Origin of the sequence: Nocardia sp. NPDC049220 (assembly GCF_040647855.1) — a bacterium.
GTDB lineage: Bacteria > Actinomycetota > Actinomycetes > Mycobacteriales > Mycobacteriaceae > Nocardia.
On the sequence record NZ_JBEZDA010000022.1, the window covers coordinates 1 to 57,671 of the forward strand.

Below are 57,671 nucleotides of genomic sequence, written 5' to 3' on the forward strand. Positions count from 1 at the left end.
TGCACACCCTCCACCCGCGGCGAATACACGAAAATCTCGAACTGCGGCCGCGGCTTCGGCAACTCCGCAATCGCATGCGGATCGAGCTTCACCGAGACATAACCGCGCGGCACGCCCGCCGCGTCGGTCATGTAGTAGTTGGTGCGCAAGGTCGCCTTGATCAGGCCGAGAATCGCGCGCAGGATGCGGTCCGCATCCAGACTGACGACCTCGTCGATCCGGCCGTGCAGCTGAATCTCCAGCTCGGCCGCATGCTCGGCGGAGACGATATCCGGGTCGAAGCGGGCCGCGAACAGGTCGACAAACAGCCGTGCGACATCCGGATAGGTGAGCAGTACGCGGCAGATATTTGCCTGACTGTACGGAAAATCGGCCTGTTGCAAGTACTTCGCGTACGTGCGCAAGATCGAGACAGCGCGCCACGGCAGCCGGGCGCGCAGCACGAGTTCATTGAGGCCGTCCGCCTCGGCACGTCCGTACCAGACCGCTTCGAAGGCGTCCATGAACCGCTCACGCAGCCCACGCACCTCCGCCTCCAGCACGTCGGCGCGCTTCGAAGACTCCAGCAGTTCCGCGCCCAGGTCTCGGTCGAGCGAGCTGCGCAGCAACTCGGGGCGGGCCAGCAAACCGAAGTCGTAGATCCATCGCTCAACGCTTGCGCCCGCGGCACCGGTGAACGGCGTTTCCAGGTCGATTCGGTACGGCCGCTCGTCCACCACCTCGACGCCGAGGCTCTGCAGCACCGGGAGCACCTGGCTGAGCGAGATTCCGCTTCCGCCGATATAAAGGGTGAAGCGCCACGCACCCGGTTCCGAATCCGGACTGCGATAGAGGTACTGGTCGATGCCGCCTTCTTGCAGCCGCTCCAGTCGCACGATGTCCGCGAGGGCGCGGGCCGACTCGAAGTCCTGCTTGTACCCCTCGGGGAAAGCGTTCGCATAGCGCTGCACCACGGCGGGGTCGAGCACCGCCGATGTGCTCACCTCGTCGTTCAGGTGGTCTTCCCACGTCCGACTCGCCTCGGCAAGCAGATTCTGGATGCGCAGGCGGTTGGGTTCGGAGGTATCCGCGGCGAGCGGCGAGTGGCGCGGTACGCCGAACTCGTCCTCTGGCATGCGCACCGTGAAATACACTCGCGCCAAGTCGCTTTCGCCCACCCGCGCGGTGTAGTCGATGGAGACACCACCCAGTTCACGGACCAGGATGTCCTGCATCTCCAGCCGCACCCTGGTGGTATAGCGATCGCGCGGCAGGTAGACCAAGCAGGCGACGAATCGACCGTAGGTGTCCGCGCGCAGGAACAATCGCACCTGGCGGCGAAGACTCACGTTGAGCACTGCGGTGGCGGTGCGGCGCAGCGTCTCGGCGTCGGAGGAGAACAACTCGGTCCGCGGGAAAGACTGGATGGCCTCGAGCATCGCCTGACCGGAGAACGATTCCAGGTCGAACCCGCTCTTCTCGATGACGGAACGCACTCTGCGCTCGATCACCGGGATATCCAGCACGTTCTCGTGCACGGCAGTCACGGTGAAAACACCGATGAACAGATGCTCGCCGATGACCGTTCCGGACTCGTCGAAGTCGGCGACACCGACGAAGTACGGATACACCGAGCGGTGCACGGTCGCGGGAACCAAACCCTGGGTCAGCATGAGCAACGGTCTGTCCCCGCCGTTGACCGGCACCCGGAAATCGGTGCCGACGTCCGGACGGAGCACGCCGAGGCAGCTGGCTGGCAGAGCGTTGGACGTCACCTTGCCCGCATGGGCGCTCAGACGGTAGTGGGCGTAGCCGAGCACAGTGAAATTTCCCTGCGCCAACCAACGCAACAGATTCGCGGTATCAACGAGTTCGGTGGCATCGAACGACGTGGATCCGGATTTCGCGGCCCGCGCCAGGTCGTCGGCGAGCCTGCTCTGCACGTCCCGCATGGCCTCGGTGTCACCGATCACCTGGCGCACGTCCGCCACCACGTCCGGCATGGCGGCCTCGATCTCGGCCAGCTGTGCCGGACTGGTCGACGGGTGCAATTGCACGTGCATCCATGATTCGCGCAGCCCACCCGAGCCGGTACTGTCGACCCCATGCGCGGCGGCGTGCGTCAAGCGTCCATCGGCGTCCCGCTCGACTTCGAAGATCGGGTGAATCACCTCGCTCACGCTGACGCCGATCCGGTTCAGCGACGCGCTGATCGATTCGACCAGCAGTGGCATGTCGTCGGTGACGACCTGTACCGCGGCACCGACGCCGGAGCCGTCGTCCTGGTGGTACACCCGCACCAGCGCGCGTCCGACGGGACGGGAAGCCGCCAACTCCAGATGCCGGCGGAAAGTCTGGGTGATGCCGGTGATCGCGCAGTCCACATCGCCCGCGTCGACGTGGCGGAAATACGCCTCCTCGAGCGCCGCAAGTTCGCCGCGCAGCGACTGCGGCAAACCAGCGGCCCACGCCGCACTGGACAATTCGGACGAGACCGTCATTTTTTCGCCAACTCCCTCGGATATCGGTTCCGCAACAAAGTGACGCCGGTCCGAGCGTAACTGTGCGCCGAAGACGGGCGGGTGAATTCCGTTCCGATCCCGGGGGTGTTCACCACGGCCGCGGCATTCGCCGCTCGCTGCCGAGATCGATGGGATGAACTCGACTCAGTACAACATCGGACCTGCGAAGGTCAGGTGAGCGCGACAGATCGTATCCCCGGCGCCGCGCCGGTACGTCGGGTCAGGTCGGCCCCCGCATCGGTGTTGGGGGCCACCGGTTGCTCGAACTGCGCCTGCGCATTCACGACCCCCACCCTAGCGAGCTACGCGCGGGTAGGTGTCACTCCCTTTTCCGGTCGTTCGTGTCACTCGGCGGCCGGCGTGCCCCCGGCTCGATCGACCACGGGTTTCGCTGCTGGTTTCGGGCTCCGCGTGGCGCCGGCACGCACCTACTCCTGGCGGGAGCCGCCTTCGGTGGGGCGGTGCTGATCCGACTCCACCCCACCGAAGCGAAACTCAGTCGCGCGTGAGTTTCCGGTGTGTAACCCGGTGCGGGCGCGCCGCTTCCAAGCCGAGGCGCTCGATCTTGTTGGCCTCGTATGCCTCGAAGTTACCTTCGAACCAGAACCACTTGGCGTCGTTGTCGGAGTCGCCTTCCCACGCGAGGATGTGGGTGCAGGTGCGGTCGAGGAACCAGCGATCGTGCGAGATGACCACAGCACAGCCGGGGAATTGCTCCAGGGCGTTCTCCAGCGAACCGAGGGTCTCGACGTCGAGGTCGTTGGTTGGCTCATCCAGCAGAATCAGGTTGCCACCCTGCTTGAGGGTGAGTGCCAGGTTCAACCGGTTGCGCTCGCCCCCGGAGAGGACGCCGGCGGGCTTCTGCTGGTCGGGCCCCTTGAAACCGAACGCGCTGACATAGGCGCGCGACGGCATCTCCTGCTGGCCGACCTCGATGAAGTCCAGTCCGTCGGAGACCACCTGCCAAACCGTCTTCTTCGGATCGATACCCGCACGGTTCTGGTCGACGTAGCTCAGCTTGACGGTGTCGCCCACCTTCACGGTGCCGCTGTCGGGCTGTTCGAGCCCGACGATGGTCTTGAACAGCGTGGTCTTGCCGACGCCGTTCGGGCCGATGACACCGACGATGCCGTTGCGCGGCAGCGTGAACGACAAATCCTTGATCAACTGCCGGTCACCGAAACCCTTGTCCAAGTGCTCGACCTCCACGACAACGCTGCCGAGCCGTGGGCCCGCGGGAATCTGGATCTCCTCGAAATCCAACTTCCGCATCTTCTCCGCCTCGGCCGCCATCTCCTCGTACCTACCGAGGCGGGCCTTGTTCTTGGCCTGACGAGCCTTCGCACCGGAACGTACCCAGGCGAGTTCGTCCTTGAGTCGCTTTTGCAGCTTCTGATCCTTCTTACCCTGCACCGCGAGGCGCTCGGCCTTCTTCTCCAGGTAGGTCGAGTAGTTGCCCTCATACGGGTAGGCACGGCCGCGATCCAGCTCGAGAATCCACTGCGCCACATTGTCCAGGAAGTAACGGTCGTGGGTGACCGCGAGCACAGCGCCCTGGTACTGAGCGAGGTGCTGTTCGAGCCAGAGCACGCTCTCGGCGTCGAGGTGGTTGGTCGGCTCGTCGAGCAGCAGCAGGTCGGGCTTGCTCAGCAACAGCTTGCACAAGGCGACCCGGCGGCGCTCACCACCGGAAAGCTTGGTGACCGGCTCGTCCGGCGGCGGGCAGCGCAGCGCGTCCATCGCCTGCTCGAGCTGCGAGTCCAGGTCCCAGGCGTCGGCATGGTCCAAGTCCTCCTGCAACTTGCCCATTTCGTCCATGAGCTCGTCGGAGTAGTCGGTTGCCATGAGCTCGGCGATCTCATTGAAGCGATCGAGCTTCACCTTGATCTCGCCGAGGCCCTCCTCGACATTGCCGCGGACCGTCTTCTCCTCGTTCAGCGGGGGCTCCTGCTGCAGGATTCCGACCGTCGCGCCGGTGGCGAGGAACGCGTCACCGTTGTTGGGCTGGTCCAGTCCGGCCATGATCTTCAGCACGCTGGATTTACCCGCGCCGTTCGGGCCGACGACGCCGATCTTGGCGCCGGGAAGGAAGTTCAAGGTGACGTCGTCGAGCACGACTTTGTCGCCGTGTGCCTTGCGAACCTTCTTCATCTGATAAATGAACTCAGCCATAAGAGTGAAGCCTATCGGTGCGGGAGACGAGAGGACGAAGCAGAGCTACCACGGCCGCCGGGACGCAACCGGTCATACGATCAAGCGTCGACGGGCTCGCTACTCCGGGACGGTCGCGACGGTACCGAAGAGACCCCCGCGACATTCTCCGCCGGGCCGTCGCCGACGGGCACCCGATTCACAGCGCTCTGCCGCTCCGAAGTATTCCGCGACGGCAGATCCGACCATCGCGTCACCCGCGCCGCGCAGCGGGACAGGTCCGGGCCGACCGCGACAGCGCGCATCTCCAGATCCCGGCGCTCGATGCCGTCCTTTGTCCGGTATTCGTGCGAGCGCAGCTGTCCGTGCGCGATGATCGGGTCGCCGCGATGCAGGGACACGTCGACTCCGGCCACCAGCCTGCGCCAGCAGCTGACGGTGAGATACAAGGTTCCGTTGTCCACCCACTCCCCCGTTGTGTGATCGAGTCTGCGGGAATTGCTCGCCATCCGAAAAGTGACCACATGATCGCCGTTGGCCAGATCCCGCTTGACCGGATGGGTCACCACGGTTCCGATCACGGTCGCATTCGCCTCGTACATGACTACGCCCCTTCACATTCGGGTCCGGGCCTGCCCGGATATGCCTTCCACTCGAGGAGACCCCTCCAGCGTGCGCCGAATGCGGACATGCCGAACGCCCCGATCCGAGAATGTGCACAACTCTCCGACCTGTGAATACCAGCGATTTCAGCTGGGGCGATCCGCGGTCCCACCGCAGAGCTGTGCGCTGTTCACCCGGCGGCGATCCGACAGAACCCGTCGAGTGCAGGATCGACGTCGGCGCCGACCAGCAAACGAACTCGAACTGGTCATTCCGGGGCGAATGCTCATGCCGGGGCGCCGCCCGGCCGAACAGTGGCGTACCGCACCGGGGTCAGAGGACCGCCACGTCGGTATTGGCGCCACAGAGCACGACGACCGGGCGTTCATCGGGCGCCGGAACGTAGGCGCCGCTGTGGATGGCGGCCAGTGCCGCGGCGCCGGTCAGTTCGACGAGGATACGGAACTCGCGCCACAGATATTCCCGCGCCGCCGTGATCGCGTCGTCGGTGACCGAGAGCGAGCGCGCCCCGTCCCGGCGGGCGACGTCGAGAGCGAGATCGCCGATCCCGGTGGCGCCCAACGAATCCGCGGTGACTCCCGGCCCACGGACCTCCGCCGGACGGTTCGCGTCCAGCGCGGCCCGCAGGGCGGGGGTGCCTTCCCGTACGACCCCGATCACCTGCTGACGACGCCCCAGCGCTGCCGCCATCCCGGCGACCAGTCCACCGCCGCCCACGGCGGCGAGCACCGCGGGTCGCCCGCGTACCTGTTCCTCAACCTCCAGCCCGACCACACCGGCTCCTGCGACCACCGAGGGCAGGTCGTACCCGTGTAGTCGCAGTGCGCCGCGTTCAGCGGCGAGTTCGGTCGCGTGGCACAGCGCTTCGGCGAAGGTCGCTCCGTGCCAGAGCACGTCGGCGCCGTGCGACCACATCGCGGCGACCTTGGTGTGCGGGGCGGTCTCCGGAACGACCACCGTGCAGGACTTGCCGAGCCGGGCGGCGGCGAGGGCGGCGGCGATGCCGGCGTTGCCGCCCGACGCGATCACCACCTGATCGATGCCCTGCCCCTGGGCCAGCAATGTGTTGAAGCAGCCGCGCACTTTGAACGTTCCACCATGCTGGAGGTGTTCGAGCTTCATCGTCACCGGAACAGGACCGGACGGGCTCGCGACGGAGGTGTGGAAGACCGGTGTCTTGCGGACCTGACCCGCCATCCGTCGCCGCGCGGAACGCACGTCGGATCGGTCCACCAGCGCTGTTGGTCTGTGTTCGGAGACCATGGTGGCGTAGTCGCTCACTTACGCATTTCTCCATCTCGCTTGGCCAGTTCGGCGAACATCGCGTTGTGGGCGGCGAGCGCGGCGTCGTGATCGCGCTCCGCGGCCCGATCGGTTCGCTGCGCGAGCCGCCGATCGCTGCGTGACCATTGGATCAGCAGCGCCAGCATTACCACCACCAGCGGCACCTCGCCACCGGCCCAGGCCAGGCTGCCGCCGCTGCGCTGGTCGCCGAGCAGATCGTCGTTCCAGCCGAGTCCGATACTCCGGTAGAACCAGCCGCCGAGCACCGTGGTCATACTCATCAGCGCGACGCCGAAAAACGCGTGGAACGGCAGCGACCCGAACACCATACCGAGCTTGGTGAGCGGTTGTACCTGCCGTGGCTTGGGGTCGATGCCGATCACGACCCAGTAGAACAGGTAACCGCTGAGCAGGAAGTGCACGTTCATCAACAGGTGCGCCGCGTGCGAGTCGGCAAAGGAGTCGAAGATACCGCCGAGGTACAGCGCATAGAAGCCGCCGACGAAGATCGCCGATGCCACAATCGGGTGGGTCAACAAGCGCGACACCGGATTGTGCACCGCGGCCAAGATCCATTCCCGCGGACCTGGCGCACCACCGCGGCCCGCGGGCGGCAGCGCTCGCAATGCCAGCGTCACGGCGCCGCCCAGCGCGAAGAGGATCGGCGCCAGCATCGACAGCGCCATGTGCGCCCCCATGTGCACGCTGAACATCGCGGGCGAATACCGGCCGACCCCGGACGAAGTCGCCACCAGCAAGACCGCGCAACCCGACAGCCAGGCAACCGTCCGCCCCACCGGCCAGGCATCGCCACGCGCACGCAGCCGTCGCACGCCGAGGAGATACAGCACCGCAAGCACGACCGACAGAGTTCCGAAGATCAGATCGAACCGCCAGTCGAACAGCAATCGCGCGAGTGTCGGCGGCCCGGCCAGGTTGTATCCGAGTTCCACTTCGGCCGGTGTGGGGACCGACTGCGGCGGTGGCGGCGGTGTGCGGCCGAGCCCGACCGCGAGACCCATGGTCGCGGCGAAGATCAGCACCTCGACACCGGCGAAGCGGACCAGCGCCACCCGATCACGTGGTTCCGCCGCGAGCGCGGGGAGCGCGGCGCGCCGTTGCAGGTACCCGAATACCCCGAGCAGCACCAGTGCCGCGGCCTTGGCCAGCACCAGCCTGCCGTAGGTGGTGGTGAACAGTTCGTCCAAGGGCACCCGCACCCAGGAGTTGATCACGCCACTGATCGCGATGACGACGAAGGCGATCGTCGCGGTCAGTGAGAAGCGGCGGACGGCTAGATCGGTGCGCACACCGCCGCGCAGCGCGTGTGCCAGCACCGCGAACAGCCCGCCGACCCAGATCGCCGCGGAAACGAGATGCAGGACCAGGCTGTTGGTGGCGAGATCGTGCGACCCGCCCGACGACGAATGCCCGGTCAGCGCCAACGGCATCATCGTCACGATCGAGGCTCCGAACAGCACCGGCGTCCAGCCCCAGCGCAACGCCAGTCTGCACCCGACCGCGACGATCAGCGCGAAGACCAGGGTGGTACGCCAGGCGCCGGCCAGCTCTATTTGATCGATCGCCCGCCACAACTCGGCCGGCCGCAGCACGTCAGCCACCGGACGCCCTGTGGTATCCGACACAGTCAGCGGCACGAGTAGCGCCGCGCAGCACGCCCACACCACCGCGCAATTCGATGCCCGGCGCACCGCGCGGTAGCCGTCCACATCCAGCAGTCCGTTCGACTGTGGCGGGACGAGAAACGTCGCGAGCAGGAGCGAGCCGACGGTCAGGGCGGCCGACAGATCAGCGATCGCCCGCACCGCGGGCAGGCCGTACGTGGTCAGCGAGCCGGGATCAGGGATGCCGAGCAGACTCAATGCCTGCGCGGCCGAAAGCCCCACCACCAGCGCCGCGACTACGGCGGCGATCGCACCGGCCAGCGCGGTCACCGTCGCGAACGCCGCCCCGGACCGAGCTGTCTCGGATTCCGGAGCTGCGGGCGGAGCCTCGACTGACGACATACGACTGAGCGTAGTTCGGTAATCCATTCGTGACCCGGTCGGGTTTGGGCCGATATTCTGGGCTGCGGATCACCGGGGACGCATGAACTACTGTCACGGGATGGCCGGAACCTTGCTGACACCGAGAAACCACAGACCTGGACACTCGCTATAATTTTCGCGCTGGACAGCAAGGCCATCGTCGGCCATGGTGGAACCCACTGCCTCCGTAGCTCAGTTGGATAGAGCAAGGGCCTTCTAATCCCTAGGTCGCAGGTTCGATTCCTGCCGGGGGCGCAGCGCGGCCGGGTGGTCCACGAAGGACGTGGACCACCCGTTCGGGTGAATACCACCCCTGCCTCGCGCTTAAACCACCATTTGTCCGAAGATCCCAGCCAATCCACCCGGGACACCGCTGACATCGCCGACCGCGTTCGAATACGGCGAACCATGTTCGCGTTCGAGTCACGACTCTCGGCACGCCAGCACAGGTTCACTCATCTGTACAGCAGCTCGTGTCGTGCGTGTCGTGGTAGAAATCGAACTGTGGTGTTTCCGGCGGTTCATCGCTTATTTCGGTAGAACCGTGACCCCTAGGGAAGGTCGTGTGATGCCGCAGCAGAACCGAGCAGTCGTGGCCACGGACAAGGGCAGAATTCGGGGTGTCGCCGAGGGGCCGGTCGTTGCCTTTCGGGGGATTCCCTACGCCGCCTCTCCGATCGGGCCGCTGCGCTTCGCATCACCGCAGCCGCACCCGTCGTGGAGCGAACTGCGGGAAGCCGCGCAGGCGGGTCCGGCCGTGCCCCAGGGCCCGTCCCGATTGGAACGGGTCACGGGCCATCGGCCGCCGAACTGGGACGAAGACGGCTCGCTCACACTGAATATCTGGAGCCCACAGCAGGTACTGGACAGCGACCCTGCCCGTCCCGTGCTGGTCTGGTTCCACGGCGGCGGTTTCAGCAGCGGTTCGGGCGGCTGGGACTGGTACGACGGCGCCCGCTTGGCCGAACTGGGCAACATGGTGGTGGTCACCGCCAACTATCGACTCGGCCCGCTGGGCTACCTGTACCTGCCACAGATCGGGGCGAACAATCTCGGCGTCCAAGACCAAGGCGCGGTGCTGCGCTGGGTACGGGACAATATCGCCGCTTTCGGCGGCGATCGCGCGAGTGTGACGGTGGGTGGCCAATCGGCCGGCGCGTTCTCTGCTTTCCAGCTCGCGGTCGATCCCGAGACCGGAAACATGATCCGCCGGGTGATCGCGCAGAGCGCTCCGTGGAGCCTCGAACCACAGGACCCTCGGTTGGCCTCCCAGAATGCCGAGGCCTACCTGCGCCTCCTGAACCTCGAGGAATCCGCGAGCCTCGGCACTGCGCTGCGCGAGCTGCCCGTCGAGAAGCTGATCGCCGCTTATCGGAAACTCGCGGCGGACAAGGCCGAGTTCGGCAACCTCGCGCCACCGATGTACCCCGTCCTCGGGGGCGCCGGCATCCCCTTCGCCTGGCGACAAGCCCTGGAAAGAGGTGCCCTAGCCGGCAAGGATCTGCTGGTCGGTTCGAATCAGGACGAGATGACGGCCTTCCTCGGCTTCGACGACAGTTTCCAGAACTTCGGTCGGGAACAAGCGCTGCGCCTGCTCGCCAACCTGCACGGCGACGACGCGCAGGCATGGTACGGGCGCCGCATAGCCCAGTCTCCGGAAGCGACACCTGCGCGAATCGTCACCGAGGTGGAGACCGAGGCGAATTTCCGTGCGGGCGTGCGGGAGATCGCCGCGCGTCATGCGGTCGACGGCAACGTGGCCTACGTCTACCAATGGGATTTCCTTCCAGTGCCCGACCCAGCCGACCTCCGAGCCACCCACTGCGGCGAATTGCCCTTTCTCTTCGGCACCTTCGACAGCTACCTCAACAGCCCTATGCTCGGCCGGGTCGGACCGAAGACCGACGCGCTCTGGCGGTCATTCGCCCGCGCGATCGCCGCATTCGTGACCACCGGGTCCCCGAATGGCGCGGATCTGCCCTTGTGGCGACCCTATGACGCGGAATCGGACGCACCGGTTCGGCACTTCAGCTGACTTACACGTCCCACCGCACCAAGAGCACTCAGACGCAGTGCCTTCCGCGATGGCGCTCAGGACTTCCGCATGCGCGCTCCGATCGGTATTCTCGAATGTTTGTGCGCCGCATACCGGAGGGGGACGGACAGCGTGCCATGGGAAAAACGATCGCGCAGCGCCGTGGCCGTCTACGCGTATCTCGTCGGCGCCGGATTCCGCAGGCAGTCCCAGTATAAGCTGGCGATGTTCGCTGGACTGTTCACCAACTGTGTCTTCGGATTCGTTCGCGCGGCAGTGCTGCTCGCGGCGGTGGACGCCACGGACGACTTCGGCGGTTACGACCACGGCAGTGTCGGCGCCTACGTGTGGCTCTCACAAGGACTGCTCGGCGCGATGCAGTTCTACGGGACGATCGGGCAGCTGGACGATCGAGTCAAGAACGGCGACGTCGCGATCGACTTCTTGCGTCCGGTCGATCTCCAATTCGGTTATCTCGCCGATGATCTGGGCCGTGCTGCGTGCACGTTCTTGCCACGCGGGGTGCCTAGTGTCCTGGTCGGCGCGCTCACAGTGGGGCTGACGATGCCAGGGACGGTGATTCCGTACTTGCTCGGCACGATGAGTGTGCTGCTGGCTGTGTCGATTTCGTTCTTCTGCCGGTTCGGCGTGGTGCTGATCGGGTTCTGGGTCATCGAGACCCGCGGCGTCCGGCAGCTGTACTACACCGCCGGTACCTTTCTCGCCGGCCTCTTCGTGCCGGTGCACATGTTCCCGTCCTGGTTGCGCACGATCGCGGAGGCCACCCCGTTTCCGTCGATGCTGCAGGCACCGGTCGACATACTCTCGGGCCGGATCACCGGAGCGGACGCGTACTCGGCCGTCGGTGTGCAGGTGTTCTGGGTGCTGGCGATCGGGCTGGCCGGCCGCCTGTTACTGGTGGCCGGACGTCGCAAGCTGGAGGTGCAGGGTGGTTGAGATCGCCCAGCGCCGCGCGGGGTCATGGTCGACCCCCTACGTGGCGGTGCTGCGCTCCAGGATCCGTGCCCAGCGCAGCTACCGATTATCCTTCGCCAGTGAGATTTTCAGCGCGCTGGTGATGGGTCTGGTCGAGTTCGCCGAAGTCTGGGTGATCTTCCGCACCGCGCGGGTGCTCGGTGGGTTGGACCTGAATGCGGCGCTGCTGCTGTTCGGATTGAGCCATACGAGTTTCGCTCTGTCCCAGGTGCTGTTCGGCCACCTCGACACGCTGCCGACGCTCATCAGGATGGGCAGACTCGATGCTTATCACCTCAGACCACAGCCGCTGTTGCTGCAGTTGATCACCAGCGACATCTCCTTGCGCAGATTCGCCAGAGCATCGGTCGCGATCGTGGTGCTCGCCATCGCGGTGGCGCGCAATGACATCGATTGGAGTCCGGCCACGACCACACTGCTCACACTGACACTGCTCGGCGGGGTCGCGATGTTCGGCGGCTTGTTCGTCTGCGCCGCCGGGCTGCAGTTCTATCTGATCGACGGCTCCGAGCTGACCAACAGTTTCACCTACGGCGGCTCGTTCGCCGCCACTCAACCCGCGTCGGTGTTTCCCACACCGCTGAAGCTGCTGTTCGGGTTCGTCATCCCGGTCTCCTTCACCACGTACCTGCCCACCCTCGCGCTGCTGCGACTCCCCGGGCCGCCCTTGCTGCCACCCTGGCTGGCCTGGCTGACCCCGCTCGCCGCGCTGTGGGTGTGGCTGCTCGCGCTGGGCCTGTGGCGGATCGGCACACGGCACTACCAAGGAGGCGGCGGATGAACATGGAACGATCGGACGCGATCATCGACATGGCCGACCTGACCAGACAATTCACCCGCTACCGCAAGGACGGACACCGTTGGCGCCGCCGGCGAGAGACGCTCACCGCGGTCGATGCGATGACCTGTCGGATCGACCGCGGCGCCGCCGTCGGCTACATCGGCGCCAATGGTGCGGGCAAGTCGACCACCATCAAGATGCTCACCGGTATCTTGGTGCCGACCGCAGGCACCGTCCGCACCTGCGGGTTGGACCCGGTGCGACAGCGCCGCGAACTGGCCAGTCGGATCGGGGTGGTGTTCGGACAGCGGTCTCAACTGTGGTGGGATCTTCCGCTGCGTGAATCATTTTCGATTCTCGCCGCGATCCACCGACTGGAGCCGGATGTCGCGCGCGACCGCACGCACGAACTGGTCGAGCAGTTGGAAATGGCCGACACCCTCGACACGCCCGTGCGTCAGCTGTCGCTCGGTCAGCGGATGCGCGCGGAAGTGGCTGCCGCGCTGATTCATTCACCTGAGTTGGTGATTCTCGACGAACCGACCATCGGGCTGGACGTGCTGTCCAAGCAGCGGTTACGCCAGTTCCTGCGGGCCGAGCGCGCCGAGCGCGGAACCACCCTGCTGCTCACCACACACGATATGGGCGATATCGAAAGGCTCTGTGGACGTGTGCTCGTCGTAGACCACGGCCGCCTGGTCTACGACGGGTCGTTGGCCGGGCTGGGGACGACCGCCGGCGCTCAGCGGGTCCTGGTGGTCGACCTGGCCGAGCCGACACCGGACATCGACGATCTGCCCGCGGCCCGTTTGTTGGCCAGTGCGGGCAACGGGATGCGACAGCGGCTGGCCTTCGATCCGGAAAAGACCACGGCCGCACAGTTGCTCGCTGCCGTCTCGGACCGGGCCGAGGTACGCGACCTGTCGATCGAAGAGCCCGAGATCGAAGACGTAGTGCGGCGGATATACGAATCCGCCCGCTGAATCAGCGGGCGGATTCGGTCTTGGCGCCGGTGCGCTCGGTTCAGTCGGTTTCGCGCGCGCCTTGGTCGAGTCGCAACGGTGGGTACTCGTCCCGCATCAGGCCGGCGTACGCCTGCACCCGGATGAGCCAGCGGTTGATGCCCATCACGAAGTCGTACACACCCTGCGGATAGCGTGCCGTGCACAACAAGGCGATCAAGGCGACAATCAGCAGAATGCTCATCAGCGGAATCGAGCCGCCGCCCCATTCGTCGGAGTCACCCATGCCGACGGCGATACCCCCGCTCACCATCGCGGCGACGATCAGGTAGTGCGGAATGGCCAACAACCACCATTTCACCAGCACCAGACCACGGTGCAGCGTTTCCGGATGGTCGATCTCCAGATCCGCCGGGTAGTCCGCGTTCGACTGCAGGCTGAACGGCGGGTATTTGTCGGTGCCGAGCACCGACAGCGCGTAGAAGGTGACTCGCCAGCCCCAGCGCATGACGCCGACATTGAAATCGAAAATCGCTCGCGGGTACTTGCCAGTGATCAGGATCGCGAAGAAGGCGACGATCGTCAGCACCAGGTAGGCGATGTGCAGGAAGAACAGGACGACGTAGTGCGGGATGGCCAATAGCCATTTGACCAACCACATCCATCGCGACAGGGCGGGGTCGAGGTCTCCTCGAACGCGAATCGGGTTGGGCGCGACGGGCTTGTCGGGTTCCATGATCGATGCTCCTTCCGGGTGCTTTCGATCCATGCGAAAACCAGTTGGGATGTCCTGATTGTCGCGTATAGCGCGAGTGCGAATGACACCTTCCGATACCGACACGCCAACAAAACGGGAATGCGCGCGTTCGGCGTGTCGATACCCGCCCAAGTGCCGCGGGAAGGTCGCGCACAGTAACTCGCACTACCCGCTGTTTCGACGCCCCGGCACGCGCCGCGCGCCGCGTCCAGCTGTGCTGCCGGACAACAACATTGACACCCCGGCAATGCGGCGGCGGGAGAACCGACTGGCGTCTCGACCGATTCCTAGTGCCTCAGAGGGTGATTCGACGTCGCCCGAGGCTTGTCCACCGTGCGGCCGGCCCGGGGCCGAAACGCGGCATGGGTCGCGGGAGAGGCTCCCTAGCGGTGTACGGATCGCGCTACTCGATCAGGTCGAGCAGGCTGGCCAGCACCGAGGATGCGCGCCGATCACGTCCCAACCCGCCGACCGGCGCGCGCCCAGCGTCCGATGCGGCTAGTAGCATTGAGCCGTGACATTCAGCGTGATGCGGGTGCCCCTGTTTCGGGTGTTCGTCGCAGTCGCGTTTACGGTGTGGGTTCTGGCCATGGCAGTGCCTGAATGCCATGTCTTCGGCCACGCCACGCTGCGACATGCCCACATCGAAGCATCCGCACCTACTGCCGCGTCCACGATGTCGACGGCAGTTCTCGCCGACCGACATCAGCACGCCGCCGAGCCGGATCGGCATCTGGCCGTCGACTCGGTGCTTGCCGCCCTCCCGCGTGACGCCTCGTTGTCGGCCCTGCTCCTGGTCGCGGCCGCACTGCTCGTCGCGAATCCGGCCGTGGCCGGATTCGGCGGCGGCTTGCGCGCGCCGCCGATCGCGCTACTCCCGGTCTGTCGAGGCAGGGAGAAACTCACCAGATTCGGCATCGATCGGAACTGATCGGTCAGCGTCAGGCCTGAGCCCGCCAGGGCTCGGCCGGTGTTCGTGCGTTCTTCGCACCCACACCGTCGCTGTGTACAGCGACCGCACAGAATCGACGATTCCCATGACCTCTGCGCTGCAGAAGACAATCGTGTCGACTTCCGTCCCGCCCGAGCGGGCAACGACCGGGTCGATCACCCTTCCGAGTCCGGCGAGCCTGTTGACCACCGCCCACCGCTGCCCCCGACCGGCCACCATGGTCGGCAACACACCGGTTCTGTGGATCACCGAGCCACTGACCGCGACAACGGAGCCGACCGGCCGCGGCTTCTGGGCCAAACTGGAGGGCGCCAATCCCGGCGGTATGAAGGATCGGCCCGCACTGCACATGGTCGAACGCGCCGCGGCTCGCGGCGAGCTCGCACACGGTGCACCTATCATCGAATCCACCAGCGGCACACTCGGTTTGGGTCTGGCACTGGCGGGGATGGTGCACCAGCACCCGGTCACGCTGGTCACCGATCCCGGGCTGGAACCCCTCATGCACCACATGCTGGCGGCCTACGGCGCCCGGGTGGAACTGGTCACCGAGCCACACCCCGTCGGCGGCTGGCAACAGGCACGCCGCGACCGCGTCGCCGAACTGCTATCGCGAGATCCACAGGCGTGGTGCCCCGACCAGTACCACAATCCCGACAATCGCGATGCCTACGAAAATCTGGCCCTGGAGCTGGTCGCCCAGCTGGGCCGGGTCGACATCCTGGTCTGCTCGGTCGGCACCGGTGGCCATTCCGCCGGGATCTCGCACATCCTGCGCCGCTACTTTCCCCACCTGCGACTGGTCGGCGTCGACACCGTCGCCTCGGCGATCTTCGGACTTCCCGCCGGCCAGCGCCTGATGCGCGGTCTCGGCTCGAGCATTCACCCAGGCAACGTCGACTACCCGGCGTTCGACGAAATCCACTGGGTCGCCCCGGCGGAGGCGGTGTGGGCATGCCGTCGGCTCGCCGCGACGCATCACGCCAGCGGTGGCTGGAGCGTCGGCGCCGTTGGCCTGGTGGCGGGCTGGCTGGCCAGAACCAGTGGCCCGGATGAACGGATCGCCGCGGTCTTCCCCGACGGTCCGCTGCGATACTTCGACACCGTCTACAGCGACGAATACTGTCGCGAGCACGGCTTGCTCGGCATCGATCCACCGTCCGAGCCCGCTCGCATCGGGCATCCCGCCGACGCCGTCGTGGAATCCTGGACCCGATGCACGACGGTCGTCGACCCACGAGGCACCCACCGCACCACCAGCCCCGCGGAGCGGGCACGATGACCGAACTGTTCGCCACCTATCGCAGCTTCCCTCGGCCGAGCCGCCTGCTGATGGTCAATCAGTTCGCCATCAACACCGGCTTCTACATGTTGATGCCGTACCTGGCCGGCTACTTGGCCGGGTCGCTCGGCTTGGCCGCCTGGGCGGTCGGCCTGGTACTCGGCGTTCGAAACTTCGCCCAACAGGGTATGTTCCTGCTCGGCGGGACGCTGGCCGACCGGTTCGGCTACAAACCGCTCATCGTGGCCGGATGCCTGCTCCGCACCGGCGGTTTCGTGCTCCTGGCCTTAGCCGATTCGCTGCCGGCGCTGGTGGTGGCGGCCGCGGCGACCGGTTTCGCAGGCGCGTTGTTCAACCCCGCGGTTCGCGCATATCTCGCGGCGGATTCGGGACCGCGTCGGGTGGCGGCGTTCGCGGTGTTCAACGTCTTCTACCAAACGGGCATCCTGTTCGGTCCGATCGTCGGGCTGGCGCTGATGGCCATCGACTTCCGCGCCACCGCCGCGGGCGCGGCGGCGGTGTTCGGTCTGTTGACGCTCGCCCAACTCCGCGCCTTGCCGCAGCACACCGCGCCGCCGAGAACTACTTCGGTGCTGGATGATTGGCGCGTCGTACTGGCCAACCGCCCGTTCCTGCTCTTCGCCGCGGCGATGATCGGCTGCTCAGCGCTGTCGTTCCAGGTCTACCTGGCGCTGCCCATCCAGGCCGCGCGCATCGTCGGCGCGCATTCCGCGACCGTGCTGATGACCGGGGTGTTCGTGGTCTCCGGGGTGATCGCGATCGCCGGGCAGTTGCGGATTACTCGCTGGTTCGCGCGGCGCTGGGGTCGCGGCCACAGCCTGGCGTTCGGCATGGTGATTCTCGCGACCTCGTTCGTACCGCTGCTGCTGGTTCCGGGCACCGGTCTCGGCGTGTGGCCCGCGGCCGGGGCGCTGCTGCTGACCGCGGCGGCATTGGGAGTGGGTACGGCAGCGGTGTTTCCGTTCGAGATGGACACTGTGGTCGCACTGTCGGGAAACCGCCTGGTGGCAACCCACTACGGCCTGTACAACACCATCGTCGGAATCGGCATCCTGCTCGGCAATCTTGGTATCGGCACCCTCCTCGACGCCACGCACCACGCGGGGACGAGTTCGCTCGCCTGGGCGACGCTCGTCGCCGTCGGCGGCGTCGCCGCGGCGGCGCTGCTGGCGCTCGCCCGTGCCGGGCGGCTGGACGCACCGGTCTCGGTCAGCTGACCGGAGGCGACCGCCCGGAATACCGAACATTCGGGGCGGCGCGCCTACACCGGTCCGGTCCCCTGCGCTGAATACAGGCTGACCTCGCCCTGCTCGCTGAGGAAGGCGTTCACCAGCATGGTGCGAGTGGCCCGGAGTTCGTCCCGATCCGGGGCGGTGGTGGTGATCGAGATCTGTGGGATGACAGCCCAGTTCACCACATACCGCTCCGGCGGGCCGTCGTCGTCGGACAGGCGGGCGAGGCGAAAGACCGAGACGGTCTTGTGGATGATGAGGTTGCGTACGACCTCCGCGATTCGCTCAGGGTCTTCCAGGGCGAACATGAAGCCGAATGTCAATTCGGGCGATGACACGTACGCGGGCACGAACATGGAGGCTAGCCGATCGGACGACGCCGTGCAGCCCCGCGCGCGGCCGGTTGCTATTGCGCAGTTCGCGTGGTCGAGGGAGCCGATCGCGGCAGCACAGGCGACCCGACCGTAACGGAATATAACAATTTCCAGCCAGCTCAATTTTTTTACATCACACTATTGCGCGGATTGAACTTCCGCGCTTTCCTGGAATCGTCCCGTTTCTCGGCCGGTCTTCCTCATCGCATCGTCGCGGATTTCCCGGTCACTTTTTCCGGGTTGACTATGGGGCAGCGTCCAGCGGCGGGACTGCGCCGGAGCCGAGGGGTGCCCTCCTCGAAATCCTCCTCGGCCCTGGCGTATCCAGGATCGGAATCGCTACCGCACGGGCATTTCCCACCCAGCGCGAACAGGGTTCGCCGAATCGACCGACGAGAACCGGAGTCCGATCGCCGACGTCACCGAACCCAGGTTCGGCGAATGCTGGTACGCCCTGATCAGCGCGGCTGTTCGCCTTCGGGTTCGACGACCTCGGCGTCGAGGAATGCTGGCGCCTCGCTCACCGACGGTTCGGCTTCCGGGACCGTCACCTGGTCGTCTCGGTCGAGATCGCGGTGGTCCGCCGTGTCTTTGCGGGCAGCGGCCGCCGCCTCGTTCATCTCGATCGCGTCGGTGATCCACTCACCGATCTCCCTGGTGACCTCCGAGACGGTACCGGTGATGATGCCGGCGATATTGCCGATATGTTTGGCGCCCGAGGATGTCAATTCCTGAATGAGATCTTTGTTGCTCTCGAATTTTCCGATCATTCACACGCCCACTTCACTCGCCTTCCGCTGACGCATCACGATAACACCGGGAGACGACTCCTTCGGGGCCATTCGAGGCGGCAGCGCGAGCTTGAAAATTTTCTTCCACACCGAGCCGATCTGCCTGCCGAGCGGTCCGGTGTTGTACGGCAGACCGTACTTTTCACACAGCGCGCGCACGGTCGGCGCCATCGCCGGATAGCGGCTCGCCGGCAGATCGGGGAACAGATGATGCTCGATCTGGTGCGACAAATTACCGGACATGATGTGGAACAGCTTGCTACCCGTGATATTGGCGGAGCCGAGCATCTGACGGATGTACCACTCACCACGGGTCTCGTCCGCGGTCTCTTCCTCGGTGAACGTCTGTACGCCGGTCGGGAAGTGGCCGCAGAAGATGATGCCGAAGGCCCACACGTTGCGCACCAGATTGGCGGCGACGTTGCCTGCCAACGTGTGGAAGAACAGCGGCCCCGTGAGGGCGGGAAATACCACGTAGTCCTTGAGCACCTGTTTGCCTGCCTTGCGCCACTGGCCGAGGATCAGCTGCTTGACCTCCGGCCACCTCCGCTTACCAGCGAGGATGTTCTCGACCTCGAGGTCGTGCGCCATCACACCCCACTCGAACAACATCATCAGCGCGAAGGCATACAGCGGCTGCCCCAGACGCAGCACGTTCCACTGCTGGCCCTCGTCCATCCGCAGCACGGAGTAGCCGATGTCGCGGTCCTTGTTGTGAATATTGGTGTAGGTGTGATGGATGTAGTTGTGCGAGTGCTTCCACTGATCGGCCGGGCAGACCGTGTCCCACTCGAACACCCGGGAATTCAGGCCCGGCTCGCGCATCCAGTCGTACTGACCGTGCATCACGTTGTGGCCGATTTCCATGTTGTCCAGAATCTTCGACACGCTCAGCGCCGCCACCGCGGCGAGCCAGACCGGCGGAAGGAACCCGAGGTACATCAGTCCACGACCCGCGATCTCGAGACCACGCTGCGTGGTGATGATCGAGTAGAGGTACTTCCGGTCCCGCTCGCCGAGATCCGCCACGATCTCGGCGCGCAGTCGGTCGAGTTCGCGGCCCAACTCCTCGACCTGCTCCGGACTCAGCACCAGCGGTCCGTCTTCGGTTTCGGTGTGGACGGTCATGATCACTACCCTTCGTAGTCAGATGTCGATCTCGACATCGCCGACCGGCGCGCTGACACACAGCTGGATCGGCTGATCGGGATCGCTGTCGGTCTCGCCGGTGCGCACATTGCGCGTGCCGCCGGTTCGACGAATCGCGGTGCAGGACAGACAAATCCCCATCCGGCAGCCGTACTCCGGTGTGAGACCGGCGGATTCGGCCTGTTCCAGCAGGTTCGCTCCATTGTTCCGCGTACTGCGCCCGCTGGCCGTGAAGCTCACCGTGCCGTGCACGTCGGCCGCGTCGATCGACGCGACGGACGGGCCGAAGGCCTCGGTGTGCAGGCGGTCGTCCAACCGCTCGGCCTGGTAGATCGCGCGGACCGCCGACATCAAAGACCGAGGACCGCAGACGTAGGTCTGCGCGGTGGCGAACCAGGGCGCCACCCGCTCCAGTTCGTCGTAGTCGAAATGCCCGCTGTCGCGCGCCGGCACGAGTTCCGCGCGTGACGCGTCGGTGTCGACCCGATTCGCGACATCGTCCGATCGCGACGTATGACGAAGTTCGATGCGGAAGTTACCGTGCCGACGAGCGATCGCGTCGAGTTCGGCACGATGCGGCACCAACTCCGGCGATTTCGCGTAGTGCAGAAAGACGACCTCGCCGAGATAGCTCTCGTCGGCCAAGGTGCGCAGCATGGACAGCACCGGCGTGATCCCACTGCCACCACTGATGAGCAGCACACGTTCCGGGCGCGACTCGGGTAGCCGGAACACGCCGTCCGCGGGCTCCAAGTCGACCACCATGCCGGCAGCGGCGTCGCGGTAGAGGAACTGCGACACCACACCGCCGGGATGTGCCTTGACGGTGAGCTGGAGAGAGCGATCCCGGCCGCCTTCCGGATTCACCGGCGAATAGCACCGGGCGTGCCGTACACCATCGATCACTACACCGATGCGGACATACTGTCCGGCGGCATGGCCTTTCCACTGTCTGCTCGGACGCAAGGTAAGCGTCACCGAACCCGGCGCCGTACGGCGCACGTGGGTGATCTCGGCCCGCATCTCACGCATGGTCAGCGTGGGGCGCACCAGCTCCAGGTAGCGGTCCAGCGGGTGTGGCGAGGTCAAGGTCTGCACCAGGTCGACGAGATTCATTCGTTCTCCGTGCCTCTTGTCAGCCAATGACGCGCGACCAATATTTCAGTGCACGTCTGTACACTCAAACAGTGTGAGCTATGACCGGGGGTGTTTGTCAACCAGCGAAACCTATGACACGAACCCCATCTTGGGATCGGACAAATGGTGAACGGATGTATGCTCAGCGTGATGAGCGAGCAGGCAGCGACCCGAGGCGAACGCAAGGAGCGGACCAGGCGAGCACTCCTGGACGGCACCCTCACTCTGGCCGCCGACCGTGGGTTCGCCGCGCTCAGCCTGCGGGAGATCGCCCGCACGGCGGGCATCGTCCCGACCGCGTTCTACCGGCACTTCGCGTCGCTGGACGACCTGGGCGCGACGCTGGTCGACGACGGCGTCACCGCGTTGCGTCTCGCCCTGCGCGAAGTGCGGCGCAACTCGGACGCGAGCCTGTCGGACACGGTTCGATTCGTCTTCGAACAGGTACGCCCCAAACGGGAGCTGTTCAGCTTCCTGAGCAGAGAGCGGCACGGCGGATCCGCGGCGCTGCGCACGGCGATCTCGCTCGAACTCCAGCTGATCGGCCGGGAACTCGTCGCTGACCTCTCCCGGATCAGCGCCCTGGACTCTTGGTCTCCCCAAGATCTGGAGATCGCCGCCGATCTGCTGGTCGCGACGGTCACCGACGGGATAGCGGCCTACGTGTCGGCCGTGCCACGCGAGCAGAACGCGATCGTCGACCGCACCGTACGGCAGATGCGACTGATCGCACTCGGCATGGGTGCGTGGTCGCCGCCGAGACAGCGCTGATTCGCCAGTGCGCCCGGCACGTCAGCCTCCGGCGAGGGGCTGGCCGGCAACCGGATCGGCCCGGTCCGGTGACCGTACCGGAAGCAGCACCGCGAGTCCGACCGCGAGCACGACGAGCAGACCGACAATGCCCGCGCGATCCGCGTCGAACAGCCAGACGAACAGGCCGAACAACGTGGGGGCGAGGAACGACACGGCGCGTCCCGTCGTCGTGTACAGACCGAAGAACTGCCCCTCGCGCCCGGGCGGGGCCAGGCGGGCCAGAAAGGATCGGGCCGCCGCCTGCGCCGGGCCGACGAAGACGGTGAGCAGCAGTCCGAAGATCCAGAACAGCAGCGGTCCGGAAACCACCAGCAGCGCGAGTCCGCAGATCAGCATGGCGCTCAGGGATACGACGATGACGACCTTGGGCCCGCCCCGGTCGTCGAAGCGGCCCGCGACGACCGCGCCCAATGCCGCGACGACATTGGCGGCGATTCCGAACAGCAGCACGTCCGAGTCGGCGATTCCGTAGACCCGGACGGCAAGCACCGCCCCGAAGGTGAACACCCCGGCGAGGCCGTCGCGGAAGATAGCGCTGGCCGCCAGGAAAGTCACCGTGCGACGGTCGATAAGCCATAGCGCGCGCAGGTCCCGCCAGAGCACCCGGTACGACCCGAAGAACCCGGCACTCGCCGCTCCCGGATCGGCATCCGTGCGTGGCAATTCGGGCACCGCGAACAGGACCGGCAGCGCGAACGCGGCGAACCACACGGCGGCGAGCACGGTGACGAGGCGGATGTTCAGCCCGGCATCGGTGGGCACCCCGAGCAGACCCCGGTTGTCGCCCTCGCCGGAGATGAAGCCGAAATAGCAGATCAGCAGCAGGAAGATGCCGCCGAAATAGCCCATCGCCCAGCCAAATCCGGACACCCGGCCGACAGTCGCCGGAGTGGACACCTGCCGCAGCATCGCGTTGTAGGGCACGCCGGCCAGCTCGAAACAGGCCGAGCCGAACGCGAGCAATACCAGTCCGAGCCACAGGTCATGGTAGTCGTCGTGCACGAAGAACATCAGCGCCATCGTGACGATCGTCAGCGCGGTCAGCGCGCCGAGTGAGCGCTTGCGCTTCGCCTGCGCGTCGAAGTGCTGGCCACTGACCGGCGCGGTCAACGCCACGATCAATCCGGCGATACCGACAGCCCAGCCCAGCCAGGCGCTCGCCGACACCCCACCGGGCAGATCGTCGCCGACTTTGTCGGTCAGATAAACCGAGAACACGAACGTGAGGATGACCGCGTTGAACGCCGACGACCCCCAGTCCCAGAATCCCCACGCCACCACGTGCCCGCGCCCGGCGGCCTGCCCGACAGTCGCCGCTGCGCTCACCTCGGTCATGGGCGCAGCCTAACCGCCGCAGCACGCTTCGAGGAGGCATACCGGCTGATAGTCCCACCCAACGAGGGTGGCTCACACGGCACGGTTTCCGCGATGACCCGGGTGGGGAACCCGGCGGCGCGAGCACGCTGCGCGTCCCGCCGATCGCCGGACTACGCGGCGAGCTGAGGATGGGTGCGTCGGATGCCGTCCGTGACGGCCGCGCTCCCGGTCGCTCCGACCCGGTTGCGGCACGGGCGGAGTCGACAATCATGGTCCGAGGAACAGTCGCTCACACGGCAGTCGCGGAAAGCGATGATGGTCGCTACTCGTTGGTCGAAACAATTCGATCGTGCACCAATGCTTTCGCCACCAGTCACAGATCAGATGTCGCGCCGCCGCCACGCTGGCGGTGTAGTCCATGAACATCTCATCGCCCCACAGCCGCACGTGGACGTCACCTTCGGTCGGTAGCCAGTCCTCAGGGATCATGGGTTCACGCTTCCTGTGCGTTATGCGTTCGCCGCTCGCCGGCCTCGGTCTCGTGCCAGTTCATGGTGATGGCGAATATTTACTCCGGCGAGGACGTCGGCGTCCTCGGCCGTAAGGTCTGGTTCCGTGCTGGCGTCTCACTATTGAGTCGGGCCGACGGATCAGCTCAGGCCGCCCCATCTACCGGCTCCCGCGACCGGCCCTTGGTACAGGTGGATCCGACCTCGGTGAACACCCGCACCCCTGAGCAGCGCACAGGGCCGACGGAAGATGGAAGCGAATGCTGGTCATGCGGCGCTTTCGGGCAATGGTCGCCGCAACCGCAGCGTCGGGGGCCGGCCCGGAATCGTCCGCACATTGTGGGATGCCTATCGAGCATCACCCGCGCGGATGGCCCGGCGAATCCGTCGGGTGACGCTGGAATGACGTATCATCTGCTTGATATGCACCTAGTTGCATAGAACTGCTTGTGACAGATAACCTGACAGCCATGGCCCTCGAGCACGCGTTGCTGGTATCACTGACCGAGCGCGCCGGCTCGGGATATGAGTTGGCGCGCCGCTTCGACAAGTCCATCGGCTATTTCTGGAGCGCGACCCACCAGCAGATCTATCGTGTTCTCAAACGCATGGCGGAATCCGACTGGCTCACCAGCGAGTCGGTGACCCAAGCGGGCCGACCGGACAAGAAGGTCTACTCGGTGAGCGAAGCGGGGCGGGCCGAACTCGCCCGATGGATCGCCGAACCAGCCGATTTCGGCACCCCCCGCAATGAACTCGCGGTAAAGATCCGCGCCGCCGCCTACGGCGACATCGACGCGCTGCGCGCCGAGGTGGCCCGCCACCGTGACCAGCACCACCAGCAGCTGGAGCTGTATCGGCTCATCGAAAAACGCGACTTCCCCGTGCCGGACCAGTTGTCCGGGACGGCCCTGCACCAGTACCTCGTGTTACGCGCGGGCGTTCGTATGGAGTCGGGGTTCGTCGAATGGTGCGACGAAGTTCTGCAAGCACTGCACCCCCGCGTGCCAGCCCCGCGTGAAGTGCCGGAGAAAGGCGAGACTTCCCGATGAGCTCCTTCCCCCATCTCTTCGAGCCGCTCGACCTCGGCTGCATCACCCTGCGCAATCGCGTGGTGATGGGGTCGATGCACACCGGCCTGGAGGACCGCGCCTGGGACAGCCACCGGCTGGCGGCTTTCTTCGCCGAACGGGCACGCGGCGGCGTCGGCCTGATCATCACCGGCGGCTACGCGCCCAACCGCACCGGGTGGCTGCTGCCGTTCGGGGCGAAACTGACCAATAAGACCGAGGCCTACCGGCACCGCGCGATCACCAAGGCGGTGCACGACGAGGGCGGCAAGATCGCCATCCAAATCCTGCACGCGGGCCGTTACTCCTACCTGCCAGGCAGTGTGTCGGCCTCCTCGATCAAGGCGCCGATCAATCCGTTCCGGCCGCGCGAGCTATCGGCCAAGGGCATCGACCAGACCATCGACGACTACGTCCGCTGCGCGACACTGGCCCAGTTCGCCGGCTACGACGGCTGCGAGATCATGGGCGGTGAAGGGTATTTCATCAACCAATTCCTCGCGCCGCGCACCAACAAGCGCACCGATGAGTGGGGCGGTTCGGCGCGCAATCGGCGCCGGATCGCCGTGCAGATCGTGCGCCGCACCCGTGCCGCGGTCGGTCCGAAGTTCCTCATCGTGTTCCGGCTGTCCATGGCCGAACTGGTGGAGCAGGGGCAGACCTTCGAGGAGATCGTGGCACTGGCCAAGGACCTCGAAGCGGCGGGGGCGAACATTCTGAACACCGATATCGGCTGGCACGAGTCGCGCGTGCCGACCATCGTGACCTCGGTGCCGCGCGCGGCGTTCGTGGAGTTCACCGCGAAAATCGCTCAGCAGGTAGGCATTCCGGTCTGCGCGTCCAACCGGATCAACATGCCCGAAGTGGCCGAGGAAATCCTGACCCGCGGTGACGCTCAACTCATTTCGCTGGCGCGCCCGTTGCTCACCGACCCCGAGTGGGTGAACAAGGCCGCGCAGAACCGGGTCGACGAGATCAATACCTGCATCGCATGCAACCAGGCCTGCCTGGACCACGCGTTCCAGCGCAAGACCGTCTCCTGCCTGCTCAATCCGCGCGCCGGGCGCGAGACCGAGCTGAAGCTGCTGCCCACCCGCCGCGCCAAGCGGATCGCGGTCGTCGGCGCGGGCCCCGCCGGGCTGTCCGCGGCGGTGAATCTCGCCGAGCGTGGCCACCATGTCGACCTGTTCGAGGCCGACGACAAGATCGGCGGGCAGTTCGACATCGCGCGCCGCATTCCGGGCAAAGAGGAGTTCGACGAGTCGATCCGCTACTACCACCGGATGCTTCAGATCACCGGCGTCACCGTGCATCTGAACAAACGGGTCGACGCAGCCGAACTCGTCGAAGGCCGTTACGACGACATAGTGCTGGCCACCGGCGTGCGACCGCGCATCCCAGAGATCCCCGGCATCGACCACCCGATGGTGCTCACCTACGCCGAACTGGTCCGCGAGCAGAAGCCGGTCGGTAGGCGCGTGGCGGTGATCGGGGCGGGCGGCATCGGCTACGACGTCAGCGAATTCCTCGTCGTCGACGGACATCCCACACTGAAACTGGACGAGTGGAAACAAGAATGGGGCGTCACCTCCGACGACGAGCAGGTTCCCGGCCAACTCGCCATCCCCGAGCCCACTCCCGCCGCGCGCGAAGTGATACTGCTGCAACGCAAGACGACCCCGTTCGGCAAGGACCTCGGCAAGACCTCCGGCTGGGTGCATCGCGCCGCACTGAAGGCCAAAGGCGTCGAACAGATCGGCGGGGTGAACTACGAGCGTATCGATGACCATGGCCTGCACATCAGCTTCGGCGAGAAACACCTACGCTCCCAAGTGATCGCGGTCGACAACGTGATCGTGTGCGCGGGCCAGGATTCCGTCCGCGAACTCGAGGCCCCGCTGCGCGCGGCAGGAGTGAACCTGCACGTGATCGGCGGCGCCGATGTGGCCGCCGAACTCGATGCCCAGCGCGCCATCGATCAGGGCACCCGGCTCGCCGTGCGGCTCTAGTCGCCACCTCGATGCCGGGCGACCACCCTTTGGCGGTTCGGATATCTGGACAACTCTCGCGGCTGCGTACCGTGACAGGCCGAGCATAGGAGCGGCGACGGTGCGCGCGGGCCGACACCGCACATCGCCTAGGCTGCACCGGGTGAGCCTGCCCTCTCCCTCCTCCGAGAACCGCGCGGTCGTCACCGGCGCCTCCTCCGGCATCGGCACCGCGCTAGCCGCCGAACTCGCCGCCCGCGGCTACTCGCTGATCCTGGTCGCCCGTCGCGGCGATCTGCTGACCGAACTCGCGCAGCGGCTGACACTGGCGCACGGCATCACCGCCGAGGTGCGCGCGGTGGACCTGGCCGATCGAGTTCAGCGCGGCGAGCTCGCCGAGGAATTGACCGGCCGCGACATCGCAATTCTGTGCAACAACGCCGGAATCGCGACATTCGGTGCGGTCGCCGCGCTCGATCTGGCCGATGAGCGCGCTCAAATGGAACTCAACGCCGTCGCCGTGCACGATCTGACGCTGGCCGTGCTGCCCGGCATGATCGCTCGCGGTGGCGGCGGCATCCTGATCAGCGGGTCGGCCGCGGGCAACATGCCGATCCCGAACAATGCCACCTATGCCGCCAGTAAGGCGTTCGCCAACACCTTCTCCGAGTCGCTGCGCGGCGAGCTGAAAGACTCCGGTGTCCACGTGACGCTGCTCGCCCCCGGCCCGGTCCGCACCGAAACCCCTGATCCCGCGGACTCCTCGATCGTGGACCGCATGGTGCCCGACTTCGTGTGGGTCTCGTCGGAATACACCGCCAAGGTGTCCATCGATGCCTTGGTTCGCAATAAGATGCGGGTAGTCCCCGGCCTGCTCGGCAAGGGGATGAGCGTCGCGGGCCAGTACGGTCCGCGCGCACTCACCGCACCCATCGCCGGCGCGTTCTACCGGAAACTCGGCGGTTGATGCCCACTGAGACCGACCCGCTGAGACCGACCTACTGAGACCTCCCGCACGCGGCAGCGTCAGCGGCCTGTCAAGAACCACCCATCCGTGGTCAAGAATGCGCAAACGACCAGCCCACAGCTCTGTCATCGGCGTAGTCCTGACATCGGCCCCGCACTCAGGAAAAGCGGGGACGACCCAGGAGAACATGGTGACGCTGCTCGATATCTTCCCGTCGCTGCGGTCGGGGATGCCTTCGCGCCTCGATTCCGCGGTCTGGCCGCGAGACACGCACTACGACGGCGACGGCAGGATCACCCTCGGCGGGGTGGCCCTGGCCGATATCGCCGATCAGTACGGCACCGCTACCTATGTCCTCGATGAGGAAGAGGTCCGATCTCGCTGCCGGACCTATCACAAAGCCTTCCCCGAGGCCGAGATCATCTACGCGGGTAAGGCGCTGATGATCCGCGCGGTCGCGGAATGGGTTACCCAGGAGGGGCTTTCGGTCGACGTTTGCTCCGCCGGTGAGCTGACCATCGCACTGGCCGCCGGGGTGGATCCAGCTCGAATCGTGTTGCACGGCAACGGCAAATCATTCGACGAGCTCCAGGCCGCGGTGCGTAGCGGCGTCGGCAGGGTCGTGGTCGACTCGCTCACCGAAATCACCCTGCTTTCGGCGCTGGCCACCACGCCGCAGCGCGTCCTGCTTCGCCTGTCCCCCGGCATCGATGTACACGGACATCCCGCGGTCCGCACCGGTGTGCTCGACCAGAAATTCGGCTTCCCGATCGGCAGCGCGATGGCCGCCGAGGCGATCGACCGGATCATGCGTCAGCCCAACCTGACGTTGATCGGCTTCCATTGCCACCTCGGCTCGCAGATCTACGACCCGGATCACTATGGTGAGGCGGTTCGGCGGATGGTCGGCGAAATGGCGCGGGTCAGGGAGGACCACGGCGTCATCGTGACCGAACTCGACCTGGGCGGCGGTCACGCGGTCGCCTACCGCAGCGGTGACGCCGAGATGAACCTGCCGGAACTCGCCGACGTCATCGAGGACGCGTTGGACGCCGCCTGTGCGCGCCACCACTTTCCCCGCCCGTCGATCGCACTCGAACCGGGCCGGGCCATCGTGGCCAGGGCGGGCGTGACGCTCTACCGGGTGCTCTCGATCAAGCACATCGAGGGCGGTCGCACCTACGTCACGGTGGACGGCGGGATGAGCGACAACCCACGCGTCGCGTTGTACGGCGCCCGTTACGAGGTCGTGGTGGCCAACCGCCACCCTTGCGGTCCGCACATGACCGCCACGGTCGCCGGTCGCTATTGCGAGGCGGGCGATATTCTCGCCACCGACGTCAGGCTGCCGGCCGACCTACGCCCGGGCGAGGTGTTGGCGGTGCCGTGTACCGGCGCCTATCACCACAGCCTGGCCTCCTCCTACAACAGTGTCGGGCGCCCGCCGATCATCGCGGTGCGGCGAGGTCGCACCCGCGAACTGGTACGCCGCGAGACCACCGCTGATCTGCTCGCCCGCGATATCGGGCTCTGAGCCGGGCACGCGCCTGGACACCCGACATCGGAGGTCCGGGCGCCTTCCCGCTCAGCGCCTGCGGGTGCCGAAAATGCTGCGGCTGATCTCACGACCTGCCGCGGTGGCAGCCGACCGCAGGAAGCCTTTCACCGCAGGATTGCTCATGATGCGCTCGGCGGCGGACTCCTCCCTGCGCGTCGCGGCTCGCCCCGGCGGCGGGGCAGGTTCCGGATCCTGTGCCGCCGCCTCGACTTTCGCGGCGAGCAGCTCGTAAGCCGACTCCCGGTCGACGGTCTGTCCGTACTTGGTGGCCAGCGCACTGGACAGGGCGCGGGACTTGATCGCATCTGCTCCGATGGTGTCCATCAGCGAACGTGGCGGCGCAATCCTGGTCCAGGCCACTGGAGTCGGCGCGCCCTGTTCCGAGAGCACCGTCACGATCGCCTCACCGGTGCCCAGCGAGGTCAGCGCCTTCTCCAGGTTGTAGACGCTGGTCGTGGGATAGGTGCGTACGGTCTTCGTCAGCGCTTTCTGGTCGTCCGGGGTGAACGCGCGCAGCGCGTGCTGGATCCGCGCGCCGAGTTGGGACAGCACCTGATTCGGGATATCGGTGGGTAACTGGGTGCAGAAGAACACCCCGACGCCCTTGGACCGGATCAGTTTGACGGTCTGTTCCACCTGCTCGAGGAACGCCTTCGAGGCCTCCGCGAACAGCAGATGCGCCTCATCGAAGAGGAAGACCAATTTGGGCTTGTCCACGTCGCCGACCTCGGGCAGCGTCTGGAACAGATCCGCGAGAACCCACATCAGGAAGGTGGCGAACAGCACCGGTCGCACCGCCTGCGCGCCCAGTTCGACCAGCGTGATCACGCCCTGTCCGCCCGCCACTCGCACCAGATCCGTCGGATCCAGTTCCGGCTCACCGAAGAATGTGTCGCCGCCTTCGGCCTCCAGGTTCACCAGCGCGCGCAGGATCACGCCCGCGGTGGCCGCGGAAACGCCGCCGATGCCCTTCAGGTCCTGCTTGCCCTCGGGGCTGGTGAGATGGGTGATCACGGCCCGCAGATCCTTCAGGTCCAGCAGCGCGAGGCCGTTCTTGTCCGCCCAGTGGAAGATCAGGCCGAGGGTCGACTCCTGCGTCTCATTGAGGCCGAGCACCTTACTGAGCAGCACCGGCCCGAACGAGGTGATGGTCGCGCGGATGGGCACGCCGATTCCGGTGGTGCCCAACGAGACGAACTCGGTCGGGAACCCGGCGGGCGCCCAGTCCTGCGCGCCGGACTGCTCGGCGCGCACGCCGAGTTCGTCGTCGGCTCGCCCCGGCCGGCTCAGACCGGACAGGTCACCCTTGATATCGGCGAGTACGACAGGTATCCCGGAACGCGAGAGCTGTTCGGCAATGCCCTGCAGCGTCTTCGTCTTACCGGTGCCGGTGGCGCCCGCGATCAGGCCGTGCCGATTCATCGTTCGCATCGGAATACGAATGCGCGCTGCGGGATCCACGTGTCCGCCGACCACCACGGCGCCCAGCTCCAGTGCCGCGCCCTCGAATGCGTATCCCGCGGCGATCTGTGCGGCGGCGCTCGACAGCGCGGGCGCCTCCTTCGGCTCGACATCGGCTTTCGTGTGAACCGCGGGTCGATCAGCCTTCCCGGTGCCGTGTTCCGGTGCCGCCGCACCACCGACCCCCACTCCAGCCGCTTCTTGCTCGGCGAGTTCGCGCTCCGCAGCCTCCGCGGCGGCGGCCGCCTCGTCCGCGACCCGCGCCGCCTCCTGCGCGGCCTTTCGCGCCGCTGCCGCCTTCTCCTGAGGGGTCGTCATCGCACGTCCTTCGTCTCGGCCTGACTCCGACTGCTTTTGCGCAATATTTGCTGTCGCACCGAAAACGTCCATGTCGATCTAACAGAAACTGTATCTCCGCCGGTGAAGATCGGGAGCGGGACGGCGATTGCCGTTTGCCGCGTCGGATCGAGAGCGGCGGGTGTCGAACGTCGCCCACCTGCGGCCATACGCGATCGTGCGAACGCGGCCCCGTACCGCGGGCACGGCGGGCTCGACCCCACTGATTCGCTCGCATGTCCACCGAATATGCGGTGTCGAATCGGCGCGTGTGATATCCGGAACGCGCTGCGACAAGGCGGCCAGGTGAGCCTGGTGGGTCGCTACCACGGCTACTGTGTGTCCAGTGAGCGACAAGTACGTGGTGTGGATGGATTGCGAGATGACCGGCCTGGCCCTGGACAGCGACAAGCTGATCGAGGTAGCCGCACTCGTGACCGACAGCGATCTCAACATCCTCGGCGAGGGCGTGGACGTCGTCATCCACGCCGACGACGAGGCCCTCGCCGCGATGCCCGCGGTGGTCGCCGAGATGCACGAAACCTCCGGTCTGACCGACGAGGTGCGCCGCTCCACCGTCACCCTGGCCGAGGCCGAGCAACAGGTGCTCGACTACATCCGCCAGTACATTCCCACCCCCCGCACTGTGCCGCTGGCCGGTAACTCGATCGCGACCGACCGCGGCTTCATCGCGCGCGACATGCCACTGCTGGATAACCACCTGCACTACCGGATGATCGACGTGAGCTCGATCAAGGAGCTGTGCCGCCGCTGGTACCCGCGGATCTACTTCGGCCAGCCGGAAAAGGGCCTGACCCACCGCGCACTGGCCGATATCAAGGAGTCCATTCGCGAGTTGGAGTACTACCGGCGCACCGCGTTCGTCGCACCACCCGGCCCTTCCACCACCGAGATCGCCGCCGTCGCCGCCGAGGTCGCCGGAAGCACGGTGGAATAGCCCCAGGTCAATGGCTCGCCGGAAACCGATTAGGGCGTAGCAGGGGTGACGCGCTAATATCTACCGCGCCGGTTGTTCACTGGCCGATGGTGAGCGTAGTTCAGTTGGTAGAGCACCAGGTTGTGATCCTGGCTGTCGCGGGTTCGAGTCCCGTCGCTCACCCGAAGAGCCCGGGAGGCTCCGAGAAATCGGATTCTCCCGGGCTTTTTCTTATGCGCCCCACCACCTTCGCCGCAGCGACGTTCAGTTTCGGCCACGCATGCTGCTGTCACTACGCCGTGAAACGCCGAACGAGTCGGGTCCTCCGCGAAAAACAACGCGGTCGTCGCTGCCTCTCCTGTCGAGGGCATTGCGACGACCGCGTGAACCCACATGGTCGGTGGCCGTTCGGCACAGTCGGGTGGAACTCAGCGGTTGTCGTCCGCGTTGCCCGACTTCCAGGTCTGCCACGGAATATTCCAGTCACCCAAGCCGTCTACGCCGGACAGCGTGCCGCCCACAGTGTTCTTGACGATGGTGATGTCACCGCGCTTCGCGTTCTGGTAAACCCATTGCGCGTTCGCCGGGCTGAGGTTCAGGCAGCCGTGACTGGTATTGCTGTAGCCCTGCTGACCGACCGACCACGGCGCGGAATGGAAGAAGATGCCGCTGTAGGACAACCGCGTCGCGAAATCCACCGGCGTCTTGTATCCGTCCGGCGAGCCGACCGCCACGCCGTAGGTCGAGGAATCCATGATGATCCGCTCGTGCCGGTCGGCCACAATGTAGATGCCATTGTCGGTGGGTGTGCCGTCCTTGCCCATCGAGGTCGGCATGGTCCGGATCACCTGGCCATTCTGCTCGACGACCACCTGCTTGGTGTTGTCGTCGGCGGTGAAGATCACGGCGTCGCCGACGGTGAAGGAGGAGTGGATGTTGTCCTGGCCGTACAGACCGTCGCCGAGATCACGGCCGTAGACGTTCACGTCGATCGCGACCCGCGTCCCCGGCGCCCAGAAGTGCTCCGGCCGCCAGCGCACCTCACGGTTGTTCACCCAGTAGAACGCGCCCTCCACCGGCGGCTCGGTGGTGATCTTGATGGCCGCCTGCGCGGCCTTCCGGTCCGGGATGTTCTCGTCGAACTGAACGGCCACCGGCTGACCGATGCCGACCACCTCGGCCTCACCGGGAATCAGGTAGGGCTTGGTCTGATTGTCCGGCGAACTTGTGGTGAAACTCAGCGTCGTCGAGTTCGCGCCGCCGATACCGATCGCATCCGCCGTCAGCCGGTAGGTCTTGCCGTAGCCGAGTACCTCGGTGGTCTCCCACGACCGACCGTCCGCGGCCAGCTTGCCGCTCACCGACACGCCCTGCCGATTCGACAGGCTGACATTGGTGAACCTACCGTCCTCGACCTTGAACGCCATCGGAACGCCCGGCGAAACCCCCACCTCGCCGTCTTTGACCGGGGACAGCAACTTCGGCTTGATCAACTCGGTGATCGGGTTGCGGTCGATGGCGACCTGGGTGGCCTTCGGGCCGGACGACGAACACGACGTCATGGCCAGTACGGCCACGGCAAGCACGACAACGGTTCCCGCAATCTTTCGTGTCGACCACCGTGCGGTCGCCTCTCGCCAACCCTGACCAACGCTCATTTCAACCCCGTTTCAAGTCTCGGCGTTCCAGAACACACCGATGGCTTCGGATACCAACCGCCTACGCCGTCACCCCGCCGTTGTGGGCGGGCGGTCGAGACCACAATCGGACATTCTGCCAGTACGTCACAACTACGCCAACGCGTGTGCGAGGCCGACACAACAGCGTTACAACCGTGTGATCAGCACCGGCGCCGCCGGTGTCACCCGTGTAAGAGAGCAAGACATCAACCCAGGTCAGAGCACGATTTCACTTCTACTGCCTCGGCCTGTTAAAGTTTGTCCCGCGCCGGAACGCACGGCGGGCGCCATTAGCTCAATTGGCAGAGCAGCTGACTCTTAATCAGCGGGTTCGGGGTTCGAGTCCCTGATGGCGCACAACACGAAGACCGTGCTTTTGTCAGTCACCAGACGGCAATCGCGCGGTTTTCTTTTGCCAGGCTAACGCCGATTCCCCTGATAATCGTGCAACCCGGGCCGCTTCTCAGATGCACCACTGGTCTCAATTCGGACGCCGATACTCTGCTGCGCACGCCGAAAACCAGCATGTCGGTCAGAAAATTTTGTGACGTACCGCACATCAGGTTTAGCAGCAAACTCCCAGCTTAGGTAACGGTTCAGCAACTACGGCGCACACGTTCCAAGATCATCGGCACCGCCCGTACCCCACTCGTTAACCCTTTGTTCACCATGCGTGACCATTCTGCAATCAGGTCACAAAGCGACCTGAAGATTGGTTAGTCCGAGAAGTAATCAACATCCATCGGAAAACGACCGTACCGGCGGCACCTGCCAGCCACGCGGTCGGCGGAGCGGAAATCCGGCAACGGATCCGCAATACCCATTCTTCCGCCCGTCACTCCGCATCGAGGATACGGAGTTCCGAGCGACACCGCAGCCGAGGCCCGTCCAGGGCGAGCCGGTACCGCACACGTCGCGTGCCCGGGGATCTGAGCATCCCCACAACCAAACCACACAACAGCACATGGCCAGATCGGCGATCGCTCACCAAGCGTCCGCCGAAAGGATCCGTGTTGCCCGAATGCGGCCGGATCGAAACAGTCCCCGATAAAGGAACCGATTTCGTAATGCCTGACATCCGCTTTTCCTCTTTCCGACGTCCGTCGCTACGCGAGAGCATCGCCGTTGCCTTCGCCGCCGCGGGTGTAGTCGCGGTAGCCGCCTCGTCCGCTGTGTCCGTCGCCGACGACAGTGTTCCGTCGCGCATCGCCATGGTGGCCGAAGAGCAGCCCGCCGCCTCGCATGTCGCCGAGGCCGCACTGGCCGTGCCCGCCCCCGCGGCGATCCCGGCACCCATGCCGATCCCAGCACCACCGGCTGTGCCCGCGCCGATCCCGGCGCCGATGCCCCCACCGGCCCCGGCCTACGCGGACAACTTGGACGGCTGGATCCGGCAGGCGCTCGACGTGATGCGCGCGCACAACATCCCGGGCACCTACGAGGGTATTCACCGCAACATCATGCGCGAGTCCACCGGTAACCCCCAGGCCATCAACCTGTGGGACTCCAACGCCGCGATGGGCATCCCCTCCAAGGGCCTGCTGCAGGTGATCGACCCGACCTTCGCCACGTACCACGTCGAAGGCACCTCCTGGGACATCTGGGACCCGGTAGCGAACATCGCGGCCGCCTGCAACTACGCCGCCCAGCGCTACGGCTCGATGGACTACGTCGACAGCGCGTACTGAGCCGACCGGCGTGACGAAGCCTCCCTGTCCACGGACGGGGAGGCTTCGTCGCGTTCTGCCCAGCTCGCCTGGTCGACTAGGGTCGAGACACCCCGACCCCCGTGGACAAGTGCTATGACCGATTACGCCCACAACGACACCGCGGCCAAGAGCCGTGCCGAAAAGGCGCGGCGGCTGGCGAGCTATCTCTGGCAACGCGGCATCTCCGGCACCGAACTGCTCGCACTGCCCGCACCCATCCGACGCAAATTGGCCAGGGCCGCCGAGACCAACCCGCCGAGTACCGACGAGACCTGGGCGACGGTGGCCGAATTGCTGGACGAGAAAGACGGCTGGGCCGTCCGGAATCCGGACCATCCCTCGGCCACGCGTCAGCACACCGACGAGAAGCTGCTGTGGGTGAAGCCACCGATCGCCCCCTGGTCGTGATCGCACCACGATTACTGCGAATTAGCTCTGCGGCAATCTTTTTCACTACTGGGCGACCGTGACAGACCTGCTGGACGAGATGGACAACCGGGCCGGCCGGGGATCCGAGCTACCCCTCGGCCACGGCGAATACCCCGACGAGAAGGTGTGGATGCGGCCGCCGATCGTCCTGTGGTCGTGACCGCGCCAGGTTTATCCGGAATACCCTCTGCCGCAATTATTTTCATGACCACTATCTAGGTGCGTAGGCTTGGGTCGTGCACTCGCCGACGATCACGTCGCGATGACCGAGCGCAAGCCGCCCGATCTGGACTTCGAATCGTGGATCGACAAACAGATCCGCGAGGCGACCGAGCGCGGAGAATTCGACAATCTCGCCGGTCGAGGCAAGCCGATCCCTGGTGCGGGCGCACGCCTCGAAGAGGACTGGTGGCTGCGGGAATACCTGCGCCGCGAGGGTGTCGGCGGCGAAGCTCTGCTGCCCACCCTCCCTGCTACTCCGTCGCGACGTCGAACGACTGCCCGACACCGTGCGGGAACTGAACTCCGAGCGCCAGGTGCGGGAAACGGTGGCCGAACTCAACCAGCGCATCGTCGATTGGCTGCGGATGCCGTACGGTCCCTTCGTTCCGATCTCGCCGGTGCACGCGGACGAGGTCGTCACGCGGTGGCGAACCGGACGAGAACAGCAGCGAGCGAGCCGATCACCGCGCGCCCGGCCGTTGGCAGCGCGTGCGGATCGGACGGCGACCGAGCGCCGCCGCCGTTGGTGGCATCACCTGGCCGGCCGTCGCACCCGCAGGCGCGGCTGTCGTTCAGGCACCTAGCTCGGTCACCTGTTCCGCCCCGGCGACCACCTTGTCCGCGAGCGCGCGCAGCACCTGCGCCTCCGCCGCCGTCATCGGCTCGACGAATACCCGGCGGACCAGATCCACATGATTCGGCGCGGCCCGCTCCAGGGCGCGACGTCCTTGCGGCGTGAGCTGAACCAGCACACCGCGCGCGTCCTCCTCCGCAGGTCGGCGTTCGACAAGTCCGCGGGCATCCATCCTGGCCAGATGCTTGGACAACCGGCTTTTCTCCCAGCACACCTCGGTGGCCAACTCCTTGGCGCGCAGGCAGCCGTTCGGCGCCGCGGACAGCGCCACCATCAACTCATAGTCCGCGAGGGAAAGACCGTCCTCGGCCAACCCCGCCGAAATCGCCGCGTCCATCCGCTGACGGAGCCGCACATAGGCCTGCCAGGTCGCCTGCTCATCGTCACTCAACCACCGGACCATGGGAATGAAGTGTAGTCCCATTTGGTTGACATGGACACTAACCCCCGAGGAGGTTTCGATGCCCGCTATCACCGTCCCTGACATCATGGTCCTGCCGCGCCTGCCCCGCCCCGACGTGACCCTGCGCGAGCGATCGGTCCGTGCCGTGGTCACCGCGCACACCCAGCGCGAAGGCGCGGGCTTCGAGGTACACCGGCCGTTCCCCAGCGTGGATCTGCGTACCGCCGACCCGTTCATCTTGCTGGACCAGATGGGGCCGGTGGCCTACGAACCGCACGAAGCCAAGGGCGCGCCCTGGCATCCACACCGCGGCTTCGAAACGGTGACCTACATGCTCGACGGCACGATGGTGCACCACGACTCCCACGGCGGCGGCGGTGTCATCAGCGAAGGTGACACACAGTGGATGACCGCGGGCTCCGGCATCCTGCACGACGAGGTCCCGCCAGAGGAATTGGTCGTCACCGGCGGCTGGTTCCACGGAATCCAGCTCTGGGTGAACCTGCCGCGCGCCCTGAAGTTCGCGGCGCCGCGGTATCAGGATCTACGCGGCGGCGACCTGACGTTGGTGAGTTCGCATGACGGTGGCGCGTTGGTCCGGCTCATCGCGGGTGAAGTCGGCGGATTCGCCGGCCCCGGTTCCACCTACACGCCGATCGCCTACGCGCACGCGTCGATCACGCCCGGCGGCCGATTGGAAACCCCATGGCCGCAACAATTTACGGCGATGGCGTATGTGCTGTCCGGCAGCGGTACGGTCGGCGCGGAGCGCCGACCGCTGCGGGAAGGACAGCTGGCGGTTTTCGACCGAGGGGACGTGATTTCGATGACAGCCGATGCGCGCCAAGACAATCGGACCGGCGACCTCGAGGTGTTACTGCTCGGCGGCCAGCCGATCAAGGAACCCGTTGTGCAGTACGGGCCGTTCGTGATGAACACCCGGGCGGAAATCATCGAAGCGATGGCCGACTTCCAAGCCGGACGGATGGGAAACATTCCCGCCGAACACGTCAACGGCGAACAGCCGACCACGTGACGGACGCCTGACCGCCACCCCTGACGCCGTAGTTCCGCCCCGCTACGGTTGACAAGAGCGCTGGCCGTCACAACAGTGGATGCGGCGTCCGGTCGGACGCCCATCCACCGCAGCAACTACACAGAGGAATACATGAACGTTCGCCGGCTCACCGTCAGTGCTGCCGCCGCGGGACTGACCTTCATCGCGGCGCCCGCCGCCTTAGCCGCCCCTCCGACCGGTTCCTCCGGAACAGGCTCGTCGGCCGTCGACACCGGCTCCGCCGCGACCGGCTCCGCCGGTTACTCGCAGACCGGCTCGGCGGGGGGCACCTTCGCCAACTGCGACGAAGCCCGCGCCGCGGGCCGGGCACCGCTGTTCCGTGGCGAACCGGGCTACGGCCCGCAGCTGGACCCCGATGGCGACGGCTTCGCCTGCCCGACGGTCTGACCGACCGGTAAAACGACGACACCCGGTATGGCAACTGGCCATACCGGGTGTTGTCGTTTTACGTCTCAGCGGAATATTTTGAGCACGACCAACCCGGCGACCAGCGCCGCAGCGCCGATCAGACTGTATTTCACCTTCGGCTCGTTCAGCTTCGCGACCACGATCTGCTTGGTGTCATCGGCGATCCGGTGCGGATCCGCGCGTACCGCGAGTTCGTCGAGCGTGCTCGCCAGCCGAGTGCGGGCGGCCTCGATGTCCCGTTCGATCCGCTCGGTATCCCTTGCCACGTTCAACCCTCCTGTTGTCGATTGCCGCGCCCGGGGCGCGAATCACGCCGCATTCTCGGCCGTTCGGGAGCACCCAGCGCTCGCGGACGAGTGTATCCGGCCGCACACCGCACCAGCGGGCAGCGGGAGATCTCCCTTCCGCACCGCGTCCGTGCGGTCGGTTACCGTGCTGGAGGTGACCACCAACCAACGACTCTCCCCTGGCGACACCGCCCCCGAATTCACGTTGCCCGATGCCGACGGCGCCAACGTCTCGCTCACCGATTATCGCGGCCGCAAGGTGATCGTGTACTTCTACCCGGCCGCGAGCACGCCCGGCTGCACCAAGGAAGCCTGCGACTTTCGCGACAACCTGGCCGACCTGAACGGCGCGGGCATCGACGTCCTCGGCATCTCGCCGGACAAACCCACCAAACTGGCCAAGTTCCGCGACAGCGAACAGCTGACCTTCCCGTTGCTCTCCGACCCCGACCGCACCGTGCTCACCGCGTGGGGCGCATACGGCGAGAAGACCATGTACGGCAAGACCGTCGTCGGTGTCATCCGCTCCACCTTCCTGGTCGACGAGGCGGGCAGGATCGAAGTGGCGCAGTACAACGTCCGCGCCACCGGACACGTCGCCAAACTGCGCCGCGATCTTTCGGTGTAACTCGCACAACGAAATGCCCGGCGCCGCACCGGCGCCGGGTTCGTGGCGCGCGCTGCCGATGCGTTCAGCGCACCTGCTGTGTCCCCCACTGCGCCATCGTGCGCAAGTGCTTGTCCCACCAGTCCGCGGCCTCCGGGGTGAACGCGGCCGGCGGCGGAGTCTCGCCGGGAAAAAGCAGCACGCCATTGGGTGGGCCGACCTCGGTCACCGTTGGGGTCCCCGCACCGGGCACCAGTGCTGTCGAGGAGTTCGTCTGCGCCTCGTCGGGATCGGCGGGTTCCAGCGGCACCGGCCCATCCTCCTGCGGATCATCCCAGTCCTGCGAGAAGGCGAAAGGATCCCTGGCTCCTGCCGTCGACTCATCGAACGATCCAGCCACCTCCGGGTGCCGGGCCGGCCCTTGCTCACCGGCCCCGACGCCGGCCGGACCGGCACCGTCGACCAGCCAGCCACCCGCGGTCGCGCGCGCGTCGGCGGCCACCGCCGCGGATGTCGGCCCGCTGAACCCGTTCATCGCGTAGAAACCCCCGACGAGCATCCCGCCCGCCAGCACGCCGGCCGCCGCGAACAGCGCCGTCGCGCTACGCACCCGACGCTCCTCCGCGACCGGCTCGTCGATCTTGTCCACCTCGACCTGCGCGCTCGCCGCCGCACCCGCCGCGGCCGCGAAAGCGGCCATCCGGCACGGGATCACCGGAGCTCTGAAGCTGCGCACCGCGGCGAGCACCGCTGGTGCACGACCTGCCGACCCGATGATCACGACCGCGTTCGGCTTCGTCGCGGCCAGTTCCAGCTGATCCGACGCCGCCCGCACCGCCGCGCCCAGCGACGTCGCATTCGCTCCGCCCGCCCGGCCGACCGCGGCGAGCACTCGGCGCCGCCCGCGGTCTACCAGGGTGAACGCCTGATAGCCGGGCACGACCTCGCAGACCAGCAAGTTGTCGAACTCGTCGAGCCAGGTCATCATGCTCGTCACACTGAGGTGCGCCGACTTCGCCGAGACCATCGAGGCGGTGTGCCACCGACCGGCCGCCAGCCGGGTCACGATGGCACGCCGCTCAGCGGCATCCCGGTAGGTGACCGCCACGCCGCCGACCTCGCGATCCGGCCCCAGCTCGGCGGCCAGGCCCTCCAGCACGGCCTCGACCGCCGCTGCCATGTCCGCCTTGGTGTCACCGTGCGTCTGTTCGGTCCGGTGCAGCACCACGCGTTCGGACAGCTTCCCGCCATCGGCGAGCGCTACCGCGTGCACGGCGCCGCGTTCGGTGGAAACGCCGAGAGTTACCACAGATCGAGCTACCACTGACCACGCCTTCCCTCTGCGCATTGACCAGGCTCGCGAGCCAGCCGAAAGCCCTGAGCCCCATGGATTCCCCTGCTCGGAACACGCGTCATGATGCACGCGCGCTCGGTATGTGTTCGACGCCACATTCGCTGTGGATGGGTAGCGAATTCGACAGACCTGAACAGACACAGCACGCACGCGTGTCGCGCGCGTGTTACTACCGTTAGCCTGGGTGTGTGGAAGTACGCGCGGAGGCCAGGTCGAAGCAACGTCTGGACCCTGCGTTGGAGCTGCAGGACGACCCACAGGAGCTCATGCCGCGGCGCCGGCCGACGCAGGAACGCAGCAAACGCAAGTTCGACGCCCTGTTGCAGGCGTCACGCGAACTGCTGGTCGAGGTCGGGTTCGAGTCGTTCACCTGTGAAGAGGTCGCGACGCGGGCCGAAGTGCCCATCGGAACGCTGTATCAATTCTTCGCCAATAAATACGTGATCGTCTGTGAGCTGAATCGACAAGATCTGGTGGCCGTTTCCCAGGAGCTGGCCGATTTCCACGGCGAGATCCCGTCACTGGACTGGTTGCGGCACATGAACCAGTTCGTCGATCATCTGGCCAATCTTTGGATGACCGACCCGTCCCGGCGTGAGGTGTGGCTGGCCATGCAGTCCACCCCGTCCACCCGGGCCACCGGCGCGATCCACGAGAAGGAGTTCGCCGAGGTCGTGTCACAGATGTTGCGGCCACTCACCCCGCGCACTCCGCGGGCACGCCGCACCATGATGGCCGAAGTGCTGGTGCACGTGGTCTATTCGATGCTGAACTTCTCGGTTCAGGACGACCAGAGCAACGCGGAGGCGGTGTCGGAGCTCAAGCGACTGATGGTCGCCTACCTGCTTGTCGCGGAAAAGGAATCGCGCACCGCCAGCGAGCGCTAGCGGGTGATCCCGGCACGAGCCGGGATCACCGCACCGTCAGTTCGTTCCTTCGTGGGTTTCGACCTGGTCGTCGTGCTCGCCCGGGTCCTCCAGCACGACCATGGCAGCCGCGGTGTCGCCGTCGTGCGTCAGGGACAGGTGCACCTTCACCCGCGGAAGGAACTCGGCGGCCAGGCCATGCAGCTTGATGCTCGGCCGGCCCCACGCGTCGTTGACCACCTCGATCAGCGGATAGGGGTTGTCCCCGATCTGCGGGCGGCGGGCGAACCGCGACGCGGCCCAAGCTTTGATCACCGCCTCCTTCGCCGCCCAGCGCGTCGCGTAGCTGCGTGCCGGGTCGGTCCCCTTGCTCTGGCAGTATCGCCGCTCTCCCGCCGTGAAACTCTCTCGGAGCATGGTTGTTCCGGCGCGTTCGAGCTGTTCGGCGAACTCGGAGATAGTCACCAAGTCCAAGCCGATACCGAGGATCGTCATACCCGGGCAGCCTACGACCTGGGGTCCGCGCCCGCGCGCGGACCCCATGCGACGAGTTGCCCTGCCGCTGTTACGGTCACGCGCATCCGAGCCCGTTCGCCCGGTACGCGCCGTCGCGCCCGAGGCGCGCCTCCGGCGTCAGCAGCATGTCGGCCTCCAACTGCCGACTCCGCTTGGCCGGGGTGCCGTCCGCGCCGAGACGACGATCCGCGGGACGCTCGTACAGCGGCGTGCCGCCACACATGGCCTCGGCGAACCGCTGCCGGCCCGCCAGCTGACGCTGCTGCGCCCTGCGCTGGTACTCCTCGCGCTGCCCCGGCTCGATGGCCTGGATGAACGCCTCCGGATGCACCACGGCGAGCAGGCCGGAAACGTGCCCGAAGCCGAGCGAGGTCACCAGACCCGCCTTGAGCGGGAACCGGTCGCCGAAGCGCAGCGGCTCGCGCACCCACACCAGGTGCGGGTACTCCTGCATCTTGTCATCGACACAGTCGAGGCTCCGATTCGGCGGCACCACACCGTTTTCCAGCACCTGGCACAGGCCGATCAGCTGGAACGCGGCCGCGCCGCCCTTGGCGTGTCCGGTCAGGCTCTTCTGCGAGACGACGAACAGCGGGGCACCCTCCGACCGCCCGATCGCGGTGGCGAGCCGCTCGTGCAGCTCGGATTCGTTCGGGTCGTTGGCCCCGGTCGAGGTGTCGTGCTTGGAGACCACCGCGATGTCGTCGGGCTGTACACCGAGCTTGCGCAGTTCGGCGACAAACCGCGATTCCCGCCCACCACGACCCGCGCCGAGGGCGCCGAGGCCGGGCGCCGGGATCGAGGTGTGCACGCCGTCGGCGAACGACTGCGCGAACGCGACCACACCGAGAACCGGCAGGCCGAGTTCCACGGCGATATCACCACGGGCGAGCAGCACGGTGCCACCGCCTTGCGACTCGACGAACCCGCCACGGCGGCGATCGTTGGCCCGAGAGAAGTACCGGTCGCTGATGCCCTTCGCGCTCATGGTCGCCGAGTCCGCGGTCGCCGACATGTCACCGAAGCCGACGATGCCCTCGATTCCGAGGTCGTCGTAGCCACCGGCGACCACCAACTCCGCCTTGCCGAGCCGGATCTTGTCCATGCCCTCCTCGACCGACACCGCGGCAGTGGCGCAGGCCGCCACCGGATGCACCATCGCGCCGTAGCTGCCGACGTAGGACTGCACCACGTGCGCCAGCGCCACGTTCGGCAGCGCCTCCTGCAGGATGTCGTTCGGACGCGACTCGCCGAGCAGGTTGTCGATGTACAGCGAGCGCATCGAGGACATGCCGCCCATACCGGTGCCCTGCGTATTGGCCACCAGCGAAGGATGCACCCAGCTCATCAGTTCGGCCGGACTGAAACCGGAACTGATGAACGCGTCCACCGTGCACACGATGTTCCACAGCGCGACCCGGTCCACCGAGGCGGCCATATCGGCCGAGATGCCCCAGATGGTCGGATCCCAGCCGGTCGGGATCTGCCCCCCGACGGTGCGCGACAGCTTGGCCCGACGCGGCACCCGGATCTCGGTGCCCGCCTTCCGCGTCACGGTCCAGTCGCCGGAATCGGCGACCGGCGTGATCACCGTGTTCTCCGGAGCGGCGGCGTAGAAGGCGCGCGCCTCGGCCTCGCCCCCCACCGTGAACGACAGGTCCTGGTCGAGGAAGACCGAGGTCATCAGCGGAGCGGTCACCTTGCCGTCGTCGCCGGCGGTCATGGCGCCGTCGTCCTCGTAGCGACGCACACCGCAGCGGGCGACCACCGTGTCGTGGTATCGCTCGGCCACCTCGTGTTCGGGCACGTAGTCACCGGACTCGGCGTCGTACCACCCCGGCTTCGGGTCGTTCTCCCAGGTGATCAGGCCGGTGGTCCAGGCGAGTTCCAGCACGCCCGCGGCCGACAGCTCGTCGGAGACCTCCATCTCGAACCGGGTGCGCGCCGAGCCGTACGGGCCCAGCTCACCGGCGCCGACGATGACCACCATGTCGGTGAGATCGGCGGTGACGCCGTCGAAATGGGGCACCGGCAGCGCCGAGGACATGGTCGGCGGCGTCGGCAGTACCGCGATCGTCCGTGCCGCGTCAGCCCGAAGGATCTCGGCCTCGGCCTGCTCCGCGGCCTGCTTGGCCAGTGCGGGCAGATCCAGCTTGGCCTTGGCCAATCCTCCGGTCAGGTCGATCTGCTCCGGACCGGTCACGGTGACCTGGCGGGCACGCGAGGTGCACCACTTGAGTAGTTCGTCGGCCATCTCGGTGGTGGACCAGGTGTGCACCCCGGCCTCCTCGACCGCGGCGACCATCGGGTCGTTGTGACCCATCAGGCTGGTGCCACGCACCCAGCCGATCAGCGCGTGCACCAACGTGACCCGCGTCGACCACGACTTCTCGACCCGCCACTTGGCGACCACCGCGTCCAGCGCCGCCTTCGCCTCGCCGTAGGCTCCGTCGCCACCGAACAGGCCGCGGTTGGGCGAACCGGGCAGCACCACGTGCAGTTTCGCGTCCACGTCGTGGTCGGCGCCCAGAGTGGACAGTCCGCCGATCAAACGCTCGACCGACCAGAGCAGTACCCGCATCTCCAGTTCGGCGCGGGCGCCGGCGTCCGCGAGGTCACCGGCCACCCGCGGCGCCGCGAACGGCAACAGCAGGGTGGGGGTCATCGCGTCCTTGATCTTGATCTTGGCGCCGCCCGCACTGTCGACCTGCTCGGTACCCACCCAGTCGATCAGCGCGTCGATGTCCTGGTAGGACGCCATATTCGCCGGCACGACCCACAGTGCGGCACCGTGCCGGGCGTTCTCCCGGTACAGCTTCCGGTAGAAGCCGAGGCGCGCGTCGTTCAGCGACGAGGTGGTGACCACGACCGTGGCGCCCCCGCCGAGCAGACGCCCGGCCACCGCCGCCGCGATGGATCCCTTGCTCGCACCGGTGATCACCGCGACATCCGAGGACCAGAGCCCGGGCTCCTCAGCGCTCAGCGCCGCTTCGGCGATGCGCTCGTAGAGGCGGGCCAGCACCGAGCGCGCCTCGCACATGGCGCGCTGACGCCACCAGTTGGCCTGCGCCGCGACAGCTTCGCCCGCACCCAGGAATCCGGTCACCGGTCCCTCGGCGGAGCCGATGTCGTCGAGCAGCCACAGACGGGCCAGATCCTCACGCGCCGTGGCCCACCGGTCGTCCAACAGCACCGCTTTGCGCGCGTCGAACGCGGGGGCCACCAGGCGCGGCCAGTCCGAGCCCAGTTCGGCCGAGACCAGTTCGACCAGCGACTCGTCGGTCGCCTCCGGCGTGGACACCCGCTCGGACAAACCGAGTTGCTCGAGCACCACCCGCGCGGCAGTGGCGAGCACGCCGTCACGTCCGGTGATCTGCTCGGTGAACTCGCCGAGCGCGGCCGCGTCGACGGTCGCGCCGCCACCACCGCCTGCCGCGGGCAGCGCCACCGCGACCCCGCGACGAGCCGCGACGGCTTGCACAGCGGCGTCGATGGCCGCGTCGACCGAGGCGGCGTCGCCCAACGAGCCGGAGACCAGCCCGCCGAGATCGCCACCGCGCACGCTGGCGCCTTCCCTGGTGCCTAGCGACACCTCGGTGGTCACGTGGCTGGCCCAGCCATCGCCGAGTTCCCACACCTTCTTCACGCGCTCGGCGATCGCGGCGGGGCGCTTGCCGGACGGACCGAACACCTTGCGCAGGTGATCGCCGACCGCGTCGCTCAACACCGAACCGAACGGCTTGTAGGTGCGCGCCAGACGCTCCACCGTGGCCGAGAGCGCACCCATGTCCGCATCGGCCGCGCCGTCGATCGCGCCGAGCGACAGCTCGGAGCCGAGGTCGACCAGCAGCTGGTTACGTCGCGACGAGACGCCGTCACACAGGCCCTCGATGGTGTCCACCGGACCGATCTGGTCCAGTCGCAGTTTGGTCCACAGCGCGATCAGCACGCGGGTGGCGTCGGCGGCGGTGAACGCGATGTCGTCCGGACGGGCTCCACCTGAACTCGGCGCCGGCGCGGCGACCGGGGCCGCCGCGGCGACCGGGGCCGCGGCGGTGGTGGCCGCAGCCACCTCCTCCACCGGCTCATCGACCGGTGCGGGGTCGGTGTCGGTCGAGTACACGATCGCGGCCTCGCGCTCGATATTGAGCACCTCGATCTTGGTGCCACCGAACGCGGGCAGTTTCAATGTCTGGCTGGCGAGGTTGGCCACCGTCGGCGTCGCGCCGAGACCGATTTCGATGAATCGCTCGACACCGAGGCCACCCTGTGCGGGATCGGTGAACAGCAGGTCCTGGGTCTCGATCCAGCGCACCGGGCTGGCGAACTGCCATGCGAGCAGCTCGATCAGCACGACCCGGCACAGGTCGGTCGGTCGGGCCGCCCAGCTGTCGAAGTCGGTGAGCACCTCGGCCAGCGGCTCGGAGGGCACCAGGTCCGCGATCTCCTGGACGAACGCGCGCTCCAGCGAGAACGGCTTGGGCACCAGGTTCGGGACGTAGCGCCCGAGCAGGGTTTCCGGCTGCAGATCCGCGGGCAGTAGCTGCGCGAGCTTCTGCCGGAACTCCGGGACACCCTTGCGCAGGACGGTGGAGTGGAACGGCACGTCGATGCCGGGCACCACGATGAACGCCCGCCGACCGCCGAATTCCGCACGGCGCCGGTCGATCTCCTCCTCCAGCGCCGCCAGGCCCGCCACCGTGCCGGCGATCGCGTACTGCGAGCCGCGCAGGTTCAGGTTGACCACCTCGAGGAATTCACCGACCCGCTCGCCGATGCCGTTGACGAAATCGACCACCTCGTCGTCGGGCAACCCGATCTGGGAGGGGCGGATGGCGGCCATCTGGTAGTCGCTGCGCCCCTGCGAATCCCGCGGTACCAGCTCGTGCATGGACGAGCCGCGCTGGAACACCACCTCCAGCACCGCTTCCAGCGGAAGCACCCCGGCGACGGCCGCCAGCGCGTTGTACTCGCCGACCGAGTGGCCCGCGAGCATCGCGCCCTCGACGAAAGCACCCGACTCGCGCAGCTCCGCCACTTGAGCGACGCCCAGGGTAGCCATGGCGGCCTGGGTGAACTGGGTCAGGTGCAGCACGCCGTCCGGGTGCCGGTGTTCGACGCCGCGCGCCTTCAGGTAGGTCGGGTTGTCCCGCACCACGGCGAGGATGGAGAAGCCGAGCACCGCGCGGGTGTGCTTGTCGGCGCGATCCCAGATCTCCTTGGCGGCCTTCGAGCGGGAGCGGGCGTCCAGGCCCATGCCCTTGCGCTGAATGCCCTGGCCGGGGAAGGCGTAGACCGTCTTCGGCGCCACCGTGCGACCGGTCGCGGTCATCACCAGGTCACCGTCGGTCCGGCAGGAGACCTCGACGATCTCGCTGCCCGCGTCGATCGCGACTCGCTCGACGCGCACGTCGATCTCCGCGCCGGGGCGGACCATGCCGAGGAAACGGGTGGTCCACGCGGTCAGCGTCCGCGCGGGAGCCGAGGCGGCCGGATCGACCGCGGACACCGCGTGCTGCGCGGCGGCCGACAGCCACATGCCGTGCACGATCGGGCTGCCGAGGCCAGCCAACTTCGCCGCGGAATCGCTGGTGTGGATCGGGTTGTGGTCACCGGAGACCGCAGCGAACGCGTGCATTGCGCGCGGCGCGACGAGGGTGACGTCGCGACGACGCCGACGCGGGGTGTCGGTGGCCGAGTCGGACACCGTGCCCGCCGCACGCGGCGGATCGGTCAGCTCACCTGTCCCGGTGCGCCCGCGGATCGCGAACCGCTCGGTAAGGGTGGCCAGCACCGGCATGGACATCCCGGTCTCGGGCTTGTCCAGCATGGCGGTGACTCGAACGTGCACCTCGACGACCCGGCCGAGGTCGGTGTCGAGCGTCTCGCCCGCCTCCGCCCGGACCGCGAGGACGCTGGTCTCAGCGGGCAGTTCGGTGGCGAGGTGGATCTGGTGGTCCAGGTGAACCAGGTCGAGCATGCCCTCGATGACGCTCTCGTCCTTCGCGGTGCGCGCAGCACCGAGTACCGCGAACACGGCGGGCCAGCAGGCGCCGACCAGCACGTCCGGCGCGAGGCGTCCGAGCGTGCTCAGCGTGGCGGGCAGACCGGAACCGGTGACGCCCGCGTGGTCGGCGATGAGGTCCGGCGTCCAGGCCACGTTCAGGTGCGCGATCTTGCCCTTGAGCTCCGGCAGCGACTGCCCCGCGGCGACCGCGAGCAGCGCGGCCATGGCCTGGTCCGCGTCGGCCTCGGTGACGACCGGGGCTGCGCCGTTGTAGGTGGACACCGGAACGGTGATTCGGATCCGAACCACATTGCCCGCCAGCAGCGGAACCGTCAGCTCGACGTAGGAATGCTCCGGCTCGGGACCGGTGGTCTCGGCCAGTGTCGCGCCACTGGGCGGGTGCACCGCGCCCTTCCCGTCGACGACCCACTCGGACAGATCGCCGAGCCGGTGCACCGGGCTGATGGTGGTGCGCCCGGACCACTCGACGTCCGGTGCGGCGAGCACGGCGTCGATCGGGCCGCTGGTGATGCCCGCGGTGCGGCGAGCGTCGATCGCGGCGGGTACTACGCCGGCACGCACCAGCGAGTACGCGGTGTCCTGCTCGAAGCGGTCCAGCAGTTCGCCGACCGGCTCGTCGACCCGGGTGATCCCCGCGACCGCGACGGTGCCCGGAATGATGCACACCTGGTCGGCCGAGTAGCGCGGGTCATGCGCCTGCCACAGCGAATCCGAACGCCACCAGCGGCGCACGTCGCCGTCGACGACCGGGACGAAGTTCACCGGCTTGCCGGGCGTCTTGCACAGCGACACGAAGAACGGGACGTCGGCCGGGTGCAGCAGGGCCTGCGCGATGGCCGGGTACTGCTCCCGCAGCGTGCACAGCGCGGCGACCGGGTTCTCGAAGTCCTCGTCGCTGAGGAACAGGGTGGGGATCTCGCCGCGGTCGGTCGGATGCAGCCGGGATTCGGTGCGACGCATCATCTCCGCGAAACGGTCGCGCCAGGTGATGTCCAGCCAGACCGAACGGGTGGCGTCGGCGATGGCGTCGCCGAGGTCGCTGCCGCAGTCGAAGTCCTTGCGGCGGTCCAGGCCGACCGCGAGCTCGACGTAGCGCTCCAGCCAGTCCTGGTAGGTCATGGTCGCCACGTCGCCGAAATACGGTTTGGCGGTGGCGTTCAGCGCCGCGATGATCTCGTCCCTGCGCGCGGCGACCGCGTCGGCGTCGCCCGCGACCTCGTCGAGCAGGCGGCCGGTGCGGGAGGCCGCGTTGTCGATCTCGTGGATATCGGCGCCCAATTGACTCCGGCCCGACGCCATTCCGCCCGACGCGGTGCCCGCGCCGACCCAGTCCGGCGTACCGGGGGTGTCCACGAGCAGCTGCTTGACCTCCGGTGCGGTGGTGGCTTCGAGCGTCGCCATGGCCGCGGTGCCGATCAGCACACCGTCCAGCGGCATCTCGGGGTAGCCGTGCGGAACCGCCCATTCACCAGTGAGGTACTGCGTCGCGCGTTCGGGGGTGCCGATGCCGCCACCGACACACACCACGACGTTGGCGCGATTGCGCAGCTCGGCGTAGGTGGTCAGCAACAGATCGTCGAGATCCTCCCAAGAGTGGTGGCCACCGGCCCTACCACCCTCGATGTGCATGATCACCGGATAGTCGCGGACCTCGTCGGCGATCCGCAGCACGGCCCGGATCTGGGCAACGGTGCCCGGCTTGAACGCGACGTGCGAGATACCGACTTCGGTGAGTTCCTCGATCAGCGCGACGGCTTCTTCCAGCTCGGGAATGCCCGCGGTCACGATGACACCGTCGAACGGCGCGCCGGCCGTACGGGCCCGCTGCACCAGCCGCTTGCCGCCCAGTTGCAGTTTCCACAGGTAGGGGTCGAGGAACAGCGAGTTGAACTGCACCGCGCGACCGGGCTGCAGCAGCGTCTTCAGCTCGGCCACCCGGTCGGTGAAAATCTGTTCGGTCACCTGGCCGCCACCGGCCAGCTCGGCCCAGTGGCCCGCGTTGGCCGCGGCCGCGACGATCTTCGCGTCGACCGTGGTCGGGGTCATGCCCGCGAGCAGGATCGGCGAGCGACCGGTCAGCTTGGTGAACGCGGTCTCGACCACGATGCGCCCGTTGGGCAGCCGCACCGGCCGTGGCGCGAACGCCGACCACGAGCTCGCCGGCTCCGGCGCGGCGCCCGGCGTGAGCAGGCTGCGCTGTCCGGCCCGGGTGGCCGCGGCGACGATCCCGACACCGGTGCCCTTCAGCGAGCCGGAGGTGACGCGGGACAGCAGATCACCAGGACCGAGGTCCAGAATCCATTGCGCACCCGCGGACACCACGTCATCGACCACGTCGACCCAGTCGATCGGATCCACCAGGATCTGCCGGGCCAGCTTGCCCGCCAGTTCGGCGTCCACGCCGCACTGGGTGGCCCAGCCGGTGACCAGGTCGACGGTGTCGGCCAGCGCCGGGTGATGGAACGCCACATCGACTGCCACGTCCTCGAAAACCGGCGCGAACACCGCGCCACCGCGCACCTTCGAGTCCCGCTCGCGCGCCTGTTCGTCGTGGATCTGCGCGCACCGCTGGCGCACCCGCTCCAGCTGCGCCGGCGCACCCGACAGCACCGCGCGGCGACGACCGTTGCGAATCGAGACCACCGCGGCCGCGGCCGGATCGATGCCCTCGCTCAGCTCGGCCACCACGGCGCGCAGTTCCTCAGGGTCGACGTTCGACACCGCGACCATCGGCGAGCGGTCGCCTACCGGCATCAGCCCGCGCCGACGCGCGACCAAACCCGCCGCCGCGCCGATCAGCTGCGCCACAGCCAGCAGCTCGGCGTCGCGCTCGCCGCCCGCCTCAACCGCGGCGGCCGCCAACAGACCCTGCGAGTGCCCGACGACCGCGGCGGGCGCGTGCTCGGACGCGTCCAGTCCCTGCAGTCGCAGCGCCCGCACCGCGGCCACCTGGGTCAGCAGTACGCCGGGCATCGACACCGCGGCCGACCGCAACACCCGCTCGGAGGGCGCGGCGGAGACCTCGCCCTCGTCGGTGTCGGCCAGCTCGTTCTCCAGCATCCAGCCGATCGGGTCGAAGCCGACCGGTCGCACCACGAGCAATTGCGCCGCAACCGGCTCGAGCAGTGCGGCCGCCTCGTTGACCAGCGCGGTCAGCTCCGGCTCCAAAGCGCTGTCGCGCCCGATCTCCTCCAGCTCGCCGAGCCACTGCGCACCCTGGCCACCGAAGGCAAGCGCATACGGAACGCCACCGAGCAAACGATCGAGCAGCGGCGACCGCGCACCAGCGGACGCGGCCTTCCCGGCGGCTGCGGCCGCCTTCGCGCTCTGTCCGGTCCCGGTCTCGGTGCTCTCGTTGATCGTCAAGACGCTTCGACTTCCTTCTCCGTGCGACATGCCCTTGGCGACACGCCGCTCCCTCTCGGTACACGGGTGATCGCAAACAATCGGCCTGATATTGGCGAGGATGACACAAAATCATGAGGAAATCCTCACGTTTGCCTCTAGGCGTCGGGGCTACCGCCGAGTATTTCGGTACTTACGTACCAAAATAGTCCGAAGCGTGCCCCTTCCTCATGTTGGAACCCGCTGGTCTATCGGGTTACCAACGCGTACGAAACATGAGTTCTCCTCATGTTGGCCGTGTCCAAATTGTTATAATCCCAGGTGGGGTTACTGGCGGGTACGCCACGCCCACCCGATGCTGCGCGATGACCGATACGCCCGGTAGAGTTTGGACGGTCGTACCATCAAGCGCGAGTGGCGAAATTGGCAGACGCGCCAGATTTAGGTTCTGGTGTCCACGGACGTAGGGGTTCAAGTCCCCTCTCGCGCACAGGTTCACGTCAGTTGTATCGCTTATTCGTGCCGCGTGTCCGAGTGCGCCCGCACACACACGGATGCCGACCATCGATCAGCTGTCCCCATCCGCACAAGATCTGGCACATCTACCGGAAAACGTCGCCATCGGTGACATCCGGGGAGTTCGCCGGCCGGGAGAGGCCAGCGATGATCGCGTACGTAAGCCCACCCCAGTCGCCACCGCGAGAACTCGCACCTGCCGTCGCGGGCAACTGCCACGCCAGAGCGTGCCCGGTAAACATAGCTCCCATCAAACATAGATTTAATCTATGTAAGATTGCATCTATGTTTACCTAGCGGAGGTGACCGATGGAATTCAAGGGGCGCGCTGCCGACCTCGACCTGTTGAACGCGCAGCTACGGTCGGTCACCGACGGCAGCGGTGCCACTCGCGGACGGGCCGTGATCATCACTGGTCGCCGTAGGGTCGGGAAATCGCGTCTGGTGCAGGAGTTTTGCGATCGCTCGGGGCTTCCGTATGTCGTATTCCAGGCGACCCGGGGACGCAATCCTGCTGCGGAGCGGGAAGATTTCGTCGCGACTGTCGCATCCTCGCCCCTGGGACACGCGGAGTTGATCGGCGGGTTGTCGGCTACGGACTGGAACCAGGCGCTGCGAACCGTCGCTCTCGCGACCTCGGCGGACGGACCGAGTATCGCAGTCATCGATGAGGTGCCCTGGCTCGTTGGACAGGACCCCGAGTTCGAAGGGGCGCTGCAGACGATCTGGGATCGGCACCTGTCCGCGAAACCGGTCCTCCTAGTGCTGGTCGGCAGTGACATCTCGGTCATGGAGGCACTGCAATCGCACGAGCGTCCGTTCTTCGGACGAGCGACGAAGATGACCGTCCAGCCACTGAATCTGGCGGACGTGCGGGAGATGACCGAGCTACCCGCGGCCGAGGCGATGGACGCACTGCTCATTACCGGTGGATTTCCCGAGATCGTCCAATCCTGGCGACCGGGAACGAGTCGTGCGGAATTTCTGCGAGAGGCGGTTGCCAACCCACTGGCGCCATTGCTCGTCGCGGGAGAACTGTCGTTGCTCGGCGAGTTTCCCGAGTCCTCGCGGTCCCGCGCGGTCCTCGAGGCGATCGGCAGCGGTGAACGAACCTACGGCGCCATCGCGGCCCGGGCCGGCGGCTCCGGCGTGCTGCCCGCCGGAACCTTGTCTCCATTGCTGAATGCTCTGCAGGCCAAGCGGATCGTCGCCGCGGACCTTCCGTTGTCCACCAAACCCGATACCAAGAACAAGCGTTACCGGATCGCCGATTCCTATCTTCGATTCTGGCTCGCCTTCCTCGAGCGGGGCATTCCGCTGATCGAGCGTGGCCGAGGCGATCTCGCGCTGGAACGTATCGAACGATCGTGGACGGCGTGGCGTGGCCGCGCCGTGGAGCCGGTCATCCGTGCCGCGCTGGTGCGACTACTCCCCGATGATCGATGGCCGGACACCGAAGCCGTCGGCGGCTGGTGGAACCGGCAAAACAATCCGGAGGTAGACCTGATCGGCGCCGACCGCGAACCTATAGCGGGTGCCCTACGTTTCGTCGGCTCGATCAAGTGGTTGGAGGATCGACCGTTCGACCGGCACGACTATGACGCCCTGGCCCGCAGCGTGCTGGCCGTCCCCGGCACCCAGGTGAACACTCCGCTGATCGCGGTCTCGCGTTCCGGCGTCCATCATGATCTGCCGCTCGCCATGTGCTGGGGGCCCGAAGATCTGGTTCGGGCCTGGCGGTAGGACGGCCGTCATGGTGGACGTACCCGGGGCCGATGGAACCATCGCCAGTTCCGGGTGTGCCCCGGCAACTGGAGGTCCGCCGCCATGAGACCATCACGAACCGCGCGGGCACCGGATACTGGGCTTCGCGGCATTCGCGCCGAGTTCAGAGGTATCAAGAGGACTCTGGCGTCGTGTTTCCAGGGTTTGCCGCCAGGGATCGCTCGACGGCGGTGCCTACTTCGAACCAAGTCGATCTGCCCGCGCCATCGGGGAGAAACTCGACGCCGGATCCCTCCACGTCGAGGTCGATCGGGTTGATGGCCGCGCCCTCGTAGAACACTTCCCCCCTGAGCGGGCGCACTTTATCCATCAGCGTCACCGACAGCCGAACCTTACCGGTAGTGTCGCGCAACACATCCGAAACCAGAGTCAGGGCGGCGAACCACGCCCTCGCGCGCCCTTCGTCGTCACCCCATCCGCATTCGGACAGTCGCTCACCTAGCCAGTTGGCCGCGACCGCAGCTCCTGTCATCCGCTCCGAGTGCTCGAGCAACGGTAGGCCGACGGTGAGTTCGACCCGCCAACTGCCGTCACCCCCAGCAAACCAATCCATGGCCGCGCCCGGCGTCAATGTCCTCGCACGAGGCCGCACAAGCGAGTCGCCACCATTGAACTCCTCCTCGACCTCGATGACCTGCTCGGAAAAGCGCGCTTGGAACGCGGAGTCGAGCAGTCTCCGTACGGTATGCGCAGTAGCGCTCCCATTCTCCAGATTTTTGTACAGCAGCAGGACCTGGATACGGCCCGTGTCGAAAATCCGGTATCGCACATGAAGTTCCACCATCCGTCCGTCGAGCTCGAATCGCAGCACGTACGGTACGTCGAGTGCCTTACGCAGGCTCTCGTGCAGCACATCCGATTCCTCGACCGCGTGCAACACCAGCGATACACGTACACGCCCTGCCCCGGTCAGTTCACTCGTCGCCGACGCTACAGCCTGTCCATCCGCGCCGAACCCGGTTACCAGACCCGCGACCAACTCCCGCCGTTGGCGGACCAAACCGGCCCTGATGGCTTCATCCACTGGATGCACGATGAGCGCCCCGGCAACCTGCGGTGGGATATCCAGCGGCGCGGCTGCGGGCTTCGGCACGTCCGGACCGGTCGCGTGCGCATCAGGTCCGAGATCCGGGTGGTGGGCGAATTCCACACCGACAAGTGACCCACGCGCCGTCACCACACCCGATGCCGACCTGAAGTAGGGGGTGCTGGTCACCTCGCGCAACTCCCACAGGTCGCGGTCGAACGGGTTGACCACTGCCGGTTCCGCGGTCGGGAACGCGGGCCGGTAGCTGGTACGGAGCCACTGGGACGCGGCCGCGAAGAGGGCGTGCGGATCACGGTCGGTCGCGGAGGAAACGACATCATCCAGCATCCGCGCGCCGACAATGCGCATTCCCACCACGATCTCGTACAGCGAATGATGGTAGGGGAGCATGAATCCCGCTATCGCGGCGTGAACATCGCGTATCGGCGCGGTAATCGAGCCAAGCAAGTCGACGCAGCCTGCAATCCTGGCAGCGCTTCCCGCAGGTCCTGCCGAGAGCGGGAATCCGCGTGCCGCCAATTGCTGGAACAGCTCGCTGCCTTGCCTGAAGTGGGTCAGGACCACACCGGGCCGCCACGGCAACTCCACCTCGAAATCGGCCGGGTCCAGTCGCAACGCCGTTGCCGGGTCGACCATGCCTGCGTCGTGGAACGCCAGAACACCGTCCACGACGGCGTTTCCGATTTCGTCCCGGACCCGCTCGCCGCGCTCGTCGTAGACGTACAGTGGCAGGACATACTGGACCGTGGGGTCCTCGGCCCGCAGCTGCGCCTCCAGCACCGCTTCGTCGACCCGACCCAGGGTGGTGAACGGTAGCGCCCGCCCCGGGCGCAGCCGAGTCTTGCGCAACTTTCTCAGTTCGCCGATGGCCTCCAATTCCCGTAGCGACAACGGCATTCCGAGCCTGTGCCAATCCTCCAGCGTGAAGTGCCTGCGGCGCTGCTGCTCGAACAGACGGTCCTCGTTCATCTCGACACGACGCTGGTACTCGACGAACGCTCGGGCAGCGCGCGGCTCTGCACGATGGGCGAAGTGGAGATGCTCGACCAGGCGGAGGTCATCCGCGGTGATCGGAGCACCGGGCTTGTTCTTGCGCACGGATGCGCGCACCGCCGTCAAGGCTTCGACATTCAGGCCGATCTCGGCCGCCCGAAGCTGCCATGCCGGTTGATTCAGCAGCGTCGCGATGCCCTCGACCAGCGTCGTGCCCGTGCCTGGATGCGCGGCGCGGGGCTCGCCGTTGCGAACCATCACGTTCAGGATCGCGCACATCAGTTCACGCAGATTCCCGGTGCGCCGCAATTCATCCAGCGACACCGACCGCAGAACCGCACCACCCCACAGTTTGTTCTCCGGTGTGTAGGCGGCGAGCCTGATCTGCTCCGGTGTCGCCCACGGGTGCAGGGCCGTCGTCACCTCGAGCAGCCGATCCAGCACCGCAACCGCCGCTCGCCTACTCTCCGGCCGGTTGTAGAACCGCCGACCGAGTTCGAGCTCCCGCGTCAACCGCCACTGCCGCCAGCCGCGGTTCGACTCCCGCCCGTCCGACCCGGTCGCAGACGCGTCCGCACTCCCCGGTTGCTGGAGAGGCTCCCGCACCGGACCGCCGACATTCGGCTCGCCCTCTCTGGGCGAACTTTCCGCAGAGTCGAGGGCGTTGCTCTCGTGCTCGGCGATGAGGTTTCGGGCGTTGACGACAACCCAGTCTTCGATGCCTCTTTCACCGATCTCGCCGAACTCACCGATCTCGGCGAAGCGATCGACCGCGACCTTGAACGCCTCGTTGGTGAATTCGCGCGCTAGCCGAAGTCGACGGACACGACTGCACACCCGGCGAAATACTCTGCGTCCGAGCCGTTCCTGCATCAGGGTGACGGCTTGGCCCGAACGATCAAGCGCCACAAGTCGTTCGACGAGCGAGCGGAGAAACGCACCGGTCAAGGGGTGATATACCGCGAGCACGTGGCGCGGGATCTCTTGCTCGACGATGTGCCCCAGCCGGGGGGACTCCCTCAGCCCCTTTATTTCCCGCAGGATCTCCACCACGACGTGGTCTGGAGTCGGATCCTCATGGGTATCGGACCGCAGCCCGTAGCGGATGTAGTTCTCCACCGAAATCTGGGCTGAGACGATCGAGACGTGCTGGACGGCTGGAGCCTGCTTCGCGAACGTCGCGACCACACGGCGCGAGTGGTGTGGCGCGCAGACGGCGACGACGGATTCGACGTCATGTCCCAACTCCGCCAGCAGATCTGCCGAATTCGCCACGTTTTGCCTGGTGTTCTGAGCGTCGGGCTCCTCGATGATTCGGTGCGAGCCCAAGCCCATCTTCTCCGCGGCCAATCCGAACCTGGCGGCCTCACCGCGCCAACCGGAAAACACCACGGGGATACCATCGAGACCACGTTCGCGAATAAAGTTCGCGACAACGGCAGACCCACCGTCGTCCGGACCGCCGAGCATGATGACGGCATCATAGTTCCGTTCGGTATCGAATGCCCATTTCGGATCGTGCCGCAGGAAGTCCCAGATCGTCGTCAGCCCGGACATCATCTGCTCGGTATCCACCCCCCGTGCGCTCAGTTTTCGCAACCAGACCGCATAAGGATCAGCGTCGTTCGCACCCACGGACTCGAGATCGGGGGCGCCGTCGATGGGGTTGCGCCCGGACACCCCGCCGCCCGGCAGTTGCGGTAATGGTGCGCCACGGATGTCGTCTGGTAC

Annotated in this window: 40 protein-coding genes, 4 tRNA genes and 1 pseudogene (1 of these 45 running past the window's edge); 26 read left to right on the plus strand and 19 right to left on the minus strand. The window is 66.6% G+C overall.

Annotated features, from left to right (window positions below; all coding sequences use genetic code 11):
- The 5 genes from AB0C34_RS28435 to AB0C34_RS28455 all read right to left on the minus strand — a co-directional run.
- Positions 1-2,480: NAD-glutamate dehydrogenase domain-containing protein (locus tag AB0C34_RS28435; RefSeq protein WP_357079464.1), on the minus strand; the 2,480-nt coding region annotated here is incomplete at its 3' end.
- A 516-nt stretch (positions 2,481-2,996) separates the two neighbouring features.
- Positions 2,997-4,673 carry an energy-dependent translational throttle protein EttA gene (ettA, locus tag AB0C34_RS28440; RefSeq protein WP_357079468.1) on the minus strand — a complete coding sequence of 559 codons (1,677 nt, stop codon included), beginning with the start codon at positions 4,671-4,673 and terminating at the stop codon, positions 2,997-2,999.
- A gap of 80 nt (positions 4,674-4,753) precedes the next feature.
- Positions 4,754-5,254 (minus strand): single-stranded DNA-binding protein, encoded by a 501-nt coding sequence (locus tag AB0C34_RS28445; RefSeq protein WP_357079471.1) that lies wholly within the window; start codon positions 5,252-5,254, stop codon positions 4,754-4,756.
- A gap of 334 nt (positions 5,255-5,588) precedes the next feature.
- Positions 5,589-6,539 carry a serine/threonine dehydratase gene (locus tag AB0C34_RS28450; protein ID WP_357079568.1) on the minus strand — a complete coding sequence of 317 codons (951 nt, stop codon included), beginning with the start codon at positions 6,537-6,539 and terminating at the stop codon, positions 5,589-5,591.
- 14 nt (positions 6,540-6,553) lie between these two features.
- Complete coding sequence (locus AB0C34_RS28455) at positions 6,554-8,587, minus strand: cytochrome c oxidase assembly protein (RefSeq protein WP_357079474.1); 2,034 nt, start codon at positions 8,585-8,587, stop codon at positions 6,554-6,556.
- Between the two features lie 202 nt (positions 8,588-8,789).
- Here AB0C34_RS28455 and AB0C34_RS28460 point away from each other — a divergent pair.
- From AB0C34_RS28460 to AB0C34_RS28480, 5 genes are all read left to right on the plus strand, one after another.
- Positions 8,790-8,863, plus strand: a tRNA-Arg gene (locus tag AB0C34_RS28460).
- Positions 8,864-9,176: 313 nt separating this feature from the next.
- Positions 9,177-10,643: a carboxylesterase family protein gene (locus tag AB0C34_RS28465; protein ID WP_357079477.1), complete on the plus strand. Its 1,467-nt coding sequence runs from the start codon at positions 9,177-9,179 to the stop codon at positions 10,641-10,643.
- Between the two features lie 132 nt (positions 10,644-10,775).
- Positions 10,776-11,600, plus strand: coding sequence for an ABC-2 family transporter protein (locus AB0C34_RS28470; protein ID WP_357079480.1), 825 nt, complete (start codon positions 10,776-10,778; stop codon positions 11,598-11,600).
- Positions 11,593-12,420: an ABC-2 family transporter protein gene (locus AB0C34_RS28475; RefSeq protein ID WP_357079483.1), complete on the plus strand. Its 828-nt coding sequence runs from the start codon at positions 11,593-11,595 to the stop codon at positions 12,418-12,420. Before AB0C34_RS28470 ends, AB0C34_RS28475 begins: the two co-directional genes overlap by 8 nt.
- Positions 12,417-13,403, plus strand: a complete 987-nt coding sequence (locus AB0C34_RS28480; protein WP_357079486.1) for an ATP-binding cassette domain-containing protein — start codon at positions 12,417-12,419, stop codon at positions 13,401-13,403. Before AB0C34_RS28475 ends, AB0C34_RS28480 begins: the two co-directional genes overlap by 4 nt.
- Positions 13,404-13,443: 40 nt before the next feature.
- Here AB0C34_RS28480 and AB0C34_RS28485 read toward each other — a convergent pair whose 3' ends face one another.
- The gene (locus AB0C34_RS28485; RefSeq protein WP_357079489.1) at positions 13,444-14,118 is read right to left on the minus strand and encodes a DUF4389 domain-containing protein; all 675 of its coding nucleotides are present in this window, start codon (positions 14,116-14,118) and stop codon (positions 13,444-13,446) included.
- A 535-nt stretch (positions 14,119-14,653) separates the two neighbouring features.
- Between AB0C34_RS28485 and AB0C34_RS28490 the strand changes: the two genes are divergently transcribed.
- The 3 genes from AB0C34_RS28490 to AB0C34_RS28500 all read left to right on the plus strand — a co-directional run bounded on the left by AB0C34_RS28490 (position 14,654) and on the right by AB0C34_RS28500 (position 17,611).
- Positions 14,654-15,070, plus strand: a complete 417-nt coding sequence (locus AB0C34_RS28490; protein WP_357079491.1) for a hypothetical protein — start codon at positions 14,654-14,656, stop codon at positions 15,068-15,070.
- Positions 15,071-15,308: 238 nt separating this feature from the next.
- Entirely contained in the window at positions 15,309-16,373 is a 1,065-nt protein-coding gene (locus AB0C34_RS28495) for a PLP-dependent cysteine synthase family protein (protein ID WP_357079571.1), read from the plus strand.
- Entirely contained in the window at positions 16,370-17,611 is a 1,242-nt protein-coding gene (locus AB0C34_RS28500) for an MFS transporter (RefSeq protein ID WP_357079494.1), read from the plus strand. The genes AB0C34_RS28495 and AB0C34_RS28500 overlap by 4 nt, the downstream gene beginning before the upstream one ends.
- A gap of 44 nt (positions 17,612-17,655) precedes the next feature.
- Here AB0C34_RS28500 and AB0C34_RS28505 read toward each other — a convergent pair whose 3' ends face one another.
- The 4 genes from AB0C34_RS28505 to AB0C34_RS28520 form a co-directional block, all read right to left on the minus strand.
- Positions 17,656-17,982 carry a hypothetical protein gene (locus AB0C34_RS28505; RefSeq protein WP_357079496.1) on the minus strand — a complete coding sequence of 109 codons (327 nt, stop codon included), beginning with the start codon at positions 17,980-17,982 and terminating at the stop codon, positions 17,656-17,658.
- Positions 17,983-18,458: 476 nt separating this feature from the next.
- Positions 18,459-18,770 carry a hypothetical protein gene (locus tag AB0C34_RS28510; protein ID WP_357079499.1) on the minus strand — a complete coding sequence of 104 codons (312 nt, stop codon included), beginning with the start codon at positions 18,768-18,770 and terminating at the stop codon, positions 18,459-18,461.
- The gene (locus tag AB0C34_RS28515) at positions 18,771-19,919 is read right to left on the minus strand and encodes an acyl-CoA desaturase (protein WP_357079502.1); all 1,149 of its coding nucleotides are present in this window, start codon (positions 19,917-19,919) and stop codon (positions 18,771-18,773) included.
- Between the two features lie 18 nt (positions 19,920-19,937).
- Positions 19,938-21,056: a ferredoxin reductase gene (locus tag AB0C34_RS28520; RefSeq protein ID WP_357079505.1), complete on the minus strand. Its 1,119-nt coding sequence runs from the start codon at positions 21,054-21,056 to the stop codon at positions 19,938-19,940.
- A 171-nt stretch (positions 21,057-21,227) separates the two neighbouring features.
- On the opposite strand from AB0C34_RS28520, the gene AB0C34_RS28525 reads away from it, so the two are divergent.
- Entirely contained in the window at positions 21,228-21,848 is a 621-nt protein-coding gene (locus AB0C34_RS28525; protein WP_357079508.1) for a TetR family transcriptional regulator, read from the plus strand.
- Positions 21,849-21,869: 21 nt separating this feature from the next.
- Here AB0C34_RS28525 and AB0C34_RS28530 read toward each other — a convergent pair whose 3' ends face one another.
- Entirely contained in the window at positions 21,870-23,225 is a 1,356-nt protein-coding gene (locus AB0C34_RS28530; RefSeq protein WP_357079511.1) for an MFS transporter, read from the minus strand.
- Positions 23,226-24,186: 961 nt separating this feature from the next.
- On the opposite strand from AB0C34_RS28530, the gene AB0C34_RS28535 reads away from it, so the two are divergent.
- From AB0C34_RS28535 to lysA, 4 genes are all read left to right on the plus strand, one after another.
- Positions 24,187-24,768 (plus strand): PadR family transcriptional regulator, encoded by a 582-nt coding sequence (locus tag AB0C34_RS28535; protein ID WP_357079514.1) that lies wholly within the window; start codon positions 24,187-24,189, stop codon positions 24,766-24,768.
- Entirely contained in the window at positions 24,765-26,795 is a 2,031-nt protein-coding gene (locus AB0C34_RS28540) for an NADPH-dependent 2,4-dienoyl-CoA reductase (RefSeq protein ID WP_357079516.1), read from the plus strand. Before AB0C34_RS28535 ends, AB0C34_RS28540 begins: the two co-directional genes overlap by 4 nt.
- 142 nt (positions 26,796-26,937) lie before the next feature.
- Positions 26,938-27,741 carry a mycolate reductase gene (gene cmrA, locus AB0C34_RS28545; RefSeq protein ID WP_357079519.1) on the plus strand — a complete coding sequence of 268 codons (804 nt, stop codon included), beginning with the start codon at positions 26,938-26,940 and terminating at the stop codon, positions 27,739-27,741.
- Positions 27,742-27,931: 190 nt separating this feature from the next.
- Positions 27,932-29,275 (plus strand): diaminopimelate decarboxylase, encoded by a 1,344-nt coding sequence (lysA, locus tag AB0C34_RS28550; RefSeq protein WP_357079522.1) that lies wholly within the window; start codon positions 27,932-27,934, stop codon positions 29,273-29,275.
- Between the two features lie 51 nt (positions 29,276-29,326).
- Here the strand turns inward: lysA and AB0C34_RS28555 are convergent, their stop codons facing one another.
- Positions 29,327-31,078: a helicase HerA-like domain-containing protein gene (locus AB0C34_RS28555; RefSeq protein WP_357079525.1), complete on the minus strand. Its 1,752-nt coding sequence runs from the start codon at positions 31,076-31,078 to the stop codon at positions 29,327-29,329.
- A 364-nt stretch (positions 31,079-31,442) separates the two neighbouring features.
- Here AB0C34_RS28555 and orn point away from each other — a divergent pair, with 364 nt between their 5' ends.
- Both orn and AB0C34_RS28565 read left to right on the plus strand, forming a co-directional pair.
- Positions 31,443-32,054 (plus strand): oligoribonuclease, encoded by a 612-nt coding sequence (gene orn / locus AB0C34_RS28560; protein ID WP_357079528.1) that lies wholly within the window; start codon positions 31,443-31,445, stop codon positions 32,052-32,054.
- A gap of 89 nt (positions 32,055-32,143) precedes the next feature.
- Positions 32,144-32,216, plus strand: a tRNA-His gene (locus tag AB0C34_RS28565).
- 245 nt (positions 32,217-32,461) lie between these two features.
- Here AB0C34_RS28565 and AB0C34_RS28570 read toward each other — a convergent pair.
- Positions 32,462-33,595, minus strand: a complete 1,134-nt coding sequence (locus AB0C34_RS28570) for an Ig-like domain-containing protein (RefSeq protein ID WP_357079574.1) — start codon at positions 33,593-33,595, stop codon at positions 32,462-32,464.
- Between the two features lie 401 nt (positions 33,596-33,996).
- Here AB0C34_RS28570 and AB0C34_RS28575 point away from each other — a divergent pair.
- From AB0C34_RS28575 to AB0C34_RS28595, 5 genes and pseudogenes are all read left to right on the plus strand, one after another.
- A tRNA-Lys gene (locus AB0C34_RS28575) sits at positions 33,997-34,069 on the plus strand.
- 710 nt (positions 34,070-34,779) lie between these two features.
- On the plus strand, positions 34,780-35,400 hold the full coding sequence (locus AB0C34_RS28580; protein WP_357079531.1) for a transglycosylase SLT domain-containing protein: 621 nt from the start codon (positions 34,780-34,782) through the stop codon (positions 35,398-35,400).
- Positions 35,401-35,514: 114 nt separating this feature from the next.
- Positions 35,515-35,829: a hypothetical protein gene (locus tag AB0C34_RS28585; protein WP_357079534.1), complete on the plus strand. Its 315-nt coding sequence runs from the start codon at positions 35,515-35,517 to the stop codon at positions 35,827-35,829.
- A 58-nt stretch (positions 35,830-35,887) separates the two neighbouring features.
- Positions 35,888-36,010, plus strand: coding sequence for a hypothetical protein (locus tag AB0C34_RS28590; RefSeq protein ID WP_357079537.1), 123 nt, complete (start codon positions 35,888-35,890; stop codon positions 36,008-36,010).
- A 102-nt stretch (positions 36,011-36,112) separates the two neighbouring features.
- Positions 36,113-36,656 (plus strand): annotated as a pseudogene (locus tag AB0C34_RS28595) (DUF1992 domain-containing protein).
- Here the strand turns inward: AB0C34_RS28595 and AB0C34_RS28600 are convergent.
- Positions 36,645-37,097 (minus strand): MarR family winged helix-turn-helix transcriptional regulator, encoded by a 453-nt coding sequence (locus AB0C34_RS28600; RefSeq protein ID WP_357079540.1) that lies wholly within the window; start codon positions 37,095-37,097, stop codon positions 36,645-36,647. The pseudogene AB0C34_RS28595 and the gene AB0C34_RS28600 overlap by 12 nt on opposite strands.
- A gap of 70 nt (positions 37,098-37,167) precedes the next feature.
- Between AB0C34_RS28600 and AB0C34_RS28605 the strand changes: the two genes are divergently transcribed.
- Positions 37,168-38,145, plus strand: a complete 978-nt coding sequence (locus AB0C34_RS28605) for a pirin family protein (protein ID WP_357079543.1) — start codon at positions 37,168-37,170, stop codon at positions 38,143-38,145.
- A gap of 132 nt (positions 38,146-38,277) precedes the next feature.
- Positions 38,278-38,574 carry an excalibur calcium-binding domain-containing protein gene (locus AB0C34_RS28610; RefSeq protein ID WP_357079546.1) on the plus strand — a complete coding sequence of 99 codons (297 nt, stop codon included), beginning with the start codon at positions 38,278-38,280 and terminating at the stop codon, positions 38,572-38,574.
- Positions 38,575-38,639: 65 nt separating this feature from the next.
- Here the strand turns inward: AB0C34_RS28610 and AB0C34_RS28615 are convergent, their stop codons facing one another.
- Entirely contained in the window at positions 38,640-38,861 is a 222-nt protein-coding gene (locus AB0C34_RS28615) for a DUF3618 domain-containing protein (RefSeq protein ID WP_357079549.1), read from the minus strand.
- Between the two features lie 175 nt (positions 38,862-39,036).
- Between AB0C34_RS28615 and bcp the strand changes: the two genes are divergently transcribed.
- A complete protein-coding gene (bcp, locus tag AB0C34_RS28620; RefSeq protein WP_357079551.1) occupies positions 39,037-39,510 on the plus strand; it encodes a thioredoxin-dependent thiol peroxidase in 474 nt (157 codons plus the stop codon).
- 64 nt (positions 39,511-39,574) lie between these two features.
- Here the strand turns inward: bcp and AB0C34_RS28625 are convergent, their stop codons facing one another.
- Positions 39,575-40,813 carry a hypothetical protein gene (locus tag AB0C34_RS28625; RefSeq protein WP_357079554.1) on the minus strand — a complete coding sequence of 413 codons (1,239 nt, stop codon included), beginning with the start codon at positions 40,811-40,813 and terminating at the stop codon, positions 39,575-39,577.
- A 296-nt stretch (positions 40,814-41,109) separates the two neighbouring features.
- Between AB0C34_RS28625 and AB0C34_RS28630 the strand changes: the two genes are divergently transcribed.
- Positions 41,110-41,730: a TetR/AcrR family transcriptional regulator gene (locus AB0C34_RS28630; RefSeq protein WP_357079577.1), complete on the plus strand. Its 621-nt coding sequence runs from the start codon at positions 41,110-41,112 to the stop codon at positions 41,728-41,730.
- 36 nt (positions 41,731-41,766) lie between these two features.
- Here the strand turns inward: AB0C34_RS28630 and AB0C34_RS28635 are convergent, their stop codons facing one another.
- Complete coding sequence (locus AB0C34_RS28635; RefSeq protein WP_357079557.1) at positions 41,767-42,204, minus strand: holo-ACP synthase; 438 nt, start codon at positions 42,202-42,204, stop codon at positions 41,767-41,769.
- Between the two features lie 76 nt (positions 42,205-42,280).
- On the minus strand, positions 42,281-51,619 hold the full coding sequence (locus AB0C34_RS28640; RefSeq protein ID WP_357079560.1) for a fatty acid synthase subunit beta domain-containing protein: 9,339 nt from the start codon (positions 51,617-51,619) through the stop codon (positions 42,281-42,283).
- 387 nt (positions 51,620-52,006) lie between these two features.
- Between AB0C34_RS28640 and AB0C34_RS28645 the strand changes: the two genes are divergently transcribed.
- A tRNA-Leu gene (locus tag AB0C34_RS28645) sits at positions 52,007-52,088 on the plus strand.
- A 335-nt stretch (positions 52,089-52,423) separates the two neighbouring features.
- Positions 52,424-53,857: an ATP-binding protein gene (locus tag AB0C34_RS28650; RefSeq protein ID WP_357079562.1), complete on the plus strand. Its 1,434-nt coding sequence runs from the start codon at positions 52,424-52,426 to the stop codon at positions 53,855-53,857.
- A gap of 154 nt (positions 53,858-54,011) precedes the next feature.
- Here the strand turns inward: AB0C34_RS28650 and AB0C34_RS28655 are convergent, their stop codons facing one another.
- Positions 54,012-57,671: the 3' end of a tyrosine-protein phosphatase gene (locus AB0C34_RS28655; protein ID WP_357079565.1), read on the minus strand. The gene runs 13,935 nt beyond the window's last position; the window shows 3,660 of its 17,595 coding nt (coding positions 13,936-17,595); the start codon falls outside the window, past its right edge; the stop codon is at positions 54,012-54,014.

Excerpts from the sequence above, each read along its gene's own strand:
- ettA (WP_357079468.1), bottom strand. The coding sequence starts at position 4,673 with ATGGCTGAGTTCATTTATCAGATGAAGAAGGTTCGCAAGGCACACGGC.
- AB0C34_RS28445 (WP_357079471.1), bottom strand. The coding sequence starts at position 5,254 with ATGTACGAGGCGAATGCGACCGTGATCGGAACCGTGGTGACCCATCCG.
- AB0C34_RS28450 (WP_357079568.1), bottom strand. The coding sequence starts at position 6,539 with ATGGTCTCCGAACACAGACCAACAGCGCTGGTGGACCGATCCGACGTG.
- AB0C34_RS28455 (WP_357079474.1), bottom strand. The coding sequence starts at position 8,587 with ATGTCGTCAGTCGAGGCTCCGCCCGCAGCTCCGGAATCCGAGACAGCT.
- AB0C34_RS28465 (WP_357079477.1), top strand. The coding sequence starts at position 9,177 with ATGCCGCAGCAGAACCGAGCAGTCGTGGCCACGGACAAGGGCAGAATT.
- AB0C34_RS28480 (WP_357079486.1), top strand. The coding sequence starts at position 12,417 with ATGAACATGGAACGATCGGACGCGATCATCGACATGGCCGACCTGACC.
- AB0C34_RS28485 (WP_357079489.1), bottom strand. The coding sequence starts at position 14,118 with ATGGAACCCGACAAGCCCGTCGCGCCCAACCCGATTCGCGTTCGAGGA.
- AB0C34_RS28495 (WP_357079571.1), top strand. The coding sequence starts at position 15,309 with ATGGTCGGCAACACACCGGTTCTGTGGATCACCGAGCCACTGACCGCG.
- AB0C34_RS28500 (WP_357079494.1), top strand. The coding sequence starts at position 16,370 with ATGACCGAACTGTTCGCCACCTATCGCAGCTTCCCTCGGCCGAGCCGC.
- AB0C34_RS28505 (WP_357079496.1), bottom strand. The coding sequence starts at position 17,982 with ATGTTCGTGCCCGCGTACGTGTCATCGCCCGAATTGACATTCGGCTTC.
- AB0C34_RS28510 (WP_357079499.1), bottom strand. The coding sequence starts at position 18,770 with ATGATCGGAAAATTCGAGAGCAACAAAGATCTCATTCAGGAATTGACA.
- AB0C34_RS28515 (WP_357079502.1), bottom strand. The coding sequence starts at position 19,919 with ATGACCGTCCACACCGAAACCGAAGACGGACCGCTGGTGCTGAGTCCG.
- AB0C34_RS28520 (WP_357079505.1), bottom strand. The coding sequence starts at position 21,056 with ATGAATCTCGTCGACCTGGTGCAGACCTTGACCTCGCCACACCCGCTG.
- AB0C34_RS28525 (WP_357079508.1), top strand. The coding sequence starts at position 21,228 with ATGAGCGAGCAGGCAGCGACCCGAGGCGAACGCAAGGAGCGGACCAGG.
- AB0C34_RS28530 (WP_357079511.1), bottom strand. The coding sequence starts at position 23,225 with ATGACCGAGGTGAGCGCAGCGGCGACTGTCGGGCAGGCCGCCGGGCGC.
- AB0C34_RS28535 (WP_357079514.1), top strand. The coding sequence starts at position 24,187 with ATGGCCCTCGAGCACGCGTTGCTGGTATCACTGACCGAGCGCGCCGGC.
- AB0C34_RS28540 (WP_357079516.1), top strand. The coding sequence starts at position 24,765 with ATGAGCTCCTTCCCCCATCTCTTCGAGCCGCTCGACCTCGGCTGCATC.
- AB0C34_RS28555 (WP_357079525.1), bottom strand. The coding sequence starts at position 31,078 with ATGACGACCCCTCAGGAGAAGGCGGCAGCGGCGCGAAAGGCCGCGCAG.
- AB0C34_RS28570 (WP_357079574.1), bottom strand. The coding sequence starts at position 33,595 with ATGACGTCGTGTTCGTCGTCCGGCCCGAAGGCCACCCAGGTCGCCATC.
- AB0C34_RS28580 (WP_357079531.1), top strand. The coding sequence starts at position 34,780 with ATGCCTGACATCCGCTTTTCCTCTTTCCGACGTCCGTCGCTACGCGAG.
- AB0C34_RS28585 (WP_357079534.1), top strand. The coding sequence starts at position 35,515 with ATGACCGATTACGCCCACAACGACACCGCGGCCAAGAGCCGTGCCGAA.
- AB0C34_RS28605 (WP_357079543.1), top strand. The coding sequence starts at position 37,168 with ATGCCCGCTATCACCGTCCCTGACATCATGGTCCTGCCGCGCCTGCCC.
- AB0C34_RS28610 (WP_357079546.1), top strand. The coding sequence starts at position 38,278 with ATGAACGTTCGCCGGCTCACCGTCAGTGCTGCCGCCGCGGGACTGACC.
- AB0C34_RS28630 (WP_357079577.1), top strand. The coding sequence starts at position 41,110 with ATGCCGCGGCGCCGGCCGACGCAGGAACGCAGCAAACGCAAGTTCGAC.
- AB0C34_RS28635 (WP_357079557.1), bottom strand. The coding sequence starts at position 42,204 with ATGACGATCCTCGGTATCGGCTTGGACTTGGTGACTATCTCCGAGTTC.
- AB0C34_RS28650 (WP_357079562.1), top strand. The coding sequence starts at position 52,424 with ATGGAATTCAAGGGGCGCGCTGCCGACCTCGACCTGTTGAACGCGCAG.